General features: G+C 66.5%; 54 protein-coding genes and 1 riboswitch (1 of these 55 cut by a window edge). Of the genes, 19 read left to right on the forward strand and 35 right to left on the reverse strand.

Going from position 1 to position 55,504, the window contains the following annotated elements; translation table 11 throughout:
- Positions 1-92: 92 nt before the first annotated feature.
- From ACIGHN_RS24640 to ACIGHN_RS24665, 6 genes are all read right to left on the reverse strand, one after another.
- Positions 93-827 (reverse strand): type I restriction-modification system subunit M N-terminal domain-containing protein, encoded by a 735-nt coding sequence (locus ACIGHN_RS24640; RefSeq protein WP_396506730.1) that lies wholly within the window; start codon positions 825-827, stop codon positions 93-95.
- Positions 828-883: 56 nt separating this feature from the next.
- The gene (locus tag ACIGHN_RS24645; protein WP_396506732.1) at positions 884-2,287 is read right to left on the reverse strand and encodes a DNA-processing protein DprA; all 1,404 of its coding nucleotides are present in this window, start codon (positions 2,285-2,287) and stop codon (positions 884-886) included.
- Complete coding sequence (locus ACIGHN_RS24650) at positions 2,284-4,362, reverse strand: RecQ family ATP-dependent DNA helicase (RefSeq protein WP_396506733.1); 2,079 nt, start codon at positions 4,360-4,362, stop codon at positions 2,284-2,286. Before ACIGHN_RS24650 ends, ACIGHN_RS24645 begins: the two co-directional genes overlap by 4 nt.
- A 4-nt stretch (positions 4,363-4,366) precedes the next feature.
- Entirely contained in the window at positions 4,367-4,516 is a 150-nt protein-coding gene (locus tag ACIGHN_RS24655) for a hypothetical protein (RefSeq protein ID WP_158725106.1), read from the reverse strand.
- A 17-nt stretch (positions 4,517-4,533) separates the two neighbouring features.
- A complete protein-coding gene (locus ACIGHN_RS24660; RefSeq protein WP_396506734.1) occupies positions 4,534-4,965 on the reverse strand; it encodes a hypothetical protein in 432 nt (143 codons plus the stop codon).
- 152 nt (positions 4,966-5,117) lie between these two features.
- Positions 5,118-5,486, reverse strand: a complete 369-nt coding sequence (locus ACIGHN_RS24665) for a hypothetical protein (protein ID WP_396506735.1) — start codon at positions 5,484-5,486, stop codon at positions 5,118-5,120.
- Here ACIGHN_RS24665 and ACIGHN_RS24670 point away from each other — a divergent pair.
- Positions 5,470-5,619 carry a hypothetical protein gene (locus ACIGHN_RS24670; protein ID WP_158725109.1) on the forward strand — a complete coding sequence of 50 codons (150 nt, stop codon included), beginning with the start codon at positions 5,470-5,472 and terminating at the stop codon, positions 5,617-5,619. The genes ACIGHN_RS24665 and ACIGHN_RS24670 overlap by 17 nt on opposite strands.
- 723 nt (positions 5,620-6,342) lie before the next feature.
- On the opposite strand, the gene glmS is transcribed toward ACIGHN_RS24670, so the two are convergent.
- Entirely contained in the window at positions 6,343-8,283 is a 1,941-nt protein-coding gene (gene glmS / locus ACIGHN_RS24675; RefSeq protein ID WP_396506736.1) for a glutamine--fructose-6-phosphate transaminase (isomerizing), read from the reverse strand.
- A 136-nt stretch (positions 8,284-8,419) separates the two neighbouring features.
- On the opposite strand from glmS, the gene ACIGHN_RS24680 reads away from it, so the two are divergent.
- Together ACIGHN_RS24680 and ACIGHN_RS24685 are read left to right on the forward strand one after the other, a co-directional pair.
- A complete protein-coding gene (locus ACIGHN_RS24680; RefSeq protein ID WP_396506737.1) occupies positions 8,420-8,908 on the forward strand; it encodes an Lrp/AsnC family transcriptional regulator in 489 nt (162 codons plus the stop codon).
- Between the two features lie 283 nt (positions 8,909-9,191).
- Positions 9,192-10,244, forward strand: coding sequence for a diguanylate cyclase (locus ACIGHN_RS24685; RefSeq protein ID WP_396506738.1), 1,053 nt, complete (start codon positions 9,192-9,194; stop codon positions 10,242-10,244).
- Positions 10,245-10,395: 151 nt separating this feature from the next.
- On the opposite strand, the gene ACIGHN_RS24690 is transcribed toward ACIGHN_RS24685, so the two are convergent.
- The 3 genes from ACIGHN_RS24690 to ACIGHN_RS24700 all read right to left on the reverse strand — a co-directional run bounded on the left by ACIGHN_RS24690 (position 10,396) and on the right by ACIGHN_RS24700 (position 13,700).
- On the reverse strand, positions 10,396-11,220 hold the full coding sequence (locus ACIGHN_RS24690) for an ATP-binding protein (RefSeq protein ID WP_396506739.1): 825 nt from the start codon (positions 11,218-11,220) through the stop codon (positions 10,396-10,398).
- Between the two features lie 137 nt (positions 11,221-11,357).
- Positions 11,358-12,785 (reverse strand): bifunctional UDP-N-acetylglucosamine diphosphorylase/glucosamine-1-phosphate N-acetyltransferase GlmU, encoded by a 1,428-nt coding sequence (gene glmU / locus ACIGHN_RS24695; RefSeq protein WP_396506741.1) that lies wholly within the window; start codon positions 12,783-12,785, stop codon positions 11,358-11,360.
- 156 nt (positions 12,786-12,941) lie between these two features.
- Positions 12,942-13,700 (reverse strand): Crp/Fnr family transcriptional regulator, encoded by a 759-nt coding sequence (locus tag ACIGHN_RS24700; RefSeq protein ID WP_056162864.1) that lies wholly within the window; start codon positions 13,698-13,700, stop codon positions 12,942-12,944.
- A 138-nt stretch (positions 13,701-13,838) separates the two neighbouring features.
- On the opposite strand from ACIGHN_RS24700, the gene ACIGHN_RS24705 reads away from it, so the two are divergent.
- Complete coding sequence (locus ACIGHN_RS24705) at positions 13,839-14,237, forward strand: BLUF domain-containing protein (protein WP_056162862.1); 399 nt, start codon at positions 13,839-13,841, stop codon at positions 14,235-14,237.
- 147 nt (positions 14,238-14,384) lie between these two features.
- Here ACIGHN_RS24705 and fabF read toward each other — a convergent pair whose 3' ends face one another.
- Positions 14,385-15,668 carry a beta-ketoacyl-ACP synthase II gene (fabF, locus tag ACIGHN_RS24710; RefSeq protein WP_396506743.1) on the reverse strand — a complete coding sequence of 428 codons (1,284 nt, stop codon included), beginning with the start codon at positions 15,666-15,668 and terminating at the stop codon, positions 14,385-14,387.
- 324 nt (positions 15,669-15,992) lie between these two features.
- On the opposite strand from fabF, the gene ACIGHN_RS24715 reads away from it, so the two are divergent.
- Complete coding sequence (locus ACIGHN_RS24715; RefSeq protein WP_056414268.1) at positions 15,993-16,589, forward strand: TetR/AcrR family transcriptional regulator; 597 nt, start codon at positions 15,993-15,995, stop codon at positions 16,587-16,589.
- 195 nt (positions 16,590-16,784) lie between these two features.
- On the opposite strand, the gene ACIGHN_RS24720 is transcribed toward ACIGHN_RS24715, so the two are convergent.
- Both ACIGHN_RS24720 and ACIGHN_RS24725 read right to left on the reverse strand, forming a co-directional pair.
- A complete protein-coding gene (locus ACIGHN_RS24720; RefSeq protein ID WP_396506746.1) occupies positions 16,785-17,195 on the reverse strand; it encodes a DUF2917 domain-containing protein in 411 nt (136 codons plus the stop codon).
- A 105-nt stretch (positions 17,196-17,300) separates the two neighbouring features.
- Complete coding sequence (locus ACIGHN_RS24725; RefSeq protein WP_396506748.1) at positions 17,301-17,867, reverse strand: DUF2917 domain-containing protein; 567 nt, start codon at positions 17,865-17,867, stop codon at positions 17,301-17,303.
- A gap of 137 nt (positions 17,868-18,004) precedes the next feature.
- Between ACIGHN_RS24725 and ACIGHN_RS24730 the strand changes: the two genes are divergently transcribed.
- Positions 18,005-19,009, forward strand: a complete 1,005-nt coding sequence (locus ACIGHN_RS24730) for a LysR substrate-binding domain-containing protein (protein WP_396506750.1) — start codon at positions 18,005-18,007, stop codon at positions 19,007-19,009.
- 50 nt (positions 19,010-19,059) lie between these two features.
- On the opposite strand, the gene tyrS is transcribed toward ACIGHN_RS24730, so the two are convergent.
- On the reverse strand, positions 19,060-20,292 hold the full coding sequence (gene tyrS / locus ACIGHN_RS24735) for a tyrosine--tRNA ligase (protein ID WP_396506751.1): 1,233 nt from the start codon (positions 20,290-20,292) through the stop codon (positions 19,060-19,062).
- Positions 20,293-20,497: 205 nt separating this feature from the next.
- On the opposite strand from tyrS, the gene ACIGHN_RS24740 reads away from it, so the two are divergent.
- Together ACIGHN_RS24740 and ACIGHN_RS24745 are read left to right on the forward strand one after the other, a co-directional pair.
- On the forward strand, positions 20,498-21,856 hold the full coding sequence (locus ACIGHN_RS24740) for a peptidoglycan DD-metalloendopeptidase family protein (RefSeq protein ID WP_396506753.1): 1,359 nt from the start codon (positions 20,498-20,500) through the stop codon (positions 21,854-21,856).
- A gap of 137 nt (positions 21,857-21,993) precedes the next feature.
- The gene (locus ACIGHN_RS24745) at positions 21,994-23,115 is read left to right on the forward strand and encodes an anhydro-N-acetylmuramic acid kinase (protein ID WP_396506754.1); all 1,122 of its coding nucleotides are present in this window, start codon (positions 21,994-21,996) and stop codon (positions 23,113-23,115) included.
- Positions 23,116-23,176: 61 nt separating this feature from the next.
- On the opposite strand, the gene mdtD is transcribed toward ACIGHN_RS24745, so the two are convergent.
- The 8 genes from mdtD to ACIGHN_RS24785 all read right to left on the reverse strand — a co-directional run bounded on the left by mdtD (position 23,177) and on the right by ACIGHN_RS24785 (position 29,885).
- Positions 23,177-24,604 (reverse strand): multidrug transporter subunit MdtD, encoded by a 1,428-nt coding sequence (gene mdtD, locus ACIGHN_RS24750; RefSeq protein ID WP_056414444.1) that lies wholly within the window; start codon positions 24,602-24,604, stop codon positions 23,177-23,179.
- A 199-nt stretch (positions 24,605-24,803) separates the two neighbouring features.
- Entirely contained in the window at positions 24,804-25,169 is a 366-nt protein-coding gene (erpA, locus tag ACIGHN_RS24755) for an iron-sulfur cluster insertion protein ErpA (RefSeq protein ID WP_056414289.1), read from the reverse strand.
- A gap of 63 nt (positions 25,170-25,232) precedes the next feature.
- Entirely contained in the window at positions 25,233-25,631 is a 399-nt protein-coding gene (locus ACIGHN_RS24760; RefSeq protein WP_056162836.1) for a polymer-forming cytoskeletal protein, read from the reverse strand.
- 215 nt (positions 25,632-25,846) lie between these two features.
- Complete coding sequence (locus ACIGHN_RS24765; RefSeq protein WP_056414292.1) at positions 25,847-26,557, reverse strand: DUF6776 family protein; 711 nt, start codon at positions 26,555-26,557, stop codon at positions 25,847-25,849.
- Between the two features lie 3 nt (positions 26,558-26,560).
- Positions 26,561-26,707, reverse strand: coding sequence for a hypothetical protein (locus ACIGHN_RS24770; protein WP_396506755.1), 147 nt, complete (start codon positions 26,705-26,707; stop codon positions 26,561-26,563).
- A gap of 140 nt (positions 26,708-26,847) precedes the next feature.
- A complete protein-coding gene (rpsI, locus tag ACIGHN_RS24775) occupies positions 26,848-27,240 on the reverse strand; it encodes a 30S ribosomal protein S9 (RefSeq protein WP_007856955.1) in 393 nt (130 codons plus the stop codon).
- Between the two features lie 11 nt (positions 27,241-27,251).
- Entirely contained in the window at positions 27,252-27,683 is a 432-nt protein-coding gene (rplM, locus tag ACIGHN_RS24780) for a 50S ribosomal protein L13 (RefSeq protein WP_056414298.1), read from the reverse strand.
- 204 nt (positions 27,684-27,887) lie between these two features.
- On the reverse strand, positions 27,888-29,885 hold the full coding sequence (locus tag ACIGHN_RS24785; RefSeq protein WP_396506757.1) for a serine/threonine protein kinase: 1,998 nt from the start codon (positions 29,883-29,885) through the stop codon (positions 27,888-27,890).
- A 308-nt stretch (positions 29,886-30,193) separates the two neighbouring features.
- Here ACIGHN_RS24785 and ACIGHN_RS24790 point away from each other — a divergent pair, with 308 nt between their 5' ends.
- Positions 30,194-31,081, forward strand: a complete 888-nt coding sequence (locus ACIGHN_RS24790) for a 23S rRNA (adenine(2030)-N(6))-methyltransferase RlmJ (RefSeq protein WP_396506759.1) — start codon at positions 30,194-30,196, stop codon at positions 31,079-31,081.
- A gap of 153 nt (positions 31,082-31,234) precedes the next feature.
- Here the strand turns inward: ACIGHN_RS24790 and ACIGHN_RS24795 are convergent, their stop codons facing one another.
- From ACIGHN_RS24795 to ahcY, 4 genes are all read right to left on the reverse strand, one after another.
- Positions 31,235-31,867: a septal ring lytic transglycosylase RlpA family protein gene (locus ACIGHN_RS24795; protein ID WP_396506760.1), complete on the reverse strand. Its 633-nt coding sequence runs from the start codon at positions 31,865-31,867 to the stop codon at positions 31,235-31,237.
- Positions 31,867-32,718 (reverse strand): methylenetetrahydrofolate reductase [NAD(P)H], encoded by an 852-nt coding sequence (gene metF / locus ACIGHN_RS24800; protein WP_396506762.1) that lies wholly within the window; start codon positions 32,716-32,718, stop codon positions 31,867-31,869. Before metF ends, ACIGHN_RS24795 begins: the two co-directional genes overlap by 1 nt.
- Complete coding sequence (locus ACIGHN_RS24805) at positions 32,715-33,719, reverse strand: TlyA family RNA methyltransferase (RefSeq protein ID WP_396506764.1); 1,005 nt, start codon at positions 33,717-33,719, stop codon at positions 32,715-32,717. The genes metF and ACIGHN_RS24805 overlap by 4 nt, the downstream gene beginning before the upstream one ends.
- A gap of 313 nt (positions 33,720-34,032) precedes the next feature.
- Entirely contained in the window at positions 34,033-35,469 is a 1,437-nt protein-coding gene (ahcY, locus tag ACIGHN_RS24810) for an adenosylhomocysteinase (RefSeq protein ID WP_056414449.1), read from the reverse strand.
- Between the two features lie 68 nt (positions 35,470-35,537).
- A riboswitch (S-adenosyl-L-homocysteine riboswitch) is annotated at positions 35,538-35,617 on the reverse strand.
- 288 nt (positions 35,618-35,905) lie between these two features.
- On the opposite strand from ahcY, the gene ACIGHN_RS24815 reads away from it, so the two are divergent.
- From ACIGHN_RS24815 to ACIGHN_RS24840, 6 genes are all read left to right on the forward strand, one after another.
- The gene (locus ACIGHN_RS24815; protein WP_396506766.1) at positions 35,906-37,534 is read left to right on the forward strand and encodes a peptide chain release factor 3; all 1,629 of its coding nucleotides are present in this window, start codon (positions 35,906-35,908) and stop codon (positions 37,532-37,534) included.
- Positions 37,535-37,550: 16 nt separating this feature from the next.
- Positions 37,551-38,606 carry an acyltransferase family protein gene (locus tag ACIGHN_RS24820; protein ID WP_396506768.1) on the forward strand — a complete coding sequence of 352 codons (1,056 nt, stop codon included), beginning with the start codon at positions 37,551-37,553 and terminating at the stop codon, positions 38,604-38,606.
- On the forward strand, positions 38,603-40,165 hold the full coding sequence (locus ACIGHN_RS24825) for a hypothetical protein (protein WP_396506770.1): 1,563 nt from the start codon (positions 38,603-38,605) through the stop codon (positions 40,163-40,165). The genes ACIGHN_RS24820 and ACIGHN_RS24825 overlap by 4 nt, the downstream gene beginning before the upstream one ends.
- A gap of 49 nt (positions 40,166-40,214) precedes the next feature.
- Positions 40,215-41,207 (forward strand): glycosyltransferase family 2 protein, encoded by a 993-nt coding sequence (locus ACIGHN_RS24830; RefSeq protein WP_396506772.1) that lies wholly within the window; start codon positions 40,215-40,217, stop codon positions 41,205-41,207.
- The gene (locus tag ACIGHN_RS24835; protein ID WP_396506774.1) at positions 41,204-41,650 is read left to right on the forward strand and encodes a GtrA family protein; all 447 of its coding nucleotides are present in this window, start codon (positions 41,204-41,206) and stop codon (positions 41,648-41,650) included. Before ACIGHN_RS24830 ends, ACIGHN_RS24835 begins: the two co-directional genes overlap by 4 nt.
- A 139-nt stretch (positions 41,651-41,789) precedes the next feature.
- Entirely contained in the window at positions 41,790-42,578 is a 789-nt protein-coding gene (locus ACIGHN_RS24840; protein WP_396506776.1) for an HAD-IIB family hydrolase, read from the forward strand.
- 200 nt (positions 42,579-42,778) lie between these two features.
- Here the strand turns inward: ACIGHN_RS24840 and ACIGHN_RS24845 are convergent, their stop codons facing one another.
- From ACIGHN_RS24845 to ACIGHN_RS24865, 5 genes are all read right to left on the reverse strand, one after another.
- Entirely contained in the window at positions 42,779-44,014 is a 1,236-nt protein-coding gene (locus tag ACIGHN_RS24845) for an ROK family protein (protein ID WP_396506841.1), read from the reverse strand.
- Positions 44,015-44,066: 52 nt separating this feature from the next.
- Positions 44,067-44,519, reverse strand: a complete 453-nt coding sequence (locus ACIGHN_RS24850) for an RbsD/FucU family protein (protein ID WP_056162796.1) — start codon at positions 44,517-44,519, stop codon at positions 44,067-44,069.
- Positions 44,520-44,543: 24 nt separating this feature from the next.
- Positions 44,544-45,356 (reverse strand): ATP-binding cassette domain-containing protein, encoded by an 813-nt coding sequence (locus ACIGHN_RS24855; RefSeq protein ID WP_056414330.1) that lies wholly within the window; start codon positions 45,354-45,356, stop codon positions 44,544-44,546.
- Between the two features lie 2 nt (positions 45,357-45,358).
- Positions 45,359-46,318 (reverse strand): ABC transporter permease, encoded by a 960-nt coding sequence (locus ACIGHN_RS24860; protein WP_396506778.1) that lies wholly within the window; start codon positions 46,316-46,318, stop codon positions 45,359-45,361.
- A gap of 87 nt (positions 46,319-46,405) precedes the next feature.
- A complete protein-coding gene (locus ACIGHN_RS24865) occupies positions 46,406-47,413 on the reverse strand; it encodes a sugar ABC transporter substrate-binding protein (RefSeq protein ID WP_396506843.1) in 1,008 nt (335 codons plus the stop codon).
- A gap of 253 nt (positions 47,414-47,666) precedes the next feature.
- Here ACIGHN_RS24865 and ACIGHN_RS24870 point away from each other — a divergent pair, with 253 nt between their 5' ends.
- Positions 47,667-48,674, forward strand: coding sequence for a PfkB family carbohydrate kinase (locus tag ACIGHN_RS24870; RefSeq protein WP_396506779.1), 1,008 nt, complete (start codon positions 47,667-47,669; stop codon positions 48,672-48,674).
- Between the two features lie 75 nt (positions 48,675-48,749).
- Here the strand turns inward: ACIGHN_RS24870 and ACIGHN_RS24875 are convergent, their stop codons facing one another.
- The 3 genes from ACIGHN_RS24875 to ACIGHN_RS24885 form a co-directional block, all read right to left on the reverse strand.
- Positions 48,750-50,471, reverse strand: coding sequence for an NYN domain-containing protein (locus tag ACIGHN_RS24875; RefSeq protein WP_396506780.1), 1,722 nt, complete (start codon positions 50,469-50,471; stop codon positions 48,750-48,752).
- A 291-nt stretch (positions 50,472-50,762) separates the two neighbouring features.
- Complete coding sequence (locus tag ACIGHN_RS24880) at positions 50,763-51,725, reverse strand: Bug family tripartite tricarboxylate transporter substrate binding protein (RefSeq protein ID WP_396506781.1); 963 nt, start codon at positions 51,723-51,725, stop codon at positions 50,763-50,765.
- A 195-nt stretch (positions 51,726-51,920) separates the two neighbouring features.
- A complete protein-coding gene (locus ACIGHN_RS24885) occupies positions 51,921-52,352 on the reverse strand; it encodes an Lrp/AsnC family transcriptional regulator (RefSeq protein WP_056162782.1) in 432 nt (143 codons plus the stop codon).
- Positions 52,353-52,484: 132 nt separating this feature from the next.
- On the opposite strand from ACIGHN_RS24885, the gene ctlX reads away from it, so the two are divergent.
- Positions 52,485-53,441 (forward strand): citrulline utilization hydrolase CtlX, encoded by a 957-nt coding sequence (gene ctlX / locus ACIGHN_RS24890; RefSeq protein ID WP_396506782.1) that lies wholly within the window; start codon positions 52,485-52,487, stop codon positions 53,439-53,441.
- A gap of 203 nt (positions 53,442-53,644) precedes the next feature.
- Here the strand turns inward: ctlX and ACIGHN_RS24895 are convergent, their stop codons facing one another.
- Positions 53,645-53,989, reverse strand: a complete 345-nt coding sequence (locus ACIGHN_RS24895; protein ID WP_396506784.1) for a hypothetical protein — start codon at positions 53,987-53,989, stop codon at positions 53,645-53,647.
- 404 nt (positions 53,990-54,393) lie between these two features.
- On the opposite strand from ACIGHN_RS24895, the gene ACIGHN_RS24900 reads away from it, so the two are divergent.
- Together ACIGHN_RS24900 and ACIGHN_RS24905 are read left to right on the forward strand one after the other, a co-directional pair.
- Complete coding sequence (locus ACIGHN_RS24900; protein WP_396506786.1) at positions 54,394-55,431, forward strand: ABC transporter substrate-binding protein; 1,038 nt, start codon at positions 54,394-54,396, stop codon at positions 55,429-55,431.
- Positions 55,428-55,504: the start of an ABC transporter ATP-binding protein gene (locus tag ACIGHN_RS24905; protein ID WP_396506788.1), read on the forward strand. 823 nt of this gene lie beyond the right edge of the window; only the first 77 of its 900 coding nucleotides appear in the window; it begins with the start codon at positions 55,428-55,430; the stop codon falls past the right edge of the window. Before ACIGHN_RS24900 ends, ACIGHN_RS24905 begins: the two co-directional genes overlap by 4 nt.

Consider the following 55,504-nt stretch of genomic DNA (forward strand, 5'->3'; position numbering starts at 1 on the left):
GCCGTCATTCATCGGCGGCAGGACTATCCCCTGTAGAGTTCGAACAGCGACATTCCCAACGGCTCAAAAGTGTCTAGATAAGCCGGGGCGATTCAGTCTTCTTGACCGTAAAGGTTCGCTTTGCGGCCCTCCTGTCCTGCCTCGTCGATGTATTCCTTGGCGCAGATCAGCATGCCACCGGAGCCGCAACAAGGGTCGTAGATGTGATGTTTCAGCTCGGGCTTTACTAGCCGCACCATCATTCGTACCACCGAGCGCGGCGTGTAGAACTCGCCGCCTTTCTTGCCGGCAGAGTCGGCAAAGTCGCCGATCAGGAATTCGTAGGCGGCACCAAGCAGGTCCGGGAACTCGAAGTCTTCGTTGCGTAGACGGTGCAAGCCAAAGTGGTTGATCAGCGAACGCAGCTTGATGTCAGGAATTTTGCTCTGGCCCACCTTCTTCGTGAAGTTGATGTGCTCCAGCACGTCATAGAGACTCGTGTTGCCTGTTTCCAGCCCAGCCAAGGCTTTGTTCAGGAAGTCACCGACATTCTGGTGGGCCTCGTTCAGAAGATATTCGTAGCGCGATTGAGGTGGCACCCAGAAGGAACCTTCCTCCATGTACCAGTCCTTTTGGTTGGCGCTCTCGATGGCTTCAGCTTCGCTCAAGCCCGCCGCCAGCTCCTCCTTGATGATCTTCTCGCGATGCTGGTTGAACACGTCGGAGCAGCGCTTGAGGAACAGCATCCCGAAGATGTATTCCTTGAACTCGGAGGCGTCCATCTTGCCGCGCAGGATGTCGGCGGCTTTGAAGAGGTGGCGTTCCAGCTGTGGGAGGGTTAAAGGCATTCAGGAAATCCGGTCTTGTTCGTTCAATCGATAGTGTTGGGGCTTGCAGTCGTCGCCTACCCGAAGAGGCTGGACTGCTTGACGATGTAGCCCGCTGGCTTCTTCTGTTTTTCGATCGCGCCTTCGTCGACAAGGCGCTGCAGCCACGCCTTGGCTTGCGCGTTGGAAACGTCCAGAGCAGCGGCAACCTCGGCGTCCTTCATTGGTGCCTTCAGCAGCAACTGGACGACTTCCCGGACAGCGGCAAACAGCGTATCGGCGGGTGTTGATGTTGTCGTCGGCAATGAGTCGTCTGCTTCAGGTTTGGCCTCAACTACTTGCGCGACTGAAGGAGCGGCATCTGGCGTTGGATCAACAGGCGCTTCGCTGGGTGCGGAAACCGGTGGCGGCGCTGGCTCATTCGGCGACTCATTCGCCGGTGGTGCCTCAGGAACTGCCGACAGCGTGGGCGCGACCTCGGACGGTCCATCACTGGGAAACAGCGCTAGGCCTGACTGCGGCGGCGCCGGCGGTATCGGCGTGGCGACATCGAACACGCCCTCAAAGGCGTCGGCGTCTTGCGGGTTCGGCCAGGGGAGCGCCCCCTTGCTGCGCAGGGCGTCGAGTCCGGGAGACGACCCGCTCGTCGATCGAACGTACACGGGCACGAACTTGAGCTTGTCCAACTGCTCGACAGCACCAGTCCAGGTGCCGCCCTTGTTCAGATCGGAGCTGACAACCAGGGATGCATCGGCCAGAGCGTAGATCAGCTTGTTACGCTGCATCGCATTGCCGACGTTGAACCCCGCGCTTGGGTCGTAGGGAGAAAGCAGCACCAGTTGGCCATCGAGCAGCAGGTTGCGGTGCTCGCGGTTCATGGTCGTTTTTTCTAGGCTGTCCGCGAGGACGCCACTGACCTTGCCGCCCGCTTCGAGCGCACCGCGCATGGCAGCCTGGTCGATACCCTTGGCGCCGCCGGACACGAGCGTTCTTCCGGCTCGCGCAGCCAATCGGCCCACGGCCATCGTGTAGTCGATCAGCGAATCGTCCACGTGACGAGACCCGACCACGGCGAGACCACCTGACTCCAGCAGACTCATGTCGCCGCAGCCGTAGATCACTGCCGGGGCGTCTTCGCGCAGGCGCGCCTTCAAGCGGCGGGGGTACTCGGCATCAGCGCGGCTGACCACCCAGATCGCGCGCGCTTGCCAGCGTTCGATGACTTGGCTGAGGAGGAAGCCTCGCCCCAGCAAACGCTGCAGACGGGCTTCATCAATCACTGGCTGGCAGGCACGCAGTAGATCGGCCGCGTCTGGCGACACGAGATCCGCAGGTTGGCGTTGAATTTCCCGCAGATGGCGGGCAAGGCGCTTGTATTCACCGAGCGACAAGAGCTCCGATGAAGACGTGCCGCGTCCAGCGATCAGCGGCGCCGTCAACAGCAGGATCGCCTGGGTGTTGGGGGACAGGGTGGCAGTCATTCGTCATGCCCCGTCTGAGAGAGTGCCATCGGCCAGACCTCACCACTTCCGCTCTGGCGAAGCAGCCACGCGGCTACGGTCAACGTCCAGCGTGAGTCAACCATGTCATCGACCAAGATCACCGGCCCCTGCGGGATCGGCTGACCGTTGAGTGCCAGCGAGCCGTCGATGTTGCGCGCCTGCTGTGTACTGTTTGCCATCGTCTTCTGTTCGGGCCTGTCGTCTGTTTTCGCAATGACCATATGAAACGGCAGACCCAGCGCCGCAGCCAAGCGCTTCGCAAAATTCGGAACGAGATCAGGATGACGTAGCGATGGAACACACGTCATCCATGTCGGTCTGGGCTGAGGGTCCCACTCGTGAATCATCTTCACGCAGGCGCCAACTAGGTCGTCGGCGAACTTACCGTCGTGATACTTGCCTTGCCGGACCAGTCCGCCCCAGCCGGCGTCACCCCATACGCACAGAGCCTTGCCGGGCTGTGCTTGGTGGCCGAGGGCAATAAATCCCTTGACGCCGTACTGGGGCATCCCCCCATCAGGCCACTTCTTGCGGGGTTCGATGGGCAGGCTGGTGCGCCGAAGAAACGCAATGGCGTCGCGAACCAGCGCCTCATCCACTCCAGTGGGCAGCGGGGGAAGCGCGGGCTGGGTGACAACACTTGGATCACCGTCGAGCGCGCCGATCAAGAAACCCATGTGTTCACCGAAGGGCAGACTAACGTAGTCCTGCATCTGCTGATGTTCGTCACGTCGCAAGGCCGTCAGTCGCTCGGCGCGCGCCCAGAACCCCTCGCTCAGCGTGGCTGCCGTGAGCTGCCACTTGGTACCTTGTTTGGCGATGGGCGCTGGTGCTTCCAGGGAGAGCAGCGCGATCGTCTTGTCGACGCGCCCCTTGCTCAGGTTGACGCGACTCAGCAGCTCGGGGACGGACAGGCCGTTCTCTTCTTCCTCAAGTGCGCCCAAGACCTCGGCGACTTCCTGCCGGGTCGGGAACGCGCTTCGGATGAACCAGTCGGTGATGTCTGACTCTTCTTGGCCGCTGAGCAGCACGCCGTAGGCGGAGTCCAGCGCGCGCCCGGCACGGCCCACCTGCTGGTAGTACGCAACGACGGAACCAGGCATCTGGTAGTGGATGACAAACGCGAGGTCGGGCTTGTCGTAGCCCATGCCCAGCGCCGTCGTTGCGACCAGAGCTTTGACTTCGTTGTTGAGCAGCGCCTGTTCCAGCGCCTCTCGACGGTCGCCCGTTTCGCCCGTGTAGGCCTCGACATTGAAACCCCGGGTCTTGAGCCAGTCAGCGACTTGGTTGGCGTCGCGCACCGTCAGCGTGTAGATGATCCCGTGGCCCTGCAGTGTGGCCAGTTGCTCCGCCAGCCAGGCGAGGCGCTCGGCCTGGCTAGGCAAGCGGATGGTTTGCAGGGAAAGCGAGGTCCGATTCAAGTCGCCTCGCGAGACGTCCAGCTTGGGACCGAGCACGGCAGCAAGGTCCTCCATCACGCGGTTGTTCGCTGTTGCCGTGGTGGCGAGCAGTCGCAGGTTGGGCGGCAGCGTTTTGACGATCCGCTCCAACAGGCGATAGTGAGGGCGGAAGTCGTGGCCCCAGTCGGAGATGCAATGTGCCTCGTCGATGACCAGCATCGAAATCTGTGCAGCGATGCCAGCCAGAACCTGCGTGCGGAAGCGCTCGTTCGCCAGGCGCTCGGGCGAGATCAAGAGAATGTCGATTTCCCGACGAGCCAGCTTGGCCTCGACTTGGGTCCAGTCGTCGACGTTGTCGGAGTTGATCGTGGCAGCGCGAACGCCCATGCGCTCTGCTGCGGCGATCTGATTCCGCATAAGCGCCAGTAGCGGGGAGATCAGTAGGGCCGGACCGTTGCCGTCGTCGCGCAGAAGCTTCGTCGCGATGAAGTAGACGAAGCTCTTTCCCCATCCGGTCTTCTGAACGACCAGCAGGCGGCCACGGCCATCGACGATGTGGCGAATCGCATCTTCTTGGTCTTCACGGAAATTGGCGTCGGCGCGTCCCGAGCCGGTCCGGAGCAAGTCCAGCGCGCGTTGTGGGTTGTACGTCATGTCATCACGCTCCTATATCGACGATTTCCTGGGTCGGCGTTTTCAATCGCGTGACCGCGTCAGCTTCTTGTTCGTCAATTGATGACTGGGCAAGAAAGCCGACGAGATCCAAGACCTCGTCAAACGCATTCGGTGCTGTGATCTCTAGTGCCATTCAGTTTGGTCCCTGATTCATTTCGCAGGCTTCGAGGACTTCCGCGCAGCCTTAGGCAGCTTTCCAGCCTTCATTAAGGCGGATCGTTCGGGTTGCGCTGCGCGCAGTCGGCCTGGCAAGTAATTGCTGACATCGACCTCGAAGCGCGGATGCCCAAGGCGCTGCATCAGCACCGCAACTGTCGAGAGGGATGCGAAAGTTCTCGCTCCACCACGAGAGCTTGCGAGTACCGCCTTCCGCTCTCCAAAGTGAACTTCCAGAACGAATCCACCTGTTTGACCAAGAGCGATCACGTGCGAGATCACGCGGGCTGCAATCAGCTCGCGCAGTGGCGCTTCTTGCAAAAGCGCCATTGCTTGATCGGGAGATTCGCTTGTAGGCTTTTCCATGAATTCCTCAACCTGGAAGGCGAGCCACATTTTGACCCCTGTACCCACAGGATAGGCCATCATTTTATATGAAGTGATTCACCGAAAACGCGATAGTGGGCCGCAGGCCGTGCGTTCGGCCTGGCGCTACTGGGGGCGGGCGCCGAAGGTAGCGCTGACTCATCGATCGGGGGAAAAACCTGGTTCTTGCTCGTGGTCCGGTGCGAGGAGGCTTACGACAGGTCCCAGACTTCGATCACAAGGGAATCCGTCGGCTTGCAAGAGGCGATGCGTTCGACGTAAGCCGTGAAGTCGCCAATCCAACCGGCAGGCATGAAGTAGTCGTCACCGTAGACGGGGAAGTCCCTGTGCGCTGGGGGCTTGCCATTGGCGATGAGCGGGAGCGCCGCTGCCGCGATCGTGCTGAATCGAGTCGGGTAGCCGTTGCCCGACTCGAATTTCGCTAGCCTGCGCTCGACCAGACGATCGATCCAATCCACACCACCAATGCTGCTACGCCAGGTCGCAAGCGTCCGTACGTCGCCAACCTTCATTGGCTCGTCACCGCCAGCGATCGAAATAACAATGAACCAGCCCAACATTGCCGCAACCCTCCTCGCCATCGGAAGTGCGACACCGATGGTCAATGCCTACCCGCACATCAAGGCAGGAGACGTGCTATTTTCTTCCTATGAAGCCGGACAAGAAATTCCCAGGGCAAGCAGCTCAATCTGAGCCATCAAGTGGCCGCGGGCAGAGCCCTCTGCTCAACACGAAGTTGCACATGCGTTTGATGCTTGAAGGCGGTGCAAGGCCGTCGACACTTGCGTCAGCGATGGAGGCACTGGCACACATCCGTGAGAAGCGAGATGCGCAGGCCCGGCGCAGCAGGTAGTGAAATCAACAACTTACATCAGCCGCAATTGCGGGACTTCGCCGCAATTCACCGCAAAGCGCGGTGCCTTGTGAGAGCTTGAGGTTTTTGAAGCCATGTTTTCGCCCCGCGATCTCGACCTGAAGAGTTTGGCGCTACACGAGCTGGTCGCGCAGAAAATGCGCTCGGACCCGTCGCTGTTCTTGAAGGCGCGGAACAACCTCGAACGCCTGGCAGATCGGCACAGCGGTAGTCCCGATCTGTACGCAACAGCTTGGCTTGCTGTATTCGATCAAGGCCTCGACGAGGCCCTCGCTGTCGCGACGTCGGACACAGAGCGGGGGCAGTCCATGCGGTCGAGCTCCCCATTTGCGAGCATTTTGAGCGAGAGTGAGCGTCTTGGTTTTCTCAAGGCGTGGGCATCTCGAACCCCGCGAGGATGCGCCCTGTAAGAGCGTCGTGCCGCCAAGTCCTCAAATTCCGGAGTTACAAGTAAGCGACGCCAGGGGAATTCGCGACGGAGTTTATTTCTGCTCGACGGACCTTATTCCCCCCGATCAATATCAACAGCGCTCCTCCTCCCCTCACTCCACCGTCACACTCTTCGCCAAATTCCTCGGCTTGTCCACATCCGTCCCCCGCGCACATGCCGTGTGGTACGCCAGCAGCTGCAGCGGCACCACGTGCAGCAGGGGGCTCAGGGGGCCGTAGTGTTCGGGCATGCGGATCACGTGCAGGCCTTCGCCGCTTTCGATGCGGGTGTCGCCATCGGCCAGCACGTACAGCACGCCAGCGCGGGCGCGCACTTCCTGCATGTTGCTCTTGAGCTTTTCCAGCAGGGCGTCGTTGGGCGCCACCGTCACCACGGGCATGGCGCTGGTGACCAGGGCCAGGGGGCCGTGCTTGAGCTCGCCGGCGGGATACGCCTCGGCGTGGATGTAGCTGATCTCCTTGAGCTTCAAGGCGCCTTCCAGCGCGATGGGGTAGTGCAGGCCGCGGCCCAGGAACAGGGCGTTTTCCATGCGGGCGAAGTCTTCGGCCCAGCTGATGAGTTGGGGCTCCAGCGCCAGCACGGCCTGCAGGGCCACGGGCAGGTGGCGCATGGCCTTGAGGTGTTCGGCCTCCTGCGCGTCGGTCAGGCGGCCCTTGGACTGGGCCAGCGCGAGCGTCAGCAAGAACAGGCCCGCCAGCTGCGTGGTGAAGGCCTTGGTGCTGGCCACGCCGATCTCCACACCCGCACGGGTGATGTAGGCCAGCTTGCATTCGCGCACCATGGCGCTGGTGGCCACGTTGCAGATGGTCAGCGTGTGCAACATGCCCAGGGACTGCGCGTGGCGCAGCGCGGCCAGCGTGTCGGCTGTCTCGCCCGACTGGCTGATGGTGACGACCAGGGTGCGGGGGTTGGGCACACTGGTGCGGTAGCGGTATTCGCTGGCCACTTCCACCTGCGTGGGGATGCCGGCGATTTCTTCGAGCCAGTATTTGGCGGTGCAGCCGCTGTAGTAGCTGGTGCCGCAGGCCAGGATGAGGACGCTGTCGATCTCCTTGAACACGCGCCAGGCGGCGGCGCCGGGCTCGCCGTGCAGGCCAGCGCCGTCGAACAGCTCGGGCACGATGCCTTCCACGCCTTCGAGCGTGTCGGCGATGGCGCGCGGCTGCTCGAAGATTTCCTTTTGCATGTAGTGGCGGTAGGGGCCCAGCTCGGCCGCGCCGCTGTGGGCCTGCACGGTGCGCACGGGGCGCTGCGCGGGGGTGAGCGCAGCGCGGTCCTTGCCGACGATCCAGTAGCGGCCCAGCTGCAGGTCCACCAGGTCGCCCTCTTCCAGGTACACGATCTGGTCGGTGACGCCGGCCAGGGCCATGGCGTCGCTGGCCAGGAAGTGCTCGCCCACGACCGAGCCCGCAGTCCCGGAGCCCACGCCCAGGATCAGCGGCGAGCCGGCGCGCGCGCCCACCACGCGGTGCGGCTCGTCGCGGTGGATCACGGCGATGGCGTAGGCGCCATGCAGCTCGGCCACGGTGGCCTGCACGGCGTCGAACAGGTCGCCGCTGTAGTGGCTGTCGACCAGGTGGGCGATGACCTCGGTGTCGGTCTGGCTGGCAAACACGTAGCCGCGGGCCTGCAGGGCGCGGCGCAGTTCTTCATGGTTTTCGATGATGCCGTTGTGCACCAGGGCCACGCGGCCCGCGCTGTGGGCCTGGGCGTCGGCCCCCGTGCCGTGGCTGAAGTGCGGGTGGGCGTTGTGCACCACGGGCGCCCCGTGGGTGGCCCAGCGGGTGTGGGCGATGCCGGTGGCGCCGTCCAGGTGGTCGGTCTGCACCTGCTCCAGCAGTTCGGCGACGCGGGCGGTGCTGCGGGCACGCTGCAGGCCACCGCGCTCGGTGCCGTGGCGGGCAGGGTCCAGGCTGGCGCCGTGCACGGCCACGCCGCAGGAGTCATAGCCCCGGTATTCCAGCCGCTGCAGGCCTTGCACGAGGATGGGAACGATGTTGCGCGTGGAGACTGCGCCGACGATGCCGCACATGGAGATGCCTTTGTGTGAAACGGATGAGGGATGGTAGGCACCCTCTCAGAGAATTTCTCATCGATATTTTCACCTGCATGAACTTAAATTTCATAAATATACCGCCGTGAATTTAAGTTTCATAATTGCGAGCTATATGGAAGCCATAACACTCGACTCTACCGACCTGCAGCTGCTGAACCTGCTGCAAACCGACTCCGCCCAGAGCAACCAGTCGCTGGCCGAGCAGGTACATGTGTCACCGCCCACCTGCCTGCGGCGGGTCAAGCGGCTGCAGGAGGCCGGGCTCATCGAGCGCCAGGTGGCCATCCTGCAGCCCGACCGGCTGGCCGCCATCCAGGGGCATGGCCTCACGTGCATCGTGGAGGTGTCTCTGGACCGCCAGGGCGCCGAGCACCTCGATGCCTTCGAAGCCCGCGCGGTGGCCGACGACGCAGTGCAGCAGTGCTGGCGCGTGTCGCCCGGCCCCGACTTCGTGCTGGTGGCGCACACGCGGGACATGCCGGGGTACCTGGCGCTGTCGCAGCGGCTGTTCACCGGCGATGCGAATGTGCGAAACGTGAAGGCCTTCTTTGCCACACGGCGGGCCAAATTCGATACCAAAGTGCCTGTATCGCTGGATTAGCAAGCGCTAGCAGCTATAAAAAATATAGCAAACCAATCGACAATCGAACCGTGGCTTGGGCCGTGGTGAAGTGGCGGTTGAGTCGTGGGCGCTTCATGGTCGATCCGCGGCCGACCTGTGCAGCGAGGGGGCGACCTGTCCGCCCCGCGTCAGATGTAGGTCATTTCTCTCTGGCCTGCGTCAGCGGCCCACGGTAAGCTCCCCGGCAGCCCTTTTTTACACAGACCTCCGCCCCATCGCACGCCCCCCCCCGGCGGGCGCGGCCCACACCCCTTCGCCATCGATGCCGACGCCCGAACGCCAGATGCCCCGCCGTATCTACCCGCTGCGCGTGTTGGGCATGGGCCTGGGTGGCGCAGTGGTCGGCGTGGTGCTGTGGGAGCGGCACGCCTCGTTGTATGCCTGGCTGGGCATGGTGCTGCCGGCCTTCGTATGGCCGCACGTGGCCTATCTGCTGAGCCGGCGCAGCACCGACCCGTACCGGACAGAGATGCGCAATCTGCTCGTCGATTCGGCGGCGGCGGCGGCCTTTGTGCCGCTGATGCACTTCAACCTGCTGCCCAGCGTGCTGCTGCTCACGCTGACCCTGGTGGACAAGGTGACCACCGGCATCCGCGGGCTGTGGGCGCGGTCCATTCCGGTGATGCTGCTGGCGGGCGTGGCCAGCGCGGTGCTCACGGGCTGGCACTGGGCGCCCGAGACGTCGCTCACCGTGCTGCTGGCCTGCCTGCCGGTGATGACCCTGCACACGCTGTCGGTCAGCGTGGTGAGCTACCAGCTCATCCGCCAGGTGTCACGCCAGAACCAAATGCTGGACGAGCTGCGCCGCATCGATTCGCTCACCGGCCTGTTCGGCCGCGGGCACTGGCAGGAGCAGGCCGAGGCCGCGCTGCGGCGCCACCACACCACCGACGAGCCCGCCTGCATGCTGATGATGGACATCGACCACTTCAAGGAAGTGAACGACGAGCACGGCCATGCCGTGGGCGACGAGGTGATCCGTGCACTGGCCCACGTGGTGCGCGGACATGTGCGGGCGGGCGACTGTGCGGGGCGCTATGGCGGCGACGAGTTCGCCATCATCCTGCCCGGCATGCGGGCGCAGGATGCGCTGGCGATTGCACAGCGCATTCGCGCCCAGGCCGAAGGCGTGCGGCTGCGCGAGCTGCCCGATCTGCGCCTGACCAGCAGCATCGGCGTGGCCCCGGCCGACCACCGCCACAGCGACCTGCGCGCCTGGATCGAGTCTGCAGACGCCGCGCTGTACGCCGCCAAGAAGGCGGGCCGCAACCGTGTGGCGGGGTGCATGGAGCCGGAGCTGGTGCCTGCGGTGTGATGACCACCGGCATGGGACGGCACCCAGCCCTTTCACGCTGAGCGCGTAGAAGCGCCGCGCAAGGTTTCGACAGGCTCAACCCGAACGGTTTGGGGCGATCCACCGCGGGTCCGTCTCGACCACTGCCTCAACCACTGCCTGAACCACGGCATCAACCACCGCCCCAACCACCCGCAGCAGCACCGGGCAGCGCCGCCGGCCATTGCACCCGCACCGTGCAGCCCGCGCCCACGCCCGCCGTAGCGGTGATGGCGCCGCCATGGCGCTGCGCGATCGCCCGGCACAGCGCCAGGCCTGCGCCCACGCCGTCGAACTCGGTCTCGCGGTGCAGCCGCTGGAACACGCCAAACAGCTGGCCCGCACGTGCCGGGTCGAACCCCGCGCCGTTGTCCGTCACCGTGAACCCCACCTGAGCCGGCGCATCCGCCGCCACGGCCTGCACGCTGATGAGCGCGGGCTGAGCGTTGTTGCGCGTGAACTTGAGGGCGTTGCCCAGCAGTTGCCCGAGCAATTCCTGCAGCAGCTCCGGGTCGGCATTCAACGTGGGCAGGTCGGGGGCGATGCGCCACTGCACCTCACGCCCTGCATGCGCGCTGGCAAGGGCTGCGCGCGCCTGCGCCACCGCGTCGGCCAGCGGTACCGGCTGCCAGCGCACGGGGGCCTTGCCGGCGCGCGCCAAGGCCTGCAGCGCGTCGATCATCAGGCCCATGCGGCGGGCCGACTGGTCCATGGTGGCCAGGAAGCCCAGCGCCTCCTGCACCTCGGCCCCCTGCACCACGGCGGCAGGCAGGTCGCCCAGCGTCTCGCGCACCAGCGTGCCGTACGACGTGAAGTGCCGCAGCGGCGCACGCAGGTCGTGCGAGACCGCGCGCAGAAAGTCCTCGTGCGCCGCGGCCATCTCGGCCACCTGCTGCTGGCTGCGGGCCAGCTCGGTGCGCAGTTGCAGCAGGGTCTGCGGGGTGTCGTTGTCGCTCATCGTTCACACCCCTTGAAGTGGGCGCGACGCCCGGGCCAGGGCCAGCCAAAGCGTCATCGGCCGCACCGGGCCACCGGGCGCATTCTTGCCCCGCACCATCAGGGCGGAGGAAGGCGCGCAGCGGCTCACAGCGCTCCTCACTTCTTCGGCCGCGCCCAGTTGGCGATGCTGACCTGCTTGCCGCGCGCCACGCTCAAAGCGCCCGGTGCCGTGCTCTTGGTGATGGTGCTGCCCCCTCCCACCGTGCCACCTGCGCCGATGGTGACGGGCGCCACCAGCACGCAGTTGCTGCCGATGTGCACGTCGGCCTCGATCACCGTGCGGTGCTTGTTCGCGCCGTCGTAGTTGGCGGTGATGCTGCCGGCGCCGTAGTTCACGCGCTCGCCCACCGTGGCGTCGCCCAGGTAGGCCAGGTGGTTGGCCTTGGCGCCGTCGGCCAGCGTGCTGTTCTTCACCTCGACGAAGTTGCCGATGTGCACCTCGCGGCCCAGTTGCGCACCGGGGCGCAGGCGGGCGAACGGGCCGATGAGCGCACCGGCGCCCACGCTGGCACCGGCCTTTTCGCCGTCGATGTGGGTGTAGGGGTGGATCACCGCGCCCGCGGCGATGGTGGCGTTGGCAATGCAGCAGTGCGCGCCGATGCTCACGCCGTCGCCCAGCTCCACGCGGCCGGTGAAGATGCAGTTCACGTCGATCTCCACGTCCTGGCCGCACTGCAGCTCGCCGCGCGCGCTGGTGCGGGTGTCGTCGCGCACATCCAGGCGTGCCGGGTCGGCCAGGCGCACGCCCTGCTCCATCAGGCTGCGCGCCACGCGCAGCTGGTGCGCGCGCTCCAGCTCGGCCAGTTGCAGCGGGCTGTTCACACCGGCCACCTGCAGCGCATCGTTGATGCGGTGCGCCACCACGGGCACGCCGTCGGCCACGGCCATGGCGACGATGTCGGTCAGGTAGTACTCGCCCTGGGCGTTGTCGTTGGTCAGCCGTGCCAGCCAGCCTTTGAGCTGGCGCGTGGGCACGGCCATGATGCCGCTGTAGACCTCGGTGATGGCGCGCTGGGCTTCGCTGGCGTCTTTATGTTCGACGATGCCCTGCACGGCGCCCTGGGCGTCGCGCACGATGCGGCCGTAGCCCGTGGGGTCGGCCAGCGTGACGGTGAGCAGCGCCAGTCGCCCGCCGCCACCCTGCGTGCTCGCATCCACCAGCGCGCGCAGCGTGCCGGCGTGCGTGAGCGGCACGTCGCCCGACAGCACCACGGCCGTGCCGTCGTCAGCCAGCAGCGGCGCCGCCTGCTGCACCGCGTGGCCCGTGCCCAGCTGCGGCTCCTGCCGCGCAAATTTCACATCCAGACCACGGCTGCCACTCGCCGCCCCCGTGCAGGCGGCCTCTACTTCGGCAGCACCGTGGCCGGTGATGACCACCGCACTGCGGGCCTGCAGGTGTGCGGCCTGGTCGAGTACGTGGTGCAGCAGCGGGCGCCCCGCCAGGCGCTGCAGCACTTTGGGTATGCGGCTTTTCATGCGCGTGCCCTTGCCGGCCGCCATGATGAGGATGTCGAGTTGCGTCATGAACGATGAGGGAGAGTGCGGGCCGCGCCACGGTGCGTGCGCAGGCCGGTACGGGATTATCGGCTGCAGCGCACCCCACGCCACATGCTATGCAAAACATAGCGCCTGGCGCTTGCCAGATAAGCGGCAGGGCCGTTTTTGATGCCCATCGGCAGGCTACAGCAGCGGCAGCAGGCGCGGGGGCGTGTCGTAGTACTCGGCGATGCGGGCCAGCGCGCGGGTGTTGAGCAGGCGCAGCCGCCCGTCTTTGAGCTCGTGCAGGCCCAGCATCGACAGGCGCCGCAGCGTCTTGTTGGTGTGCACCAGCGACAGCCCCAGGGCATCGGCGATGTGCTGCTGGGTGAGCGGAAACGCCACGGTGCCGCCCTCGGCCATGCCGATGCGGTCGAGCCGCCGGTACAGGTGCATCAGCAGCATGGCCACGCGCTCGGTGGCGTTGCGCCGCCCGGCGGTGAGCAGGTTGTCGTCCACGTGGCCCTCTTCGTGCGCGGCCAGCCAGGTCATGTCGTAGCCCAGGCGCGGGTGCTCGCGGAACACGGCCCACAGGCTGTCGTTCTGGAACACGCACAGCGAGCACGCGGTCAGCGCCTCCACGCCATGCGCCGACGCGTCGCCGAACTCCTGCTGCAAGCCCACCAGGTCACCCGGCAGCAGGAAGTTGAGGATCTGGCGGCGCCCGTCGCTCAGCGTCTTGTAGCGAAACGCCCAGCCCGAATACAGCGTGAACAACCGCGCATTGCCCTGCCCTTCGCGCACCAGCGCGTCGCCGGGCTGCACCGCCATGGTGTCGCTGCGAAAGCCCTCGATGAAGTCCAGCACCTGCGGCTCCACCAGCGTGAACGCGCCGGTCTTGCGCAGTCCGCAGGCTCGGCAGGCAGGAGGGCAGGCGGGGACTACGGGGGGGACAGCGCTCATGGTGCGGCGATTTTAGAAGCGGTCCTTGCGCGCGCAACACGGCAAGAGCGCAGGTGTTGCGCAAGTGACGCGCCAATGCCGCGTATGTCTTTTGACATTGCGCGACCACGCTGCCCCGGCCTACATTGGGGCATCCCTATGAACCTTTCCCCCGCACTGTACGAGGTGCTGTACGTCAGCATGCTCGCGCCCGACCAACCCCTGAGCGTCGTGGCCGAGATCGCCGCCGCCGCCCGCGTGGCCAACACCAGGATGGACATCACCGGGCTGCTCATTTTCGACGGCCAGCGCTTTTGCCAGCAGTTCGAGGGGCCCAAGAAAGCGGTGCTCAAGCTCATCGAGCGCATCCGCAACGACCCGCGCCATGTGAACGTCGAAGTCCTGCACCACGGGCTGCTCGCAGGCCGGCGGTTCCAGAACTTCAACCTGGCCTTCAGCACCGTGGAAGACGTGGACGCACTCGCGCGCATGGAGCAGCTGGATGGCGAGGCCGCGCTGGCCGCCTTCACCGCCGTGTGCGAAGAGCTGGATTACTGAGACCTACCCTTCCCCAGTCACCCACGCACGGCCCGGCCGCCTTCCCAAAGCACCGCGCCAGGCCAGGCCAGGCCAGGCCAGGCCAGTTGCACGGCAACCCGCCCGGCGCTCACGCTGCCACTCAGGCTTGTCGCCAAGGTCTTCCGTTCAGGCCTGCCCGTGCGGCCAGCGCCGCAGCACCAAGGTGGCATTCACCCCGCCAAAACCGAAGCCATTGACCATGGCGTGCGACAGCGCCATCGGCCGGGCTGCCAGCGCCACCATGTCCAGGCCCGCCGCCTGCTCATCGGGCGTGTGCAGGTTGAGCGTGCCGGGCACCACCTGATCGCGCAGCGCCAGCACCGTGAAGATCGCTGCCACCGCACCTGCCGCACCCAGCAGGTGCCCGGTGGCCGACTTGGTGGAGCTGACGGCGATGCCGCCGTCGGTGCCGAACACGCGGCGGATCGCTGCCAGCTCGCCCCGGTCTCCGACCATGGTGGAGGTGGCGTGGGCGTTGAGGTACTGCACCTCGTCCGCGCGCAGCCCCGCTTGTGCCAGCGCCCCCTCCATGCTGCGGGCCGCCCCATCGCCATCCTCGGGGCCCGAGGTGATGTGGTACGCGTCGGCCGACGTGCCGTAGCCCACCAGCTCGGCCAGCGGCTGCGCGCCGCGGGCCAGCGCGTGCTCCAGCGCCTCGATGACCAGCATGCCCGCGCCCTCGCCCATCACGAAACCGTCACGCTGCGCATCGAACGGGCGCGAGGCCTCGTGCGGCGCATCGTTGAAGCCCGTGGACAGCGCCTTGGCCGCGGCGAACGCGCCCAGGCTCACCCGGTCGATGGCGGCCTCGCTGCCGCCGCACACGGCGATGTCGGCCTCGCCGCAGCGGATCATGCGGGCCGCATCGCCCAGCGCCTGCACGCTGGCGGCACAGGCCGTCACCGGCGCACCCAGCGGGCCCTTGAGCCCGTGGCGGATGGACACATGCCCCGCCGCCAGGTTGACCAGGAACGACGGCACGGTGAACGGCGACAGCCGCTGCGGCCCGCGCGTTTCGGTGGTGCGCACCGCATCGGCAATGGCGCCGAACCCGCCGATGCCCGATGCGATGACGGTGGCCGTGCGCGCGAGCGCAGCCGCATCGCCGCCCGCCACGGGCCAGCCGGCCTGCGCCAGCGCCTGCTGCGCTGCGCCCAGCGCAAACGGGATGAAGCGGTCCATCTTGCGCTGGTCCTTGGGCGAGACGATGGCGTCCACATCCCAGCCGCCCTCGGGGTCCTCGGCCAAGCTCAGCACACGCCCTGCGACCTGGGCGGGCACGCCTTCTGCAACCCCTTCCGGCAGGCGGGTGATGCCCGAGCGCGCGGCGAGCAGGCGCTGCCAGGCCAGTTCCACCTGGCTGCCCAGGGGCGAGACCAGACCCATGCCGGTGATGACGACGCGGCGCATCAGCCGATGGCTCCAGGGCAGCGGGCGGCGGTCAGCGCGCCAAGGGGGGTCACAGTGGATTTCATGAAAACATCTCGCTGGTAATGGGCCTGCCCTGCAGCGCCCCTGGTGGCGGCTGCAGCGTCAAAGCGGGGCGGCCTTTACGACCTCACTGCGTGAAGGCCAAGCGGTGCACCGCCCGCGCGGGCCCGAGGGACGGCGCAGCATCACCACCGCATTCACAGGGGCAAGGCTGGATTTCAAAGCCGAGGCTTATGATTGGAGCCGTCATCATAAGCACAAAACAGCTTATTGCGTACGACCGCAATCATTAAAAGGTTTTCCATGAAGGTGTCCAAAGCACAGGCCGCAGAGAACCGCCAGGGCATCCTGGACGCGGCGTCGCGGCTGTACCGCGAGCGCGGCCTGACGGGCGTGGGCGTGGCCGACATCACCCGCGACGCCGGGCTGACGCACGGTGGGCTGTACCGGCATTTCGCGTCCAAGGATGCCCTGGTGCGCGAGGCCTGCGCGCGTGCGTTCGACTGGTCGATCGCGCCGCTGGACGGGCACACGCCCAACGCCAACATGGCGGACCGCATCAAAAGCTATCTCTCGCCACAGCACCGCGACGAACCCGGCAACGGTTGCCCGGCCGCTGCGCTGGCGGTGGACGCGGCCCGCGCGGGGCCCGAGTTGTCGCAGGTGTTTGCCGAAGGCATCGAGCGCAACATCCAGCGCTTCACGCAGTTGCTGGCCGACCACGCGCCGGGCGCCCCGCCCTCGGCCCAGCGTGCACGGGCCATGGAAGTGCTGGCCACCATGGTCGGCGGCCTGGCGCTGGCGCGGGCCACGGCCGCGGGGCAGCCCGAGCTGTCGCAGGAAATCCTGGTCACGCTGCAGGCGCAGTTGATCGACCTGCTGGAGACCCCGCCACGCTGACGCAAGGCGCGCACCCCGCTGCCCTGGCGGCGTCGCGTCTTGTTTGCTATCAAAAAAATAGCTTCTGGCGCTTGCGGGACAAGCGGCAGAAGCTCTTAAGGCATTGATTTCCGGGTCGTTCCCTGCCGTGCCGGTGATGGCACGGCGTCGACTCCATGGCGCAGGGTCTGCAGGGCAGCCCCGGGCCGGCGTGCCTCAGGCGCAGCAGGCGTCCGTGGACACGCGCTGGTCGGCGGCTGCGGCACTGCCGAAAGCCGCGCGGCGCCACCAGGGTGCAGCGCCTTCGGCATGCGCTGTTGCGGCGGCCACCGCGGCCACGCGGTACTGCAGGCGCTGCGTGCCCAGGGGCTCGACCACGGCATGCTGGCCGGCAGCGATCTGCAGCGTCTGGCCGGCGTGCAGGAAGACGTCGCCGGCCTCGGCGCCCGTGCCGTACGGGCCGGCATCGAGCGTGACCCAGGCGTGGCCTTCGGCGACGCGCAGGGCCAGGGCCGCGCGGGGTGTCAGGCTGACTGCGTTGCCGGGCAGCACGGTGGTGGCGCCCTGGGCGGACTTTGCCGTGGCAGCGGCGGATTGGACTTGAAAGGTGTGCGAGGTGGTGTTCATGGCGTTCTCCGGGTTTACCCTTGATGGACTCTATGGTGCGGCGTGCTAGACACGGCGTCCAATGAAAAGGAATGTGCCGATTGATGCTCTTCTTGCATGTCGCCCTCAAGCCGTGGTGCGAGCACGGGGCGCTGCTATCCGAAAGAGAGCAAACCGCGCGATTCCGACCGCCAGCCGGCTGCCTGCGCCCAACACCTGCACGCCCGCCTGGCCCACGGCACGGCCGCCCAGGCCCAGGGCCTGCATCAGGTCGCGCAGGGGCAAGGCGACGCTGCATTCCCACTCGGCACCGGGCCGCAGCAGGCGCTGTGCCGGTGCAGCGGGCTGCGCCGCCCACTCGAAGGCCACGGTTTCAGGCAGCGCGCCTACGGGGCTCCAGGCTTCCATCACCACATGCTGGCCGGGCGCGACCACCAGGCGCTCGCCGGCCTGCAGCACGTGGTCGGCCAGGCACACGGGCAGGTCAGAGCGCAAGTCCGCCGGCAGCCCGGCCAGCGACGCGCCCCGCAGGGTGACCCAGGCGCGGCCCTGCGCGATGGCCAACACGCCGTGCTCGCGCGGGTGCAGCGACAGGGCTCGGCCAGGGTTCAGTTTCCAGCAACCGGCCGCAGGTCGGCCAGCCGACGGGGCTTGGGCGGATTGTTGCGATTCCAGAACGTTGCGGGCTGGCATGACGGACTCCTTCCGGTGCGCTCAATGCGCGTTGATGAGCATCAATGTTGCCGCCAGCGCCCTACACAGTCCAATGAAAACGCGGTACGCTATTCATTCCATCGACGCATGAATCTGGACCTCCTCAGGAACCCGCCATGGCCTCAGCCGAGTACTCTCCCGCCGTCCTTCGCACCCGCACCGTGGCCACCGGCCACTGGCGCGCCTTTCTGGCCGTGGCGCGGCACCTGAACTTCCGCGCCGCCGCCGACGAGCTCTCGCTCACCCAGTCGGCCGTGAGCCGCCAGATCCAGGCGCTGGAAGAAGAAGTGGGTGTGGCGCTGTTCCTGCGCCACACGCGCGCGGTGGAGCTGACCAGCGCGGGTGCGCAGCTGCAGCGCGCCGTGGCCCCGGCCATCGAGCGCATGGACGCCGCCGTGCGCCTGGTGCGCCAGACGGCCGGCCGGCGCAGCGTGGCCATCACCACCTGGGCCAGCTTTGCATCGATGTGGCTCATCCCGCGCATGGAGGAGTTCCAGCGCGACAACCCGGGCATCGACATCCGCATCGATGCGAGCGACGTGCAGATCGACCTGGACACCTCGGACGTGGACCTGGCGCTGCGCTACGCCATGCCCGGCGGCGCCACCCAGGGCGGCACGCGCCTGTTCGGCGAGCAACTGGCCGTGGTGGCGAGCCCCTGGCTGCTCAAAAGCGGCAAGCCCCTGCGCACGCCGGCCGACGTGGCGCAGTTCACCCTCATCGAGGCGGGCGACGCCCACCGCACGCATTATCTGGAGTACCTGAGCTGGCGCCGCTGGTTCGACGCGCGCGACCTGGCCAAGCTGCAGCCCGAGCGCTGGCTGTACTTCAACTACGCACACCAGATCGTGCAGGCCGCGCTGGCCGGCCAGGGCCTGGCGCTGGCCCGCATGCCGCTGATCGCGGACGCCCTGGCCTCGGGCGACCTGGTGGAGGTGCTGCCCGGCCACCGCATCGACTCGCCCCTGACCTACTGGCTGATGGTGGGCCCCCGCAGCGCCCAGCGCCCGGAGATCAAGGCGTTCTGCGCCTGGCTGGAGCTGCAGGCCCAGGCGACGCGCGAGGCGATTGGCGATGTGCCGGACCCGGATCTCAATGACGACCTGGACGGGGCCGATTAGCTACCAATTGAATAGCTGGCAGCGCCCCTACAGCGAGCGCTGCAGGCCCGTCAAGCCAGCGTCACCCGTGCGAATTTCCGCTTGCCCACCTGCACCACGTAGGTGCCCGCGTCGAGCTTCAGGCCCTTGTCGCTGACCACGCTGCCATCCACGCGCACGCCGCCGCCGTCGATCAGGCGGCTGGCCTCGCTGCCCGACGGCGCGAGGTTGGCCTGCTTGAGCAGCGCACCGATGCCCAGCGGCGCGCCCGACAGGCTCACCTCGGGAATCTCATCGGGCACGCCGCCCTTGCTGCGGTTGATGAAGTCCTGCTCGGCCGCCTCGGCCGCGGCCGCGCTGTGAAAGCGCGTGGTGATCTCCTTGGCGAGCATCACCTTGGCGTCCTTGGGGTTGCGCCCGCCGGCGATCTCGGCCTTGAGCGCGGCGATGTCGGCCAGGCTCTTGAACGACAGCAGCGTGTACCAGTCCCACATGAGCGTGTCGCTGATCGACAGCACCTTGGCGAACATGGTGTTGGGCTCTTCGGTGATGCCGATGTAGTTGTTCTTGGACTTGGACATCTTGTCCACGCCGTCCAGGCCCACCAGCAGCGGCATGGTGAGCACACACTGCGGCTCCTGGCCGTACTCCTGCTGCAGGTGGCGGCCCATGAGCAGGTTGAACTTCTGGTCGGTGCCGCCCAGCTCCAGGTCGCTCTTCAACGCCACCGAGTCGTAGCCCTGCATCAGCGGGTACAAGAATTCGTGCACCGAGATGGACTGCCCGGTGGTGAAGCGCTTGTGAAAATCGTCGCGCTCCATCATGCGGGCCACGGTGTACTTGGCGGCCAGCTGGATCATGCCGCTGGCGCCCAGGGGCTCGCTCCATTCGCTGTTGTAACGGATCTCGGTGCGCGCCGGGTCCAGCACCAGGCTGGCCTGGCGGTAATAGGTCTCGGCGTTGGCCTTGATCTGATCCTTGGTGAGCGGCGGGCGCGTGCTGTTGCGGCCCGAAGGGTCGCCGATCAGGCTGGTGAAATCGCCGATCAAAAAGATCACCTGGTGGCCCAGATCTTGCAACTGGCGCATCTTGTTGAGCACCACGGTGTGGCCGATGTGGATGTCGGGCGCGGTGGGGTCCAGCCCCAGCTTGACACGCAGGGGCTGGCCCGACGCTTCGGACCGCGTGAGCTTTTGGACCCACTCGTCCTGGGGCAGCAGCTCGTCGACGCCGCGCAGCGAGATTTCGAGCGCCTTTCCTACACCATCGGACACCGGGCTTGTTGTAACAGCAGATTGATTCATAAGGGTTTTTTGGGATGTCTAGACAGCGTGCGCCGCTATACTTGCGCCCACCTTGCCAAGGCGGGATTCTAGTGGGCCCGGTGTTGCGACGCCTTCATCCCGCACCCGCTACCTTGCACCTGACAGCTTGTGACTCCAGCCTCGCCCTGCTTGCGCGCGCAGCAGGGGAGTGTCATGGAGCCACGTTCACCCTGGGGATAGACCTTTGATTCATGGCTTGACCACCGCCAGCACGGCTTTGCTTGACCGGCTGTCCCACACGATTCAGAAACACCCCAAGCGCATCACCGCCGCCATTGCAGCCATCTTGCTGACAGGCGGCGGCGGAGCCTTCGCCGTGGCCTCCTTCGCGCCCGATCCGGCCGAGATGCCGGTGCGCATGGTGACGCTGCCCGTCGAATCGCTGGCCGAGAACATGGTGCTGGGCGAACTCGATGCGCCCGGCTTCTCGCTCTACCGGTCCGAGCAGGTGCGCAGCAGCGACACACCCGAATCGCTGCTGCAGCGCCTGGGCGTGGCCGATCCGGCCGCTGCCGCCTTCATGCGCGGTGACACGCCGGTCAGGCAGAACATGCTCGGCCGCACCGGCCGCGTCGTGTCGGCCGAAACCACCGACGACCACCGCCTGGTGCGCCTGACGGCCCGCTGGGTGCCGGACGACAGCGGCAACTTCCGCCGCCTGATCGTGGAGCGTGCAGGCAACAACAAATTCACCTCGCGCGTCGAGACCGCCAAGCTGACGGCCAGCAGCCGCCTGTCGGGCGGCGTCATCAACAGCTCGCTGTTCGCCGCGACCGATGCGTCCAACATCCCCGACGGCGTGGCCGTGCAGATGGCCGAGCTGTTCTCGGGCAACATCGACTTTCGCCGCTCGCTGCGCAAGGGCGACCGGTTCTCCGTGGTGTACGAAACCCTGGAGGCCGACGGCGAACCCCTGTCCAGCGGCCGCGTACTGAGCGCCGAGTTCGTCAACAACGGCAAGACCCACCAGGCCATCTGGTTCCAGGAGCCGGGCAGCAAGGGCTCGTACTACACCCTGGACGGCGAGAGCATGCGCCGCGCCTACCTGACCTCGCCCGTCGAGTTCTCGCGCGTGACCAGCGGCTTCAAGATGCGCCTGCATCCCATTTTGAAGACCTGGCGCGCCCACCTGGGCACCGACTTCGCAGCCCCCACCGGCACCGCCGTGCGCACCGTGGGCGACGGCGTGATCGAGTTCGCCGGTGTGCAGAACGGTTTTGGCAACGTGGTCTTCGTCAAGCACCGCAACCAGCACGTCACCGTGTACGCCCACCTGAGCCGCATCGACGTGCGCCAGGGCCAGTCGGTCGAACAGGGCCAGACCCTGGGCGCCGTGGGCTCCACCGGCTGGGCCACCGGCCCGCACCTGCACTTCGAGTTCCGCGTGAACGGCGTGCACCAGGATCCGCAGACCATCGTGGCCGCCAGCGACGCTGCCGCCCCGATCTCGGCTGCATCGCGCCCTGCCTTCCAGCGCCTGGCGTCCAACATGCGCGTTCAGCTGAATGCCGCAGCGCTGATCGAGCAAGCCAGCGCAGAGTGATGTGACCCCCCCTGAGTCGCCTGCGGCGCCTTCCCCCCAGTGGGACGACGCCAGCGGCCTGGCAAAGCCAGTTCCGCGGCGTCCCTGGTTGGGTCCGCGCCCATAGCAAACGCCCTCGCCCGTTCGCAGGCCTTCCCATGAGCACCACCACCAACGAGCTGTACATCGGCCTCATGTCGGGCACTTCGCTCGATGGCATCGACGGGGTGCTGGCCGATTTTTCGGGGTCGCGCATGGTGGTCACGCACCACGCCAGCGCGGGCTTTGGCCCCGAGCTTCGGGCCGAGCTGCTGGCGCTCAATACCTCTGGCAACGACGAGCTCCACCGCGCCGCGCTGGCGGGCAATGCGCTGTCGCGCGCGTATGCCGGGGTGGTGCACACGCTGCTGGCGCAGAGCGGCCTGCCCGCCACCGCCATATGCGCCATCGGTGCCCACGGGCAGACGGTGCGCCACCGCCCGCAGGAGTTCGATGGCACCGGCTACACGCTGCAGCTGGGCAGCCCGGCCCTGCTGGCCGAGCGCACGGGCATTGCAGTGGTGGCGGACTTTCGCAGCCGCGATGTGGCGGCGGGTGGCCAGGGGGCGCCGCTGGTGCCGGCGTTTCACCAGGGCGTGTTCGGCCGGCCCGATGAAACGGTGCTGGTGCTCAACATCGGCGGCATCTCCAACCTCAGCGTGCTGGGCGCCGATGGCAGCGTGCTCGGCTTCGACTGCGGCCCGGGCAACGCGCTCATGGACCACTGGTGCCAGCAGCACACGGGCCAGCCGTACGATGCAGGCGGGGCCTGGGCGGCCAGCGGGCAGGTGCTGCCGGGCCTGTTGGCATCGCTGCTGCAGGAGCCGTTCTTGCACAAGTCTGCGCCCAAGAGCACCGGGCGCGACCTGTTCAACCCCCGCTGGCTGGAGACGCACCTGCACGCCTTGGCGGACGCCCGGCCTGTGGATGTGCAGGCGACCTTGACCGAATTCACCGCTACCGCATGCCAGATGAGCGCAAGCAGCTATCAAAAAGATAGTAAATCGCTGGCGGTGTGCGGCGGCGGCGCACTCAACGCCCGCCTCATGGCCAGGCTGCAGGCCCTGTGCCCCGGCCTGCGCGTGGTGGCCACCGATGCGCTGGGCCTGCCTGCCCTGCAGGTGGAGGCCGCCGCGTTCGCCTGGCTGGCCCGCCAGGCGGTCACGGGCCAGCCGGGCAACCTGTCGAGCGTGACCGGCGCAGCAGGGCCCCGCGTGCTGGGCGCCATGTACCCGGCATAGCAGCCCGCCATGGGCCTGCGCGGCGGGTGCCGCTGCAGGCGCAGTGCCCCGCCCCTTCGTTTCAGCCCGGCTCTGCCGCGTCCGCCGACGCCGCCGCCCGGCTGCTGGCCTTGTCGTGCGGCGACAGCTGCCAGAAGATGCCGGCCGACGCCACGGTGATCAGCCCCATGCACACAAAGGTGGCCTGGAACGCCGCCAGCGCCTGCCCTGCGGCACCCGCCGGAAAGACGTTGGTGAAGGCCGCCAGCACCGCGCCAGCCGACGCCACGCCCATGCCCATGGCGACCATCTGCACCATCGACAGCAGGCTGTTGCCACTGCTGGCCATGGCGTGCTCCAGGTCCTTGAGCGTGACGGTGTTCATGGCCGTGAACTGCAGCGAGTTGACCGCGCCGAACGCCGCCAGCTGCACGATGTGCACCCACAACGGCTGTGCGGGGCTCGCCAGCCCGAAGCTCGCCATGGTGAGCCCCACCAGCAGCGTGTTGACCACCAGCACGCGTCGGTAGCCGAAGCGGGTGATGAGCGGCGTGGTGAAGCGCTTCATCGACATGCCGGCCATGGCCACGGGCAGCATCATCATGCCGGCCTGCATGGGCGAATACCCCATGCTCACCTGCAGCAGCAGCGGGATCAAGAACGGCATGCACGAGCTGCCCAGCCGCGAAAACAGATTGCCCAGCAGACCGATGCGCAGCGTGTCCACCGTGAACAGGCTGGGCGAGAACAAGGGGTCCGGCTTGCGCGCGGCGTGCAGCCAGTACGCCACCAAGCTGGCGAGGCCGAAGATCATCAGCACCAGCACGCTGGCCTGGCGCAGGCCCATGCTCGCCAGGCCGTCCAAGGCGAGCGAGAGCGACACCATGCCGAACGCGAGCATCAGGTAGCCCGACAGGTCGAAGCGCGCGACGAAGGTGACCGGCCCGCCGGGCATGAAGCGCAGCGTAGCCAGGCAGCCCACGATGCCCACCGGCACGTTGATGAGAAAGATCCAGTGCCAGGACGCGACCTCCACCAGCCAGCCGCCCAGCGTGGGCCCGATGAGCGGCCCGATCAGCCCCGGGATGGCCACGAAGCTCATCGCCTGCAGGAACTGCTCGCGCGGGAAGGTGCGCAGCACCACCAGCCGCCCCACCGGCAGCAGCAACGCCCCGCCCAGCCCCTGCACCACGCGCGCGGCCACCAGTTGGCTCAGGTTCTGCGCCAGCGCGCAGAACACCGAGCCCAGCACGAACAGCACGATGGCCGCCAGGTACACGCGGCGGGAGCCGAAGCGGTCGGCCACCCAGCCCGACGCCGGGATCAGCATGGCCATCGCCAGCGAGTAAGCCACCACCACCGACTGCATGCGCAACGGGCTCTCGCCCAGGCTGCGCGCCATGGCGGGCAAGGCGGTGTTGACGATGGTGGCGTCCAGCGTCTGCATGAAGAAGCCGACGGCGACCAGCCACAGCAGCAGCTTCAGCGACTGCGGTGAAGGCGTCGGCATGGGTGCCGGCATCGGCGTGGTGGACGGTGTCGGGGGCGAGGATGGCTGCTGCATGGACGGCTCACAAGATCGTTGGCAGGCGTGGCGCTGACAGTGACTGCATATTCAGGTGGGCGCCAACGAAAAAGCCGCCCGAAGGCGGCTTGTGTCGTCGGCAGGGCAGCTATCGCAGTGCCCTGCTGGCATGCCCGTGCATCGATCAGGCAGAGAAGCTGGAGCCGCAGCCACAGGTGGTGGTGGCGTTCGGGTTCTTGATCACGAACTGCGCACCCTGCAGGTCTTCCTTGTAGTCGATCTCGGCGCCCACCAGGTACTGGTAGCTCATGGCGTCGATCAGCAGCGACACGCCATTCTTGGTCATGGTGGTGTCGTCTTCGTTGGTGATCTCGTCGAAGGTGAAGCCGTACTGGAAGCCGGAGCAACCGCCACCCTGCACGAACACGCGCAGCTTCAGGTCAGGGTTGCCTTCTTCGGCGATCAGGTCCGCCACCTTGGCCGCTGCGCTGTCCGTGAACAGGATGGGGGCTGGCATTTCGGTCTGGATGTTGTCGGCAACTGCGCTCATGGGGTGTCCTTCCGGTTTTCAATTTTGCGGGTAATAGTACTGCAGACCGCTCGGGAATTCAGGTCACTGCCCGTTTGACGCTAACTTCAGTGGGGGCTTTTCCTCCACCAGCACCGCCACCGGGCACATCTGCCCGGCAATCACGGCGCCCTGGTGCATCTCCAGCGCCTTGTAGTGCACGTTTCCTGTGATCTTCGCCTTGGGCTGGAGTTCCAGCAACTCGGTGGCATGCACCGGCCCCTCCACCTGGCCATTGACGATCACATGGGTGGCATGCACCGCGCCCTCGACCCGGGCGGTCTCGGAGATCACCAGGATGCTGGGCTGCTCGGGCGCTGCACGGATGTCGCCCACCACCTCGCCGTCGATGCGCATGCCTTCCACGAAGTGCACGTTCCCCTCGATCTTGGTGCCCTGCGCGATCAGGCTCTTGATGGGGGGCTGCTTTTTACGGGAAAACATGGGCAAAACTCCTGGAGAAGCACGCCGGCCCACCGGCACGGCATGCAGCAAAGATAGGGGCCGACGATACCTTGCTCAGGCGTCCTCGCGGCACGAAAACCATGGCACAAAATGCCGAACGGAGCCCCGAGACCCTTCAGGCCGAAGCGCCGGGGCCACAGGCGCCGTGCGCCCGCTCACAGGGCTCGCCGCCAAGGCAGCAGCCCTGCCCTGCATCACTCGATGGTCATGGCCTGCACCGCCCGGACCGTGCTGCCTTCCAGCACGCGCGCGGTCACGGTTTTTACCACGGCGTTGGGCGGCAGATCGAGCACGCCCTCGATGCGCCGGTACTGCTTGACCTGCACCGGCTGGCCCTGCGCTGGCTGGGTCTGCGTCCAGGGCTTGCCGTCCTGCGTGCCTGCCAGCACCAGTTCCAGCCGGCCGTTGAAGTCCGGGGCGTTGCGCGCCGCCTGGATGACCAGCACCTGCCAGCGCAGCTGCATGCCCCCCAGCACTTCGGCCTGCAGGCTGCGGATGGCCAGGCCTTCGGTCTTGGCCGCAGGGATCAGTTTTTCAAAGAAGCCCAGGTCTTCGCGCAGCGTGCGGTTGTCGGCTTCGAGCTGCCGCACCTGGGCCATCAGGTTCTCCTTGGCCGCACGTTCGGCAATCAGCAGGCTGTCCGCGGTGTGGGCCACGGTCTGCTGTTCCTGGCCGGCATCGCGCAGGCGGGTGAGTTCGGCGCGCATCTTGTTCAACTCGTCGCGGGAGATGCTGTCCAGGCCCGCGATGGACTTGCCGAACTCGAAGGCCCACAGGGCCACCGCAGCGCACAGGCCCAGAACCACGGCCAGGGCCAGCCAGCGAAACGGCCAGGGCAGCGCGCTGCGAATGGCCACCCGGGGGGCACTGATGGTCAACCGGCGGCGCAGCAAACGAAGTCGCATGGCTCAGAGCCCCTGGCACCATAGCCGCTGGCCCCGCGCGGCGCTCTGCACAGCCGCCGTCCGGGCCGCACCCACCGCGGCTTCCTCGGCGGCCACCGGGCCGATGAGCAGGCTGCGCGCTACCGCGTGGTCATTCAGGGGTTGCAACATGAGAATGGTTCGCAAGGAAAAAGGCGCACCTTAAACGAAAAAACCGCCCTGGGGCGGTTTTTTGATCTGTAAAGAGGCCCCGAAAGACCTCTTTGCAGACGCGAAGGCCACACAGGGCAGCCTTCGGGCAGAGCCGAAGCTTAACGCTTGGAGAACTGCTTGGCGCGGCGTGCGGAGTGCAGACCGACCTTCTTACGTTCCACTTCGCGGGCATCGCGCGTCACGAAGCCGGCTTGGCTCAGTGCGGGCTTGAGCGTCGCGTCGTAGTCGATCAGGGCGCGGGTGATGCCGTGGCGGGCAGCGCCGGCCTGGCCGGATTCACCACCACCGTGCACATTGATCTGGATGTCGAAGGTCTCGACATGGTTGGTCAGTGCGAGCGGTTGCTTGGCGATCATGATCGAGGTTTCGCGGCCGAAATAGGACTGGATGTCCTTGCCGTTCACCGTGATCTTGCCAGTGCCTTTTTTCAGAAACACGCGGGCGACGCTGGACTTGCGACGGCCGGTGCCATTGTTCCATTCACCAATCATCTCAAGGCTCCTTAGATTTCCAGAGCCTTGGGCTGCTGGGCGGTGTGGGGATGCTCTGCACCGCCATACACCTTGAGTTTCTTGATCATTGCGTAGCCAAGGGGACCCTTGGGCAGCATGCCCTTGACAGCCTTTTCCAGCGCACGGCCAGGGTGCTTGGCTTGCATGTCGCGGAAGTTCGTGGCCGTGATACCGCCGGGGTAACCCGAGTGGCGGTAGTACACCTTGTCCAGGGACTTGGTGCCGGTGACCTTGAGCTGGGCGGCGTTGATGATGACGATGAAGTCACCGGTATCGACGTGAGGCGTGTAAATGGCCTTGTGTTTGCCGCGCAAACGGAGAGCAACTTCGCTGGCTACTCGTCCGAGGACCTTGTCGGTCGCGTCAATCACAAACCACTCGTGCACGACCTCAGCGGGCTTGGCGCTGAAAGTAGTAGTCATGAGTTTCTCTCTATGAAGAGGGTTTGGCGGGTCCTTTTCCACGGTCGGTGCTTCTCTGAAGGAAGCCTCTTAGGTGGCAATGAATCTCCGCCGCGGGACCACAAAAGCGCTGCGAAGCCCTCGATTATACGAATTTACGCCTGATGGGCGCAAGCGGCCGTTGCGGCTTCATGGCACCAGGGCCACCACCGCCCCTGCCCCGCCTCAGTTGGGCGTCTGGCGGCGGCGCTGTTCTTCGGCCTCGTAGCGGCGCCGGCTCTCCACGCAGATGGGGTGGGCGGCGTGCGTCGGCTTCTGGCATTCCTGGTGAATGCACATCGGCCGCGCGAGGAAGTTGGCGTCCGCGCAGCTCTCCTGGGGCGACTGCGCCCGGGGCGGCTGCGGGCGGGGCCTGGGCTCGGCCACCACCGGTGGCGGCGGGGGTGCGGGCTCCTCCTGCACGACGATGGGGGCCGGCGCAGGCTCTGCCACGGGGCGCTTGGGCGTGCGTGCCGGCTTGGTCGCAGGTGTCGATGCCGCCGCGGCCGCAGGCGTGGGTGCAGCCGCCGGTGCAGAAGCGGCCGCGGCCACTGCCGCAGCACTGGCCGCGGCGTCCGATGCGGCCGGCTCGGCGGCCGGGGCTGGCGCAGGGTCGGTCAGGGCAGCGTCGACCACCGCCGGGGCGGCGGGCTCGGCCATCTCGGTGATGATGTCGTCCTTGGGGGGCTTGTCGCTCCGGGCCCAGCGCAGGCCGCCCGCAGCGGCCACCACGGCGAAGACGGCCACCGCCAGCCACGCCACGATGGGCACACGCCGGCCCTTCCTGGCGGGCTTGGCCGCGGCGCGCGCACCGGCGTCCCGCTCGGCCGCAGGCTTGCCATGACCCTGCTCGCCCATGCTGCGGTAGGTGGCAGGGTCGTCGTAGCGCGAGTCATCGGTCGCCACGCTGTCGCCCGCGTCGATGAACACCGTGTCGGCCGCATCGGCGGCCACGGTGTCGGGCCCCAGCATCACGGTATCGCCACCCAGATCGGCATGGGCGTTGGCGTTGGCATGGGCATGCGCTTGGATGCCCGCGACCTCAGCGGCCAGCGGGACTGGCGGCGCGGCGGGGGCCTGCGCCGCACGCGGGGTCTGCGCCTGCAGCTCGCTCACGGCCTGTGCCGCCGACGTCACATCCACCGTGGGGGTGAGCAGCCCCGGGCCGGGCCGGTCGGCCGGCTCCACCCAGATGTCGCCCAGGTCGGCCCTGAAATCGAAATGCTCACTGCCCTCCGGGGCGGTGGTCATCTCCATGATCTGCAGGAACTCGTCGATGTTCTGCGGCCGGTCTGCAGGGCGCAGCGCCAGCGACTTGGCGATGGCCGCGACGAAGGGCGCGGAATACTCCACCCCGAATTGGCGCTTGACGGTCCTGGCCACGCGGGAGAACGACACCATGCGGTCGCGGATGGAGCGCAGCGTGGCCGGCAGGGGCGTGTCGTTGCACAGGCAGCCGTGCATCACGGCGGCCAGCGAATACAAATCGCTCCACGGGCCCTGGCGCAGCTCCTCGTCGCCATCGGAATATTGCTCGATGGGGGCGTAGTTCACCTTGAGCACGGCGGTGTGCTTGCGGTCCTGGTCGTTGATGGCGTGCCGGGCGGCGCCCAGGTCCAGCAGCACCGGCGGGCCGTTGTCCTGCAGGAAGATGTTGTCCGGCGAGATGTCGCGGTGCAGCGTCTTGCCCTCGTGCAGCACGCGCAGGGCGCCCAATATGGACCACAGCAGCTTGCGCAGCCAGGCCTCGGACGGGGGCGTGCGCATCTGGGCGCGGGCCTGCTTGAAGGTCATGCCGGTATAAAGCGGCATCACCATGTAGGCGGTGTTGTTGGCCTCCCAGAAGCGGAAGACCTTGACCAGCGAGGGGTGGTCGAACTGCGCGAGCAGCCGCGCCTCCCCCACGAACGACGCCAGCCCGGCCCGGAAGGTCTGCTGGTCGGACGACGACCGCACCCACAGCGACTGCCCCTCGGAGCGCCCTGCCAGCGCGGACGGCATGTATTCCTTGATGGCCACGGCCCGGTGCAGCGAGTGGTCGAAGGCCTTGTAGACCATGCCGAACCCGCCCACCCCCAGCAGCCCCAGGATCTCGAACTCGGCCAGCCGGGTACCGGGCGGCAGCGCATCCGTGTGGCTGATACCGCTGGCAGGGGCAGAGGCGGGGCTGGAGACTGCGTTCATGTTGAAGAGTGCGTGGCGTGCATGCGTGCTTGCATCGGCAACGCCGTGAGGTCAAGGCGGTTGCAGTTGGAATGATGAAGCATGCGGTTACGGTTGCTGAAACAAAAGGCTTTCTGTCTGCAAAAAACATCACGCTTGGGCAAACCACCCGATTGTGCCGCGCCCGGCCACCCCGCACCACCGGCACGCCATGACGATACGTCATCGGGCCATGACTTCGCTGGGTGGTAGCCCGCGGACAGTCCTCCCCCTGCCGGCCGCCGCCTGCACAATCGTGCCGCCGGTACCCGCACCCGTTACCATTGGACATGTTCAGTTATCGCCACGCCTTCCATGCAGGCAATCATGCCGACGTGCTCAAGCACACGGTCCTGATCGCCGCCCTGCAGTACCTTATCGAAAAAGACGCGGCCCTGACCGTGCTGGACACCCATGCCGGCGCCGGGCTGTACCGGCTCGATGGCGACTACGCCAACACCAGCGGCGAAGCGGCAGACGGCGTGATCCGCCTGTTCGCGCCCGAGGCCCCGGCCCTCACCCCCGCCCTGCAGGCCTATGTGGACCTGATCCGCGGGTTCAACCAAGGCAACGCGCTCAGGGTCTACCCGGGCTCTCCGTTCATCACCCAGCGCCTGTTGCGCGACCACGACAAGCTCAAGCTGTTCGAGCTGCACCCGACCGACCTGCGCTCGCTGGCGGGCAACGTGGCCCAGCTCGAAGCGGGCCGCCAGGTGGCCGTGCTGCATGAAGACGGGTTCGAAGGCATCAAGAAATTCCTGCCCCCACCGGCCCGCCGCGCTTTGGTGCTGTGCGATCCCAGCTATGAAATCAAGAGCGACTACTCCAAGGTGCTCGACATGGCGGCAGACTCGCTCAAGCGCTTTGCCACCGGCACCTATGCCGTCTGGTACCCCATCATCCCGCGCCCCGAGGCGCACGACCTGCCCCGCCGCCTGAAAACCATGGCCACCAAGGCCGGCAAGAGCTGGCTGCACGCCACGCTCACGGTCAAGTCCAGCAAGATCACCAGCGATGCCGCGGGCGACACCAAACGCCCCGGCCTGCCGGCCAGCGGCATGTTCCTGATCAACCCGCCTTTCACGCTGAAGGCCGCGCTGAAAACCGCGCTGCCCCAGATGGTGGAACTGCTGGCGCAGGACAAGCACGCAACCCACACGCTCGAATCCGGAGGGTAGGACCGCCCATTGGGCCGGCGCCTGCGGCGCCGTTTCTCAAAGACTCCGTGGAGCAACCCGGGTGGCCCGGCCCGGCCGGGTCGGCGCTGACACTGTGCCAAAGGGCAGCTGCCCGCCGAGACGGCGGACCGTGCGTGCACCCCTTTCGGTGGGCTATGGCGCCGGGCAGTCGCGCTCCCCGTCGTCCAGCGCGAACAGCTCCACGGGCTTGAGGCCCAGCCCCACCATGCCCAGCACCTCGGCCGCGCCGCGGCTGAGGTCGATGACGCGCTTGCGGGTGTGGGGGCCGCGGTCATTGATGCGTACCACCACCGAGCGCCCCGTGGCCTGACTGCGCACGCATACCAGCGAGCCAAACGGCAGCGTGGGGTGGGCGGCGGTCAGGGCCTTCATGTCGAACAGCTCGCCGCTGGCGGTGCGCCGCTTGTGGAACTTGGCGCCGTACCACGACGCGAGCCCCACCTCATCGGCCGACAACTCCAGCTGCGCGCCCGGGACGATCAGCGGCACGATCAGCGGCGCATCGGCCGGGGGACGCTCGGGACGAACCGGGTCGATCAGCATGGCCTCACCCGGCACGCTCAGCAGGTTGGGCGCCAGGGCATCGGCCTCCGCTGAAAACCCCTGCGCCCACACCGGCGCCGGGCCGCACAGCGCCGCCAGAGCGACCACGCCACCGAGCACCGGCACGGCCAGCAACGCGTGCGGCCATCGCCGGCGCCACAGCCCGGCGACCGCGGACCACGGGCTCTTGTGCAGCAGCGCGGCGCGGTGCCCGTGCCGCATCAGATCCCCAGCCTGCGGCAAATCTCCAGGGTCGCAGCGCTCTGGTTCATGGTGTAGAAATGCAGCGCCGGCACGCCGGCACTGCGCAACCGGTCGCACAGGTCGGTCACCACATCCAGGCCAAAGGCCCTGATGCTTGCCGTGTCATCGCCGAAAGACTGCAGGCGCAGCCGGATCCAGCGCGGGATCTCGGCGCCGCAGGCATCCGAGAAGCGCATCAGCTGCGTCGAGCTGCCGATCGGCATGATGCCCGGCACCACAGGCACCTCGGCGCCCAGGCGCTTGGTCTCTTCCACGAACCGGAAGTACGCGTCGCTGTTGTAGAAATACTGGGTGATGGCGGAATCCGCCCCCGCGCGGACCTTGGCCACATACGCCTTCAGGTCTGACTCGGGCGACCGGGCCTGCGGGTGCACCTCGGGATAGGCCGCCACCTCGATCTGGAAATCGCGCCCCGTCTCTGCACGGATGAAGGCCACCAGGTCGCTGGCGTACTGGAACTCGCCACCGGCACCGTAGCCGCTGGGCAGATCGCCCCGCAGGGCCACCAGGCGCTTCACGCCCATGGCCTTGAGCTGGGCGAGCTCCTCGCGCACCGACTGGCGCGTGGCGCCGATGCACGAGAAGTGCGATGCGGCGCTCACGCCTTCGGCCAGGATCTCGCGCACCGTGCCGAACGTGCCCTCTTGCGTGGAGCCGCCCGCGCCATAGGTCACCGAGCAAAAGTCCGGGTGCAGCGCGTACAGCTGCTGGCGCGCGGCCCGCAGCTTCTCTGCGCCCTCGGGCGTCTTGGGGGGAAAGAACTCGAAGCTCACCGGAAAGCCGGTGCCTTGTGCGCTGGCAGCATTCATGCAGCAGCCCTCCTCGCAGAAACAAAAAATTCTCGATTGCCGTCGCCACCGTCGATCGCGCTGGGGAGCCAGTCGCTCACCGTCAGCCCGACGTCGGCGCAGCAGTCGCGGATGCGCTGTTCGACCACCGCGTACAGGGACTCGTCCCGCACGATGCCGCCCTTGCCCACCTGGCCCGGCTGCAGCTCGAACTGGGGCTTGACCAGCATCAGCAGCGCACCGCCCGGCTTGAGCAGCGGCACCAGGGCCGGCAGCACCAGCGTGAGCGAGATGAACGACAGATCGCCCGTGATGACGTCGAACGCGGGCGTGATGTCCACCTGCTCGAGCCCCGCCCTGCGCTGGCGCTTGGTGGGCACGATGCCTTCCGCGCGCGCGCGGGCCTTGGCAGCGCGCTCGGCCTTGAAGGCCTCGACATCCTGCTCGCGGGCGTCATCGCTGTCGTCGTATTCCTCGTCCACCTGGCCGCCGTTGCGCATCCAGGCATAGGGCGCCACGGGCTGGGTGTCGTTGTCGTCGACATCGGTTTCCACGTGCTCGGAGAGCGCTTCCTCGCTCGCGTCCTGCAGCGATTGCGCCGTCATGGCGCGGGCGTTCAGCCCCTCCACGCCCACCACGCGCGGGTCGTTGCGCAGGCGCTCGTGCAACTGGCCATGGCCCACATCCACGCCGATGACCTGGGCGGCGCCGTGCTGCAGCAGGCAGTCGGTAAAGCCGCCGGTGCTCTGGCCCACGTCCAGGCAGCGCAGCCCGGTCACCGCCAGGCCCGTGGCCTTGAGCGCCCCTTCCAGCTTCAGGCCGCCGCGCGAGAGGTACTTGGCCTCGGCGCCGTCCAGCAGCTCGACCAGGGCGATCTCGGGAATGTCGTCGCCGTTCTTGGCCACCTTCTGCCAGGGCATGCCCGGCGACAGGCGCCACTGCACGCCCGCGGCAATGAGCCGCTGGGCCTGGGACCGGGTCGCTGCGTGCCCGCGCTCTACCAAATACACATCTGCGCGCATCGCGCCCGTCCTTCTTATGAATAAAAATAGCCGCTACCGCTTGCTCAGCAAGCGCTACCAGCTATATTTTGTATAGCAAACTCACGTGAATCCAGCACTGGCCACTGATACGGCAAGCAGCTACGCTGTGTGCCAGGAGGCGACCCGTGTGATGCCAGACGGCGCCTTGCTGCAGGCAATGCAACAAAGCTGCAAAGCATCAACCCGTCGCTCGACAGCCTGGCTGGCCCGCCCCAGAGCCCAGCGCCTGGCGGAGCTCAGCGCAGACCGGGCCCACGCGCTGGCGCCCCCAGCGCGCAGCGCCCTACTGTGATCAATACCGGTACGTGTCAGGCTTGTAAGGGCCTTGCTTGGCCACGCCGATGTAGGCAGCCTGCGTATCGGTCAGCTCGGTCAGCTGCGCACCCACCTTCTTCAGGTGCAGGCGGGCGACCTTCTCGTCCAGGATCTTGGGCAGCACGTACACCTTGCCGGCTTCGTAGTCGCCTTGCTTGGTGAACAGCTCGATCTGGGCGATCGTCTGGTTGGCGAACGAGCTGCTCATCACGAAGCTCGGGTGACCCGTGGCGCAGCCCAGGTTCACCAGGCGGCCCTTGGCCAGCAGCGTGATGCGCTTGCCGTCCGGGAAGATCACGTGGTCGACCTGGGGCTTGATCTCTTCCCATTGGTACTTCTCGATCGACGCGACGTCGATCTCGTTGTCGAAGTGGCCGATGTTGCAGACGATGGCCTCGTTCTTCATCGCGACCATGTGCTCGTGGCGGATCACGTCCTTGTTGCCGGTCGTGGTCACGAAGATGTCGGCCTTGTCGGCAGCGTATTCCATGGTCACGACCTTGAAGCCTTCCATCGCGGCCTGCAGGGCGTTGATGGGGTCGATCTCGGTCACCCACACCTGGGCGCGCAGGGCGGCGAGCGCCTGGGCGCAGCCCTTGCCCACGTCGCCATAGCCGGCCACCACGGCGACCTTGCCGGCGATCATCACGTCGGTGGCGCGCTTGATGCCGTCCACCAGGGATTCGCGGCAGCCGTACAGGTTGTCGAACTTGCTCTTGGTGACCGAGTCGTTCACGTTGATCGCGCGGAACAGCAGCGTGCCCTTGGCGGACATCTCGTTCAGGCGGTGCACGCCGGTGGTGGTCTCTTCAGTCACGCCGATGATCTCGGCCGACTTGCGGCTGTACCAGGTCGCGTCTTCGGACAGCTTCTTGCGGATGGAGGCGAACAGGATGCGCTCTTCTTCGCTGGCGCCGTTGCCGGCCACCAAAGATGCATCCTTCTCGGCGCGCTGGCCCAGGTGCATCAGCAGCGTGGCGTCGCCGCCGTCGTCCAGGATCATGTTGGGGCCTTCGCCCGGCGTGCCCTTGGCACCGAAGTCGAAGATGCGGTGGGTGTAGTCCCAGTAGTCTTCCAGCGACTCGCCCTTGACGGCGAACACCGGCGTGCCGCCCGCAGCGATGGCGGCGGCAGCGTGGTCCTGCGTGGAGAAGATGTTGCAGGATGCCCAGCGCACGTCGGCGCCCAGCGACTTCAGGGTCTCGATCAGCACGGCCGTCTGAATGGTCATGTGCAGCGAGCCGGTGATGCGGGCGCCCTTCAGGGGCTGGGCGGCAGCGAATTCCTCGCGGATCGCCATGAGGCCGGGCATCTCGGTCTCGGCAATGGCGATTTCCTTGCGGCCCCAGGGGGCCAGGCCGATGTCGGTGATGACACAGTCGGTGTTGACGGGTGCGTTGACGCGTGCGTTCATGATGGTTTGCTCCAAAGCATGTTTGAAAAAACCACTGGTCGGGGATTGCCTGGGCTCACCACGCGAGAAGTGGTTGAGCGTCGTTGCTGGATGACTCCGAGCCTCACGCCCCGCCTGTGCTGGGGACGCTGCAACGCTCCTCGGATCGGCGGATTATAAAAGCAAGTGCGGTAGCGCGACCAGAGCAGCGCGGCCCACCCCGGCGCAAACCTGGCAGCATTGCGCCCCGCACATGCCCCGCACACGCCCTGCAGACCGCAGAATCAGGCAGCCCTGCGCCTGGCGGGCGCCAGCGTTGCAGGCCCTGCGGCCGCACCGCCGCAAGCGCCGCAGCGGACACCGTTAAAATCCCGCGATTCGGGCGCATGCGCCTGCCGCGCCGCCAGCCGCAGAGCCCTGCCGCAGCGAGCCTCGACTCCCCCTTCTGGAACCCCCTGTGTCCTACGCCCCCGAAACCCGGCGCCGCCGTACCTTTGCCATCATTTCCCACCCCGATGCGGGCAAGACCACGCTGACCGAAAAGCTGCTGCTGTTCTCGGGCGCGATCCAGATCGCCGGCGCCGTCAAGGGCCGCAAGGCCAGCCGCCACGCCACGTCGGACTGGATGGAGATCGAAAAGCAGCGCGGCATCTCGGTGGCCTCGTCGGTCATGCAGATGCTGTACCGAGAGCACGTGATCAACCTGCTCGACACACCCGGCCACAAGGACTTCTCGGAAGACACCTACCGCGTGCTCACGGCCGTGGACTCGGCCCTGATGGTGATCGACGCGGCCAACGGCGTGGAAGCGCAGACGCGCCGCCTGATCGAGGTCTGCCGCCAGCGCGACACGCCCATCATCACGTTCGTGAACAAGATGGACCGCGAAGTGCGCGACCCGCTGGACATCATGGACGAAGTGGAGCGCGAACTGGGCATGCCCTGCTGCCCCATGACCTGGCCCGTGGGCCAGGGCAAGGCCTTCGGCGGCATCATCAACCTGCGCACCAAGACCATGACGGTGTTCGAGTCCGGCAGCGAGCGCCGCCCGCAGGACTTCGAGGCCATCCCCCTGTCCGATGAGACCACGCTGCGCGCACGCTTCGGCGCCGAGTTCGATGCCGCGCTCGAAAGCATGGAACTGGCCGTGGGCGCATCGCCCGCGTGGGACCACGAGGCCTTCCTGGCCGGCAAGCTGACCCCCGTGTTCTTCGGCTCCGGGGTGAACAACTTCGGGGTGATGGAGGTGCTGGACGCCCTGGTCGACATGGCCCCTCCTCCCGGCCCGCGCGTGAGCACGCTGCAGGTGAACAAGCAGCCCGTGGTCAAGACCATCCAGCCCGAGGACGAGGGCTTCGCCGGCGTGGTCTTCAAGGTGCAGGCCAACATGGACGCCAACCACCGCGACCGCATCGCCTTCGTGCGCGTGGCCTCCGGCAAGTACACGCCCGGCATGAAGCTCAAGGTGCAGCGCAGCGCCAAGGAACTGCGCCCGACATCGGTCGTGACCTTCATGTCGCAGCGCCGCGAGGCCGTCGAAGAGGCCTACGCGGGCGACATCATCGGCTTTACCACCCACGGCGGAGTACAGCTGGGCGACACCATCACCGATGGCGCCAACCTGCAGTTCACCGGCCTGCCGTTCTTCGCACCGGAAATGTTCATGACCGTGGTGCTCAAGAACCCGCTGCGCACCAAGCAGCTCCAGCAGGGCCTGGCCCAGCTGGGCGAAGAAGGCGCCATCCAGGTCTTCAAGCCCGACGCCGGCGGCAACATGCTGCTGGGCGCCGTGGGCCAGCTGCAGTTCGAAGTGGTGCAGCACCGCCTGAAGGCCGAATACGACGCCGACGTGCGGCTGGAAGGCTGCCAGTACACCGGCGCGCGCTGGATCACGGCCGACAACGCAGCCGACCTGCGCGCCTTCACCGACGCCTACCCGCTGCGCCTGGCGCACGATGCGGCGGACACGCTGGCGTACCTGTGCACGTCTCCGTATGACGTGCGCTTGGCGCAGGAGCGGTTTCCGAAGATTCATTTTCATCCGCTGCGGGAGCATGCGGGGTTGGCTTTGCAGGCAGCAAACTGAGCGAAGACGCAAACGCATGATGAAACAGTCTCTCGCGCAGGCTACCCATCCGGGTAACAACCTCGACGCCATCCGTATCGTCGCAGCCACCATGGTGCTGTTCAGCCACCATCACGCTCTCACCGGCCAGATGGAGCCATCGTTCTTCGGCATCCACAGCATTGGCGGGTTGGCCGTCACGATCTTCTTTGTCATCAGCGGCTATCTGGTCAACGCCAGTTGGCAGAGAGATCCTCATCTGTGGCGCTTCGCGCTACGACGGGTTCTGCGCATTTGGCCAGCGCTAACGGTAGTGCTGGTGCTGACGGCCTATGGTCTCGGCACGCTGATCACGAAGTTACCCGCCGTGGAGTACGTGACACACCGAGCCACCGCCGACTACCTGCAAGGGTTATGGATGAAAATTCATTTTGTCCTCCCAGGGGTGTTTGAGGACAACCCTTACCGTAGTGGCGTCAATGGTTCGCTATGGACAATTCCTATCGAGGTACGTTGCTACATCGTTCTGGGTCTGATGGGAGTGCTGGGACTGCTCAGGTACCGCCCTGTTCTCCTACTGAGCGTGATTTTCTACATGGCGTGGTTTCTGACGCGCAGCAATGCCGACGTAACAGGCGCTGTCAACTACACGCGAGAACTGGGCGCCTTCTTTTTGGCAGGCGCTGCGCTGTATACACTGGAGCCGTACTGGCGCCGCCGGCCTGCAACCTGGGCCGCCATCATCGCCGTGGCAGTCGCCATTGCCTGGGCGGCTAACTGGCGGCATACCGCTTTGCTGATCGGCTTGCCATTCCTGATCGTGTTTGTTGGCACGAGTGCCACGCCCGTCATCCGGCGCGCAGGGCGCTGGGGGGATCCATCCTATGGGATTTATCTCTATGCCTTTCCTATTCAGCAGACTGTTATTCAGTACGCTTGGCCACAAGCTGGGTTCACAGGCACGTTATGCCTGGCTTTGCTGCTGACAGTGCTTGCCGCCTATGCCAGTTGGTATTGGATCGAAAAGCCTGCGCTGGCCTTCAAGCCACGCAAATCTGCCAATCCATTGGTACGTACCGAAACCTCTGCATGACCTCCCCTATGGCATTCCAGCGAATTCTTACCCGCCCTGGCGCCACGGCAATCGCCACCATGCTGCTACTGGCATGCGGTGCGCTACTGCGATTCCATCATCTAGGGGATTTCAGTTTTTGGGACGATGAGCTGTTTTCCGTCAGCAACGTCGTACGTGCGGGGCCGTGGAACGGCCCGCTGTTGGCTGAACGAAGCATGGCGCACTTGGAGATTTCCGACAGTTTCTGGACATGGAAGCTGGCGGATCCACATCCACCGCTCTACGAAATGCTCTTGGTTCCCTGGATTGCACTGTGGGGAATGTCCGAATTCGCCGTACGCAGTCTCAGCGCAGCCTTCGGCATCCTGACGATGCTGTCAGCGCTTGCATTGCCACGCAGCATCACACCACCAACGCGCCTGGTGTATTTGATGCTGCTGGCAATGTCGGGCTGCTTACTGATCTACAGTCAGGAAGCGCGTAACTACGCGCTCAGCGCCTGCCTGTGTGCCTGGATGCTGGTGTGCCTACTGCGGGATATGGAGTACGCCCCCGAGCGATTGAAGGAAGGCCGTGTCTCCATCGGACTGCTGATCCTTGGCGGTATGCTGGCTTTCACGCACTATTACGGCTTGGTGTTCGCGTGCAGCATCGCGTTCTACCTGCTGACGCAGGTGCGCAGCGTGGCAGCTTTCGTGCGCCTGTCTTGGCGCTGGTTGGCGGCGTTGGCAACCACGTTCATATACATTGGTCTGGGCTGGGTGGGCATTCTCACCAAGCTGAATGCAGCACCACCCGAGCCGCTGTCGTTTGCCATGTCATTCAAGCGCAACGTCCTTGGACTGCTGCGCGATTTTTACCCTGCAGCAGTCGGTACTACTGCGTTCTGGGTATTCATGCTGCTGGGACTGGTCGGGATTTGCGCTTATCTGCATAAACGCCCCTCCCCAAGCCTACGCGCAGCCATTCTTATGATTACGGGTGTGCTGTTGCTGTTTTTTGTGGTGCAAGTCATCGGCACGCGACGCGCTGAGTTCATCCATGAGCGCTACATGATTTTCATGGTGCCCGGATGCCTGCTGCTGGTCTCACTTTTCACGCAACTGCCTGGCTGGCCCAAGGTGGCTGCGGGGCTGCTGGTGATCGCATTGCTACCCGCAGGATTGGGCGTGTGGCAGCAATCACCCAAGCCTATTGGCTTCGGGGATTGGCGCGGTGGAGCGGCACTGGTTTCCAACCTTTACCGGCCTGGCGACGTGATCCTGGTGCCCATGGATCAGCCCGTGCTAATGACCTACTTCCAGCATTACCTGAAAGACCACATTCCTATGGAAGAGCTTGAGCGCAACATGGTGGGCGGACGCCCGATTGCGACGCTGGTGGAGCAGGTGCGCCAACGTGAACGCCTTCCTAACCGCGTCATCATCTTCAGCCATTACGCATTCAGAAACACAACGAGCGCGGTACTGCAGCAGTTGCAAACGGAGCTGCATTGCAAGCCCGGGCCTCTTCAATCGGCCCAGGCCATTCACGTGATTGAAGTTGCTTGCGGTGAAAGCACAGCCACAACGCGGTGAAAGCACTTTTTACGCGGCTCATTGCGACCACTGCATAACATTCAATGCCATGAAAAAGCTCATCTCTATTGTGGTGCCTGCCTACAACGAGGAGCAGGTGCTTCCGCTGTTTCATGTACGCATTGACCAAGTCATCACCTCCCTGGATCGCTATGACTGGGAGATCGTGTTCGTCAACGACGGCAGCAAGGACGGCACGCAGCGCCTGATCGAGGAATTGCAAACGCGCGATCCGCGCATCTCCAGCGTCAACCTGTCGCGCAACTTCGGTAAGGAACCCGCCATGACCGCGGGTTTGGAGCATGCGCGCGGCGACGCCGTGGTCGTGATTGATGCAGACCTCCAGGATCCACCCGAACTGATAGAGCAGTTTTTACAAGCATGGGAGGATGGTTTTGACATCGCCTATGCAGTTCGCACCCATCGCGATGGAGAAACCTGGCTGAAAAAAGCAACCGCCGCGCGCTTTTACCGGGTGATGGGCAAGGTGTCGAACGTTCAAATACCAGCAGACACTGGAGACTACCGCCTGATGAGCCGCCGCACAGTCGATGCCCTGCTGAAGTTACGTGAACACCATCGCTTTATGAAAGGGCTGTTCGCCTGGGTGGGATTTCCCTCCAAAGCCATCGAATATCGGCGGGACCCGCGCGCGGCCGGGATCACCAAGTTCAACTATTGGAAACTGTGGAACTTCGCGCTGGAGGGAATTACCTCCTTCACGATAGCGCCTCTCAAAGTGGCTACCTATTTGGGAATTCTGATCTCGATGTTCGCCTTCTTCGCGGGCACATGGATCACGCTCAAAACCCTGCTGCGCGGGGATCCTGTAGCGGGGTACCCCACCCTGATCGTCACGATGCTGTTCCTCGGTGGTGTCCAGTTGCTGTTCATCGGCATTCTGGGAGAGTATCTAGGCCGCATTTACAACGAAACCAAGAATCGGCCACTGTATCTGGTGCAGCAGTACCGGCCGGCCACGACAGCGACGGTCGCCGAGCGCATTCAGCACCAGCAGCTTGAGCCCGACCGTCGGACATGACCAATGCCCCTTCGCCCTCCCTGCGCCAGTTTGGATGGTTTGCAGCCGCTGGCACGTTGGGTTTCATCGTAGATGCCAGTTTGCTGTACGCCACCGCTGGCTTCCTCGGGTGGTATGGAGCACGCGCTCTATCGTTCGTTGGAGCGGCCACGGCAACTTGGCTGATCAACCGCCGATGGACGTTTCGCCCGCCCGCCCCAACCTCGGATTCAACAAACTCCCGTGCGCCTGACACGCCATTGCTGCAGGAGTATGTGCAATACCTGTCATCCATGTTGGGGGGCGCAGCGCTCAACTACGGCACCTATGTAGCCGTATTGCACTACGCCAATGGCAGGGCCATTCCTTATGCACCGATATTGGGCGTCGCGGCAGGCTCCATAGCAGGCCTGTTTGCCAACTTTCTGGTCGCGCGATATTGGGTATTTCGACACAGGCCATAGCCGCGCTCCAACTTGGCGTTGCCTCAAACCCGGCAGTGCCAAAGCGTCCGCAAAGTACCCAATGTTTTCCGCACTGCACCCTTGCACCAGATCCTCCTCTGCGGGGGAAAGTAAGAACGTCCCCCATGAAAGCCATATCGTGAATCCTCTAGACCAGTGGCCTCATCATGCAAGACGGCACGTCACGGGTATGTTGACAGACATCGACGACACCCTTACCACCGACGGTGCCATCACGACTGAGGCCCTGAATGCCATTGCAGGCCTGAGGTCTGCTGGAATACCCATCATCCCCATCACCGGCCGCCCCGTCGGCTGGAGCGAACCTTTCGCACTGTCTTGGCCCGTGGACGCCATCGTGGCCGAGAACGGCGCCGTCGCGCTGATCCGGCAAGCCGATGGTTCGCTGAACAAGCTCTACCAGCAGGACGCCACCACCCGCAACGCCAACTTCGCCCGCATGCAGCAGGTATTGGCCCAGATCGAGCACGAAGTCCCCGGCGCGCGCCGCGCCGCCGACTCCGCGGGCCGCGAGTGCGACATCGCCATCGACCACAGCGAGTTCACGCAAATGCCGCAGGCGCACATTGATCAATGCGTTGCGCTGATGCAGGCCGCGGGCATGAACGCCACCGTGAGCAGCATCCACATCAACGGCTGGTACGGCACGCACAACAAGCTCGAAGGCGCGCGGTGGATCGTGCGCGAGCTGTTCGGGCGTGACCTGGATGCCGAGATCGACCAGTGGGTGTACGTGGGTGACTCCACCAACGACCAGCTCATGTTCCAGCACTTCCCGCACAGCGTGGGGGTGGCCAACATTGCGCGGTTCGTGCCGCAGCTGCAGCACCTGCCGCGGTACGTGACCGAGGGTGAACGGGGCGCGGGGTTCGCGGAAGTGGCGCGGGCCATTCTGGCAGGCCGGTGAAGCAGCGGGCTTGATGGCGACGCCTGCGGCGGGGCGTTCGTTGGATGTCGGCGGGTGCACCCTCCACACCCTCCAATATCCCCCAGGCTCCCCATTGAAGGTGCCATCCATCAAAAATGGCACCTACCGCTTGATAGACAAGCGCAAGCAGCTATTTAATTCATAGCAACCACTCTGCACATAACGTCGAGCGCAGCGCGTCAAGCCTTCAAGAAAATCTCGTGGTCCGGCGCAAAGCACGCATGCAGCGGCAGCAGCGCACCGCCCAGCGCGCGGGCATCCGAGCCGATGCTGCCCAGCTCCAGCCGGGGCGGCTGGTGCAGGCCCTCCCAGTTGTAGTCGGCCAGCGAACGGCGTGCGCCTTCGCACAGCGCCTGCAACAGCTCCGGTGCGCAAGCGCCGTCCAGCACCACGGCGTCCAGGTCGAGGAAGGCGGTGGCCGACACGATGCAGTGCGCCAGCGCCGCCGCGGCGCTGTCGATCCACGCGCGGCTGTGGACCAGCCAGGGGGCCTGCAGCACGCGCTTGTCGTAGGCGGCCATGGGGTCCAGGCCGTGGGCGCGAAAGCGCTGCTCCAGCTCCCACAGCGATGCCTGGCTGATGAGCTGCGCGGGGGCCTGGCCCGCCGGGGCGGGCGCCAGGGGCAGCGAGGCCACGGCGCCTGCGTTGCCGTGCAGGCCGCGGTGCAGGTGCGAGTTGATGACCAAGCCACCACCGATGAACGTGTCCATGAACAGGTACAGAAAGCTCGGGATGTCGCGCCCGCGGCCCTGCAGCAGCTCGGCCACGCAGGCGGCCGAGGTGTCCTTGGCAAAGCTCACGGGCAGCTCGGTCATCTGCTGCACCTGCTCGGCCAGGTCGATGTTGTTCCACGCTTCCGATTGCGCCTCGGTCAGCCCCAGCATGCGGTGCCAGCCGCCCAGCTGGAACGGGGCTGCCACGCCCACCCCCACCACGCGCGAGCGCAGCGGGCCCAGGCCGTCGAGCAGCTGGTTCAGGTGACGGCGGATGGCGGGCAGCAGCACATCGATGTCGGGGAACGCATAGTCCAGCACCACGCGCTCGCGCACGTGGCCGGTGAAGTCGACCAGCAGCCAGTCGGCGCTGCGCCGGCCGATCTTGATGCCGATGGCAAACGCGCCGTCCGGGTTCAGGCCGATGGGGACCGAGGGCTGGCCCACGCGGCCGCGCACGGGGGCTTCGCGGCGCAGCAGTTGGTCTTCGTCCAGCCGCGCGGTGATGAGGCCGATGGTCTGCGCGGTGAGCCCGGTGACGCGCGCCATCTCGGCCTTGGCCAGGCTGCCGTGCGTGCGCAGTGCCTGCAGCACCACCCGCTCGTTGAACTGGCGCAGCCCCACGTGGTTGGAGCCCCGCTGGCGCAGCCGCACCGGCCCGGCGGCTGCGGGCTCAGGTGCGTCTGCAATGGCGTCAGGCAGGTCTGCGGAGTCGACAGGGATCACGGTGGTGGTGGCAGAAAAATGTGCGGGATCAGGGCTGCAAAGTGTCGCCGATGACGCCCTTGCGCAGCAGAAAGTTTCCCCAGGGCTGCAGCTCGCCAGTCACCACGATGGCGTACGCGCGCCGGGCGCGTTCGTAGAACGCGAAGCGCTCCACGCCTTCGGCCTGCTCGCTGGCCACGCCTTCGCGGGCCAGCACCTGCAGGGTGTCGCGCTGCAGGGCCGAGCGGTACGGCGCCTCGGTGCCGCCCACCTGCATGTAGGCCACGGGGTGGGGCACGTCCTGCGCCAGCGGCAGCACGCTGGCCACGGCCTGCACGGCGCGGGCCATGCCGATGCCGGGCAGGCGCAGCACGGGCTTGCCAGCCCCAAGGCTCATGGCGGTGAAGTTGGCGTCGGCCAGCACGATGGCGTCGTCATGGCCCATCTCGGCCAGCACCTTGAGCAGGTCGGGGGTCAGCAGGGGATCGATGTTCTTGAGCATGGATAGGCAACGGAGCGGAAACGTTCAGGCCAGGCATTCAGCGGGCAGCTCCGACGCGGCCATGGCGCCGGTCATCACGGCCACGGTGTCGCTCATGCTGATCTTCTTGGGGTTGACGACGGCAGCACGCTTGCCCAGCCGGGCGATGTGGATGCGGTCGGCGATCTCGAACACGTGGGGCATGTTGTGGCTGATGAGGATCACGGGCAGGCCCTTGTCGCGCACGCGGCGGATCAGCTCCAGCACCATGTTGCCCTCCTTCACGCCCAGCGCGGCGGTGGGCTCGTCCATGATGACCACGTGCCGCGCAAAGGCCGCGGCGCGCGCCACGGCCACGCACTGGCGCTGCCCCCCCGACAGCGTCTCCACCGCCTGCGTCATGGACCGGATGCCCACCTTCAGCTCGTTCATGCGCGCCACGCTTTCTTCGAGCATGCGCTTCTTGTCCAGCATGCGCAGCACGCGGCCGGCCATGCCGGGGCGCAGCAGCTCGCGGCCCAGGAACAGGTTCTCGGCGATGGTCATGGCCGGGGCCACGGCGAGGTCCTGGTAGACGGTCTCGATGCCCGCGCGGCGCGCGTCGATGGGGCTCCTGAATTGCACGGGGGCACCGTCGAGCAGCACCGTGCCCTCGTCCGGCACGGTGGCACCCGACAGCGCCTTGATCAGGCTGGATTTGCCCGCGCCGTTGTCGCCGATCACGGCCATGATCTCGCCGGCGCGCAGCTCGAAGTCGGCACCGTCGAGCGCCACGACCTGGCCGTAGCGCTTGACCAGGCCCTTGGCCTGCATCACCAGCGGTGCGGTGGGTGGAGAAGATTGTTGAGCGGCGTTCATCATCAACGCACTCCTTTGCGCGAGAGTTGGTCGGTGGCCACGGCCAGGATCACGAGGATGCCGGTGACCAGGATCTGGTAGACGGACGACACGCCCATCAGCGTGAGCCCGTTGCGGAACACGCCCACGATGAGCGCGCCCACCAGCGTGCCCAGGATCACCCCGCGCCCGCCGAACAGGCTGGTGCCGCCCAGCACCACGGCGCTGATGGCATCGAGGTTCTCGGTCTGCCCCGCATTGGGGTCGCCCGCGCCGGTGCGCGCCACCGACAGCAGCGCGGCGATGCCGTAGAACACGCCGGCCAGCATGTACACGAAGAGCAGCACGCGGTCCGTCGGGATGCCCGTAAGGCGCGTGGCCTCGGGGTTGTTGCCCACGGCGTAGATGTGGCGGCCGGGCGCGGTCTCGCGCAGGAAGAACCACATCGCCACGTACAGCGCCAGCATCAGCAGCGCGCCCCACACCACGGCCGTGCCGCCGACCTGGAAGGTGTTGCCCAGCACCGTCATGCCGCCCGGGATGTCGGTGATGGTCTGCGCGCCCGAGTACAGCTGCGTGGCAGCGAAAGCGATGTTGAGCGTGCCCAGCGTCACGATGAACGGCGGCAGCTTGACCTTGGTGACCAAGAGGCCGTTGACCATGCCGAACAGCGTGGTCACCGCCATGCCGCAGGCGATCGCCACGGGGGCCGACAGGCCGTAGTCCGACGCCACCTTGGTCATCACGATGCCGCCCAGCGCCATGACCATGCCGCACGACAGGTCGATGCCCGCGGTCAGGATGACCAGCGTCTGCCCGATGGCGATCACGCCCACGACCATCACCTGCTGCAGGATGAGCGCGAAGTTCTGGCTCGACAGGAAGCGGTCGCTTTGCAGCGCGAAGAAGCCGCAGGCCAGCAGCAGCGCGATGAAGGGCCCGAGCGTGGCCAGCGGGGGGAGCTTGGAGGCGGTGGTGTTCATGGCATTCGGAGGATTCGGTCAGTCAGCGCGCCGGGCCCGGGCCCGGCGCAAAGCGGCCAGCTGTCTGCCGGCCGGTCCACGGCACGTTTACTTCGCGCCCCAGCACAGGTCCGTGCCGGTCTTCACGTCCTTGCTGTCCACGCCCGGCACGGCCTTGGCGGCGATCAGCGTCACGCCGGTGTCGGTGTAGCCACTGACCTTCTTGCCGGTCTTGGCGTGCTCCACGCCAGCCGCCACGCCCAGCGCGGCCATGCGCAGCGGGTACTGCTGGCTGGTGGCGGCGATGGCGCCCTTGCCCACGTCGGCCACGCCGGCGCAGCCGCCGTCCACCGACACGATGATCGTGCCCTTGTCCTTGCCCGCGGCCTTCAGGGCGTTGTAGGCACCGGCGGCGGCGGGCTCGTTGATGGTGTAGACGAGGTTGATGTCGGGGTTCTTCTGCAGGCAGTTTTCCATGCCGGTCTGGCCCTTGGCGCGGTCGCCGAAGCTGTCGGCCATGCACACCACCTCGGCGGGGCGCGACAGCTCATTGCTCTTGGCATCGTTGGCCTGCAGGCCGAATCCCTTGAGGAAGCCGTTGTGGCGCTGGGCACCCACGGGGTGGCCGGGGTGCAGGTCCAGCATGGCGATCACGGGCTTCTTGCCGGCCAGCGCCGCCTTGGCGTACTGGCCGATCAGCTCGCCGGCCTTGTAGTTGTCGGTCGCGAACAGAGCATCGGTGGCGTCCACGGGGTCGGTGGGGCTGTCGAGCGCGATCACCATCACGCCCTTGGCCTGGGCCTTCTTGATGGCCGGCACGATGGCCTTGGCGTCGCTCGGGGTGATCAGGATGGTGGTGGCGCCCGCGGCGATCAGGTTCTCCATGGCCGTGACCTGGCCGGCGTTGTCGCCGTCGGTCTTGCCCGCGGCCGACACCACCTTGGCGCCCAGCTTCTTGGCTTCGGCCGTGGCGCCTTCCTTCATCTTCACGAAGAAGGGGTTGGTCTCGGTCTTGGTGATCAGGCCGATCACGGGCTCGGCAGCCTGGGCCAGGCCACAGGCCAGGGCGCCAGACAAGGCAATGGCGGACAGCACGAAAGCAGGGGCGCGTTGGATCACGGTTGTCTCCTTGGAACGGATGGCTGAAACCCCGGGCGCCACACGGTGCGGCACCTCGGGAACACCACTCTTGTCGGGTGGATGGGATCGAACTATAGTGCGTTGCAATTTAATAAATCAAGTGGATTTAGTTATGGTTTTCCCTAGCCGATCAGCACCTGACACCGCCACCCTCACACCGCCCCCAGGGTCGCGCGCTGCCCTAGAACCAACGGCTTCCACGCCCACCGACGCAGCACCAGCCCTGCGGGTGGCCACCGCCGGAGAGGCCCTGTTCGACCTGATCCAGGAGGCTGACGGACGCCTGCGGCCCTGCGCGGGCGGGGCCGTCTACAACCTCACCCGTGCGCTGGGCCTGCAGGGCGTGGGCACGATGTACCTGAACCCGCTGTCGGCCGACCTGCTGGGCCGACAGCTTTTGCAGGGCCTGCACGACGCCGGCGTGGCCCTGGCATCGCCCGTGCCCGTGCGCGCGCCCAGCGCGCTGGCGGTGGCCGCGCTGGATGCCGAGGGCAAGGCCAGCTACAGCTTCTACCGCGATGGCGTGGCCGACCGCCAGGCCACGGGCGACGCGCTGATCGCCGCCTGCACCGCCCTGCCCGGCCTGCAGGTGGTGGCCACCGGCTGCCTCGCGCTGGTGGCGCAGGACGCAGGCATCTACCTGCCGTGGCTTGCAGCCCAGCGTGCCGCCGGGCGCATGGTGGTGGTCGATGCCAACCTGCGCCTGTCGGCCGTGGACGACGTGCCCGCCTACCGGGCCAACGTGATGGCCGCGCTGCAGCACGCCCACCTCATCAAGGTGAGCGACGACGACCTGGACGCCCTGGCCGTGCCGGGCGGCACCGCACTGCAGCGCGCCCGGCACCTGCTGGACCACACCCGCGCCCAGTGGCTGGCCCTGACGCTGGGGCCCGGCGGCGCGTGGCTGCTGCAGCGCGACGGCCAGGCCGTGCATGCGCAAGAGCACGCGCCTTTGGCCGTGGCCGACACCGTGGGGGCGGGAGATTGTTTTCTGGCCGGTCTCATCACCGCGCTGCTGGCGGGGCCGGAGCGGGGGCAGGAGGCCCTGTGCGAGCGCCCCGGGGGCTTGGTGGCCCCGCTGGCTACCGAGCGGCTGCACGCCGTGCTGTGGCATGCGCTCGCCAGTGCCAGCCATTGCGTGGAGCAGGTGGGCTGCGTGCCCCCCCGCTACGACACGGTGCGCCAGCGGCTTGCCGCGCAGGCGGGCGCGTCCGCCGTACAGGCCGCCGCCGCATAAGGCCAGGGTTGCATTGGCTGGCGGCGCGTGTCAGCCGTGCGGCAGGCGTTCAGCCCGGCCGGCGGCTGGCACCGCTCACTCAGCGGGCTTGGTGGTCTTGGCCGCGCTGCGCGGCTTGCGGGCGCGGGGCGCTGGGGTCTTTGCAGCGGCCTCTGGAGTTGCTGCTGTTGCAGCAGCCGCGGCGGCCTTGGGTTTGGCCGATGCTGTTCGTGGCTTGGGCGCTGGCTCGGGTTGCGATGCAGCCGCCGGTGCCTCCGAGTCGCCCGTTGCTGCCTTGCGCCCGCTGGTCTTGCGCGCAGCCGATCCGGCGCGGCGGCTGCGGGGTGCAGGGGCGTCGGCTTCTTCGGCTGCGTCATCGGGTGCCTCGACCATCGCGGGCGCTGAGGCCTGGTGGTCATCGTCGGCAACCCGCTGCTGACCTGGCGCGCCGGACTCGTCCTCGTCATCATTCAACATGGCATCGCGACGCGCCGGGGCGTCGACCGCAGCGGGCGCAGGCGCTGGTGCGGCCGCCGGCTGACTGAAGTAGCTGCGGGTCGGGCGCTCCGGCTGTTCGTCATCCTGCACATTGCGCGTATCCCGCATGTCCCGCATGTCCCGCGTGTCCCGCGTGTCACGAGCATCTCTAGCCTCACGTGAATTGCGGGAGTCACGCGAATCACGCGAATCACGGCCATCGTGAGCATCCAAGGCGATGTCGTGCTGCTGGTCGCCATGGCCCTCTGCCTGCCCATCGCGGCGCATCTCTGCGTGCTGCGGTGCCGACGAGCGCCCAGCGCCTTCGCCGCGGCGCCCGCGCGAGCGGCCACCGCGGCCATTGCCGCCGCCGCCTTCGCCCTGGCCTGCCGAGGTGTCCGGCACCGAAGCCACGGCATGGAAATCGTGGCGGACGTGACCCGCTGCGCCCCCCTGCCGCTCGGCCGGTGCGTCGGCGCGGCCCGAGGGATCGGCACTGCCTGCGCCCATTCCGCCGCCCAGCGAGCGGAACACATACGCGCCGGACTTCTCGTCACGGCCGAACTCCAGCAGGCCGCGTGCCTGCGCTTCCTCCAGCAGGTTGCCAAAGGTGCGAAAGCCGTAATAGCTCTCGCTGAAATCGGGCTTGCGGCGCTTGATGGCTTCCTTGAGGACCGACGCCCAGATCTTGCCGCTGTCGCCGCGCTCGGAGGTCAGCGCCTCGAAGGTCTCCACCGCCAGCTCCACGCCCTGGGTGCGGCGCACGTCCTGGGTTTCCTTGCGGTGGCGCTCTTCCTCGGGCGTGCGGCGCGGCGCGGGGGCCGAGCCGGGGTTCTGGCGCCGGGCCATCGCGCGCTGGTTCTCGCGCACCAGGTCGTCGTAGAAGATGAATTCATCGCAGTTGGCGATGAGCAGGTCCGACGTGGACTGCTTCACGCCCACGCCGATCACCTGCTTGTTGTTCTCGCGCAGCTTGGACACGAGCGGGGAGAAGTCCGAGTCGCCGCTGATGATCACGAAGGTGTTCACGTGCGACTTGGTGTAGCACAGGTCCAGCGCGTCCACCACCAGGCGGATGTCCGCCGAGTTCTTGCCCGACTGGCGCACATGGGGGATTTCGATCAGCTCGAAGTTCGCCTCGTGCATGGTGGCCTTGAAGCCCTTGTAGCGCTCCCAGTCGCAATAGGCCTTCTTGACCACGATAGAGCCCTTGAGCAGCAGGCGCTCCAGGATGGGCTTGATGTCGAACTTTTCATACTGCGCATCGCGCACGCCCAGGGCGACGTTTTCGAAGTCGCAGAACAGGGCCATGCTGATGCTGTTGTCGGAGGGGGATGCCATAAATGCTCGCGGTATTCCGTTCAATGTTGGGACGGATCATCACACGGAACGTCATACACCTCCTCCGGAGGCCATGTCGCGGTACCGATGAATAGCGTGAGGGCGGACCTTCAGTGACAAAAGTTTGCCAGCGAAACGTCGTGACTGGCGCGTCCCAGGCCAGTGCCCCCGCGCAAGGGCCGCCAAGCCGCTTGCGGCGCTTCACTTCCGTGCGCTGGGGGCGTCCCCCTCCCGCCAGCGCAGCGCAGCGAGAGAGGGGGAAGCGGCGCAGCCGCTCAGGGGGTGCTCACTTCAACTCGGCTTGGCCAGGCCCAGTTTTTCCACCAGCGCCTTCTCGCGCGTGAAGGTGTCTTGCGCAAACTTCTTGTACGCCGACGTGCTCATGTACATCGGCACCATGTCGTAGCGGGCCAGCGCGGTCTTGTAGCTGTCTTGCTCCATCGCCTGCTTGAAGGCATCGTGCAGGCGCTTGACCACCGCATCGGGCGTGCCCTTGGGCGCGCCGATGCCGAACGGCGAGTTTTGCACCAGGTTCAGCCCCAGCTCCTTGAGCGTGGGCGCATCGGGGAACTTGGCCAGGCGCTCGGCGCCCCAGGTGTTGAGCACGCGCAGCTTGCCGGCCTCGACCTGCGGTGCAAAGCCGGTGGAGTCGGCCGCCGCCATGATCTGCCCGCCCAGGATGGACTGCATCAGGTCCGCACTGCCCTTGTAGGGCACGTGCAGCAGCTCGATGCCCAGTTGCTGCGCGATCAGCTCCATCGTCAGGTGCGGGCTGGTCATGGTGCCGGTGGAGCCGTAGCTCAGCTTGCCGGGATTGGCCTTGGCCCAGGCCACGAAGTGCGTCCAGGTCTTGAGCGGCGAGTCGGCGGGCACCACCAGGCCGAACGCATAGCCGGTGACGTTGAGCACGTAGCTGATGTCCTTGACCGGGTCCCAGTTGATCTTGGTGGTGTAGGGCAGGCGAAAGACGCCCAGCGGAATCTGCGCCACGGTGTAGCCGTCGGCCGCAGCGCCCTGCAGCGCCTGCGCGGGCAGCGTGCCGCCGGCGCCGGGCTTGTTCTCCACGATGACCGGCTGGCCCAGGATCTTGCTGGCGCTGTCGGCCAGCGAGCGCATGGTGATGTCGGTGGGGCCGCCCGCCGGGAAGGCGATCACGAGCTTGATGGGCTTGCTCGGAAAGCTCTGGGCCTGCGCCATGAATGCGGGGGCGGCGACGCTGGCGGCTCCCCATTGGATGATCTGGCGACGTTGCATGGCGGGGCTCCTGAAAAAGCAAAACAAAGACTTCGCCATTGAACTGCAGCCGGCACGACGGCGGTGATGCGGAAACCCCCTAGCCGGTGTCGCCAATGTGGCACCAAGCGCTTCAGGCGCTGCGCTGGCTGGGCGGTCGCGTGCCGAACATCGCCGACCGCCAATCTGCTGCCAACTTTCTGCCGACCTTGGGGCTCAAGCCTTGTAGGTCGACAGCAGGATGCTTGTTTCCGTGTTCGCAATGCCGGGCGTCAGGCGAATGCGTCCCAGCGCCGCATCGAACGCCTCCAGGCTCTCGGCGCGCACTTCGGCCACGATGTCCCAGCGGCCGTTGGTGGTGTGCAGCGTGCCCACCATGGGCTCGCCGCGCAGCGCGCGGATCACCTCGGGCGCGGCGTTGCCCTCCACCGCGATGCTCATCCAGGCGCGGATGCGCTGGGGCTCGGAGTCGGGCCGCAGGCGCACGGTGTAGCCCACGATGACGCCGCTTTCCTCCATCTTGTGCAGCCGGTTCTGCACGGTGCCGCGCGAGACGCGCAGTTTGAGCGCCAGTGTGGCCACGGGCGTGCGCGCGTCGGCCCGCAGGATGCTGAGGATTTCGCGGTCGGTGTCGTCCAGCCTGTTCATAGTGGGTCTCTGGGTGATCAGAACGCCAGATTTTGCTGCATTTCGATCAGTTTGAAGTCTTTTGGTTGGCTGGCACTGTCCGGAAAATTCATGCACCGCCGCCTTGCCGCCATCTTGCAACCACTGACCGCCATGCCCTCACCCGCCTCTGCCCAAGCCCCGTCCGCCGTCGTGATGGTCCGCCCCCACCGCTTTCACCCCAACCCGGACACCGCGCACGACAACGCCTTTCAGTCTGCACCCACCAACGCCCCCCCGGACGACATCGCGCGCCAGGCATACGCCGAGGTGACCCAGGCCGCCGCGCAACTCGAAGCCGCCGGCGTGCATGTGCACCTGTTCGACGACCTGGGCGAGCGCCACGCGCCCGACGCGGTCTTCCCCAACAACTGGTTCTCCACCCACGCCGGCGGCCACGTGGCCGTGTACCCGATGTACGCACAGAGCCGGCGGCGCGAGCGCCGCAGCGACGTGCTGGACCTGCTCAAGGCACAGTACCGGGTGCAGGACGTGATCGACTACTCGGGGCTGGAGGCCGACAACATGTTCCTCGAAGGCACCGGCGCGATGGTGCTCGACCACATCGGCCGCATCGCCTACACCGCGCAGTCGAACCGCGCCGACCCGGTGGCGCTGGAGCGGTTCTGCACCCACTTCAACTACGAGCCCATGGCCTTTGCCACGGCCGATGGAGAGGGCCGGCCGTGCTACCACACCAATGTGATGCTGTGCGTGGGCACCGACTTCGCGCTGGGCGGGTTCCACCTGATCACCGACCCCTTGCGACGTGAGGCTGTGCGAAGCCGCCTGCGCGAAACCGGCCGCGACGTCATCGAACTGAGCGCCCACCAGATCGGCGAATTCGCGGGCAATGCGCTGGAGCTGACCGGCGCCCGGGGCCGTGTGCTGGCCCTGTCGGCGCGCGCCGCCGCCAGCCTGACCGCGGCGCAGAAGGCCGTCATCGAACGCAGCGCCACGCTGCTGCCGCTGGCCGTGCCGACCATCGAACTGGCGGGCGGGTCGGTGCGCTGCATGCTGGCGGGCGTGCACCTGGCGCGGCGCAGCACGGTGGACGCCCGGCCCCACTGACAGCCCGCAGCGCAGTGGGCCAGTAGACGACGTTGCTGCCGCGCTGCGTAGACACTGGGGTTTTTGATTAAAAAAGCCCTCTACCGCTTGGTAGGCAAGCGCTAAAAGCTATATTTTTAATAGCAATCACCTTCCAAGCGCTGCGTAGCGCACCGCCTGCCGCCCCATCCCGCCAACAGTTCCCTGGCAAGTCACCACCCAGCTCACGGGCGCGGCACGTTGGTGGTCTCCACATCCGCATCGCACCCCACGCCCGCCGCAATCCAGCGCCGAGCCAGCCAGGCCAGCGGTACCGTCAACCAGCGCTGCCGCAAGCCCGTCACCTCGCCCGGGTCGGCCACCATGCCGCACAGGTACCGTGCGTGCGCACCGTCCCACCGCAGCGCCACGCAGGCGCCATGGCGACGGCGCGACACCACCACGCCCAGCGGGCAGGGCTCGGCCAGGCAGCACAGGCCGCAGCCGTTGCAGGGTGCGCCCACGGCCGGCTTGGGCGGCGCGTCGGCGTGCAGCCAGACCACGGCGTGGCGCGGGGGTGGGGTCGTCATCGCGCCATTGTGCCGACCGCCCGCCTCCTTGCGCATCCACCACACCGATGCGCCGCTTTGCAGCGCCCCGCGGCCACTGCTGGCTTTGCAGCAACGGGCGCCAAAGCACGCACGCCCTGCTGCAAACCCAGCAGCCGTGCACAACCCCTCGCACCCCAGCCGTGGCGCCCTCGATTGCTGTCAGCTGTCACACACGTCAACGCCGCAAGGTGCGTTTATCCCGGCGACGCAGCGCACAGGCGGTGCCGACGCAGCGCCCCGGAGCCATGCGCGATTTCCGCATAAGCAGCATCGACGCCGTGGCACGCGGGTTGCGGAAGGCAGGGGGTCTCAGACCGCGGTAACGGCGCCCGGCCTGAGTGAATGCACACGCACTGCGCTGCACACCTCACTGAACCACTGCAATGAAGGGACTCCCCATGCTCGATCTGTCGAAACGCTTCCTGCTGGTCTCCGCGCTGGCGCTGGGCCTGGCGGCCCCTGCCGCCGCGCAGAACCTGGAGAAATCCGAAATCCGCTACCAGGGCTGGGCCGGCCAGGTGGTCTGGATCGAACTGGCCGAAGACCTGGGCTACCTCGCACCGCTCAAGTCCAAGTGGGTGGGCAACACCATCAGCGGCCCGCAGGACATCCAGACCGTGGTGACCGGCGATGTGGACATCGGCGGCGCCTTCTACGGCGCCATCATCAAGCTCGCGGCCAAGAAGGCGCCGGTCAAGGCCGTGCTGGGCTACTACGGCTCGGACGACAACACCTACAACGGCTACTACGTCAAGGACGACAGCCCCATCAAGGGCCCGCGCGACCTCATCGGCAAGAAGGTCGCGGTGAACACGCTGGGCGCGCACCACGAGTTCATGCTGCGCGAGTACCTGGAGCGCGGCAAGCTCACCAACGCCGAGGCCAAGCAGGTCACGCTGGTGGCCACGCCGCCCGTCACTGGCGAGCAGGCGCTGCGCCAGGGCCATGTCGAAGTCTCCACGCTCGGCGGCGTGCTGCGCGACAAGGCGCTGGAGCGCGGCGGTATCCGGCCGCTGTTCAAGGACCGCGACCTGTTCGGCAACTTCACCGGCGGCGCACTGGTGCTGCACAACAAGTTCATCGAGCAGAACCCCAACACCAGCCGCCACCTGGTATCGGCCCTGGCCCGCTCCATCGAATGGGCTCGCAACACACCACCGGCCGAAGTGCGGGCGCGCTACACCAAGATCATCGAAGGCCGCAAACGCGCCGAGACCGCCGACGCCATCCAGTACTGGAAGAGCACCGGCGTGGCCGGCAAGGGCGGCCTCATCACCGACAAGGAACTGCAGATCTGGGTGGACTGGCTGGTGAAGGACGAAGTCGTCAAGCCCGGCCAGCTCAAGGCCGCCGACCTGTACACCAACGCGTTCAACCCCTACGCCAACGGCGGCGTGGACAAACTGGCGGCCAGCAAATGACCAGCGCCATTCATCCCCACACCGCGGCCACTGCCGCGACCAACGCGCCGGCCAAGATCCGCTTCGAGCACGT

This window comes from Acidovorax sp. NPDC077693, from assembly GCF_044542805.1.
In the GTDB taxonomy this organism is placed as follows: domain Bacteria; phylum Pseudomonadota; class Gammaproteobacteria; order Burkholderiales; family Burkholderiaceae_C; genus Acidovorax.

Bases quoted from the DNA above. Each gene is read 5' to 3' on its own strand.
- ACIGHN_RS24720 (WP_396506746.1), bottom strand. From the start codon at position 17,195: ATGAACACCACCTCGCACACCTTTCAAGTCCAATCCGCCGCTGCCACG.
- ACIGHN_RS24825 (WP_396506770.1), top strand. From the start codon at position 38,603: ATGACCTCCCCTATGGCATTCCAGCGAATTCTTACCCGCCCTGGCGCC.
- ctlX (WP_396506782.1), top strand. From the start codon at position 52,485: ATGCCCTCACCCGCCTCTGCCCAAGCCCCGTCCGCCGTCGTGATGGTC.
- mdtD (WP_056414444.1), bottom strand. From the start codon at position 24,604: ATGCCGACGCCTTCACCGCAGTCGCTGAAGCTGCTGCTGTGGCTGGTC.
- metF (WP_396506762.1), bottom strand. From the start codon at position 32,718: ATGAATGCTGCCAGCGCACAAGGCACCGGCTTTCCGGTGAGCTTCGAG.
- ACIGHN_RS24795 (WP_396506760.1), bottom strand. From the start codon at position 31,867: ATGCGGCACGGGCACCGCGCCGCGCTGCTGCACAAGAGCCCGTGGTCC.
- ACIGHN_RS24665 (WP_396506735.1), bottom strand. From the start codon at position 5,486: ATGTTGGGCTGGTTCATTGTTATTTCGATCGCTGGCGGTGACGAGCCA.
- ACIGHN_RS24705 (WP_056162862.1), top strand. From the start codon at position 13,839: ATGAACCTTTCCCCCGCACTGTACGAGGTGCTGTACGTCAGCATGCTC.
- ACIGHN_RS24660 (WP_396506734.1), bottom strand. From the start codon at position 4,965: ATGGCCTATCCTGTGGGTACAGGGGTCAAAATGTGGCTCGCCTTCCAG.
- ACIGHN_RS24670 (WP_158725109.1), top strand. From the start codon at position 5,470: ATGAACCAGCCCAACATTGCCGCAACCCTCCTCGCCATCGGAAGTGCG.
- ACIGHN_RS24645 (WP_396506732.1), bottom strand. From the start codon at position 2,287: ATGACTGCCACCCTGTCCCCCAACACCCAGGCGATCCTGCTGTTGACG.
- ahcY (WP_056414449.1), bottom strand. From the start codon at position 35,469: ATGAACGCACGCGTCAACGCACCCGTCAACACCGACTGTGTCATCACC.
- ACIGHN_RS24650 (WP_396506733.1), bottom strand. From the start codon at position 4,362: ATGACGTACAACCCACAACGCGCGCTGGACTTGCTCCGGACCGGCTCG.
- ACIGHN_RS24715 (WP_056414268.1), top strand. From the start codon at position 15,993: ATGAAGGTGTCCAAAGCACAGGCCGCAGAGAACCGCCAGGGCATCCTG.
- tyrS (WP_396506751.1), bottom strand. From the start codon at position 20,292: ATGAATCAATCTGCTGTTACAACAAGCCCGGTGTCCGATGGTGTAGGA.
- ACIGHN_RS24680 (WP_396506737.1), top strand. From the start codon at position 8,420: ATGGAAGCCATAACACTCGACTCTACCGACCTGCAGCTGCTGAACCTG.
- ACIGHN_RS24875 (WP_396506780.1), bottom strand. From the start codon at position 50,471: ATGGCATCCCCCTCCGACAACAGCATCAGCATGGCCCTGTTCTGCGAC.
- ACIGHN_RS24885 (WP_056162782.1), bottom strand. From the start codon at position 52,352: ATGAACAGGCTGGACGACACCGACCGCGAAATCCTCAGCATCCTGCGG.
- ACIGHN_RS24830 (WP_396506772.1), top strand. From the start codon at position 40,215: ATGAAAAAGCTCATCTCTATTGTGGTGCCTGCCTACAACGAGGAGCAG.
- ACIGHN_RS24880 (WP_396506781.1), bottom strand. From the start codon at position 51,725: ATGCAACGTCGCCAGATCATCCAATGGGGAGCCGCCAGCGTCGCCGCC.
- ACIGHN_RS24850 (WP_056162796.1), bottom strand. From the start codon at position 44,519: ATGCTCAAGAACATCGATCCCCTGCTGACCCCCGACCTGCTCAAGGTG.
- ACIGHN_RS24860 (WP_396506778.1), bottom strand. From the start codon at position 46,318: ATGAACACCACCGCCTCCAAGCTCCCCCCGCTGGCCACGCTCGGGCCC.
- ACIGHN_RS24745 (WP_396506754.1), top strand. From the start codon at position 21,994: ATGAGCACCACCACCAACGAGCTGTACATCGGCCTCATGTCGGGCACT.
- ACIGHN_RS24655 (WP_158725106.1), bottom strand. From the start codon at position 4,516: ATGGCACTAGAGATCACAGCACCGAATGCGTTTGACGAGGTCTTGGAT.
- ACIGHN_RS24700 (WP_056162864.1), bottom strand. From the start codon at position 13,700: ATGAGCGCTGTCCCCCCCGTAGTCCCCGCCTGCCCTCCTGCCTGCCGA.
- rplM (WP_056414298.1), bottom strand. From the start codon at position 27,683: ATGACTACTACTTTCAGCGCCAAGCCCGCTGAGGTCGTGCACGAGTGG.
- ACIGHN_RS24855 (WP_056414330.1), bottom strand. From the start codon at position 45,356: ATGAACGCCGCTCAACAATCTTCTCCACCCACCGCACCGCTGGTGATG.
- ACIGHN_RS24785 (WP_396506757.1), bottom strand. From the start codon at position 29,885: ATGAACGCAGTCTCCAGCCCCGCCTCTGCCCCTGCCAGCGGTATCAGC.
- ACIGHN_RS24760 (WP_056162836.1), bottom strand. From the start codon at position 25,631: ATGTTTTCCCGTAAAAAGCAGCCCCCCATCAAGAGCCTGATCGCGCAG.
- ACIGHN_RS24685 (WP_396506738.1), top strand. From the start codon at position 9,192: ATGCCGACGCCCGAACGCCAGATGCCCCGCCGTATCTACCCGCTGCGC.
- ACIGHN_RS24765 (WP_056414292.1), bottom strand. From the start codon at position 26,557: ATGCGACTTCGTTTGCTGCGCCGCCGGTTGACCATCAGTGCCCCCCGG.
- ACIGHN_RS24770 (WP_396506755.1), bottom strand. From the start codon at position 26,707: ATGTTGCAACCCCTGAATGACCACGCGGTAGCGCGCAGCCTGCTCATC.
- erpA (WP_056414289.1), bottom strand. From the start codon at position 25,169: ATGAGCGCAGTTGCCGACAACATCCAGACCGAAATGCCAGCCCCCATC.
- ACIGHN_RS24835 (WP_396506774.1), top strand. From the start codon at position 41,204: ATGACCAATGCCCCTTCGCCCTCCCTGCGCCAGTTTGGATGGTTTGCA.
- ACIGHN_RS24900 (WP_396506786.1), top strand. From the start codon at position 54,394: ATGAAGGGACTCCCCATGCTCGATCTGTCGAAACGCTTCCTGCTGGTC.
- glmU (WP_396506741.1), bottom strand. From the start codon at position 12,785: ATGACGCAACTCGACATCCTCATCATGGCGGCCGGCAAGGGCACGCGC.
- ACIGHN_RS24820 (WP_396506768.1), top strand. From the start codon at position 37,551: ATGATGAAACAGTCTCTCGCGCAGGCTACCCATCCGGGTAACAACCTC.
- ACIGHN_RS24805 (WP_396506764.1), bottom strand. From the start codon at position 33,719: ATGCGCGCAGATGTGTATTTGGTAGAGCGCGGGCACGCAGCGACCCGG.
- rpsI (WP_007856955.1), bottom strand. From the start codon at position 27,240: ATGATTGGTGAATGGAACAATGGCACCGGCCGTCGCAAGTCCAGCGTC.
- ACIGHN_RS24790 (WP_396506759.1), top strand. From the start codon at position 30,194: ATGTTCAGTTATCGCCACGCCTTCCATGCAGGCAATCATGCCGACGTG.
- glmS (WP_396506736.1), bottom strand. From the start codon at position 8,283: ATGTGCGGCATCGTCGGCGCAGTCTCCACGCGCAACATCGTTCCCATC.
- ACIGHN_RS24725 (WP_396506748.1), bottom strand. From the start codon at position 17,867: ATGCCAGCCCGCAACGTTCTGGAATCGCAACAATCCGCCCAAGCCCCG.
- ACIGHN_RS24730 (WP_396506750.1), top strand. From the start codon at position 18,005: ATGGCCTCAGCCGAGTACTCTCCCGCCGTCCTTCGCACCCGCACCGTG.
- ACIGHN_RS24690 (WP_396506739.1), bottom strand. From the start codon at position 11,220: ATGAGCGACAACGACACCCCGCAGACCCTGCTGCAACTGCGCACCGAG.
- ACIGHN_RS24895 (WP_396506784.1), bottom strand. From the start codon at position 53,989: ATGACGACCCCACCCCCGCGCCACGCCGTGGTCTGGCTGCACGCCGAC.
- fabF (WP_396506743.1), bottom strand. From the start codon at position 15,668: ATGCGCCGCGTCGTCATCACCGGCATGGGTCTGGTCTCGCCCCTGGGC.
- ACIGHN_RS24640 (WP_396506730.1), bottom strand. From the start codon at position 827: ATGCCTTTAACCCTCCCACAGCTGGAACGCCACCTCTTCAAAGCCGCC.